This window comes from Clavibacter sp. VKM Ac-2872, from assembly GCF_015351105.1.
GTDB lineage: Bacteria > Actinomycetota > Actinomycetes > Actinomycetales > Microbacteriaceae > Clavibacter.
This window is the reverse complement of sequence record NZ_JADKRR010000004.1, coordinates 1-53,830: the sequence shown is the minus strand read 5'-3', so window position 1 is coordinate 53,830 and position 53,830 is coordinate 1. Positions and strand designations below refer to the sequence as shown.

At 73.1% G+C, this 53,830-nt stretch carries 56 protein-coding genes and 1 riboswitch (1 of these 57 cut by a window edge); of the genes, 17 read left to right on the top strand and 39 right to left on the bottom strand.

Annotation, left to right across the window (positions count from 1 at the left end):
* The 21 genes from ITJ40_RS14890 to ITJ40_RS14790 all read right to left on the bottom strand — a co-directional run.
* Nucleotides 1-349, bottom strand: the 5' portion of a protein-coding gene (locus tag ITJ40_RS14890; protein ID WP_194667821.1) for a hypothetical protein. 20 nt of this gene lie to the left of the window's left edge; 349 of the gene's 369 nt are visible here — the first part of the coding sequence; it begins with the start codon at nt 347-349; its stop codon lies off the left edge, out of view.
* Entirely contained in the window at nt 346-1,161 is an 816-nt protein-coding gene (locus tag ITJ40_RS14885) for a hypothetical protein (protein WP_194667820.1), read from the bottom strand. Before ITJ40_RS14885 ends, ITJ40_RS14890 begins: the two co-directional genes overlap by 4 nt.
* Nucleotides 1,158-1,625 (bottom strand): hypothetical protein, encoded by a 468-nt coding sequence (locus tag ITJ40_RS14880; protein WP_194667819.1) that lies wholly within the window; start codon nt 1,623-1,625, stop codon nt 1,158-1,160. Before ITJ40_RS14880 ends, ITJ40_RS14885 begins: the two co-directional genes overlap by 4 nt.
* Nucleotides 1,622-1,762 (bottom strand): hypothetical protein, encoded by a 141-nt coding sequence (locus tag ITJ40_RS14875; RefSeq protein WP_194667818.1) that lies wholly within the window; start codon nt 1,760-1,762, stop codon nt 1,622-1,624. The genes ITJ40_RS14880 and ITJ40_RS14875 overlap by 4 nt, the downstream gene beginning before the upstream one ends.
* Complete coding sequence (locus ITJ40_RS14870; protein WP_194667817.1) at nt 1,759-2,043, bottom strand: hypothetical protein; 285 nt, start codon at nt 2,041-2,043, stop codon at nt 1,759-1,761. Before ITJ40_RS14870 ends, ITJ40_RS14875 begins: the two co-directional genes overlap by 4 nt.
* The gene (locus ITJ40_RS14865; protein ID WP_194667816.1) at nt 2,040-2,405 is read right to left on the bottom strand and encodes a hypothetical protein; all 366 of its coding nucleotides are present in this window, start codon (nt 2,403-2,405) and stop codon (nt 2,040-2,042) included. The genes ITJ40_RS14870 and ITJ40_RS14865 overlap by 4 nt, the downstream gene beginning before the upstream one ends.
* Nucleotides 2,405-2,875 (bottom strand): single-stranded DNA-binding protein, encoded by a 471-nt coding sequence (locus ITJ40_RS14860; protein WP_194667815.1) that lies wholly within the window; start codon nt 2,873-2,875, stop codon nt 2,405-2,407. Before ITJ40_RS14860 ends, ITJ40_RS14865 begins: the two co-directional genes overlap by 1 nt.
* 46 nt (nt 2,876-2,921) lie before the next feature.
* A complete protein-coding gene (locus tag ITJ40_RS14855; RefSeq protein ID WP_194667814.1) occupies nt 2,922-4,241 on the bottom strand; it encodes a replicative DNA helicase in 1,320 nt (439 codons plus the stop codon).
* Nucleotides 4,238-4,915: a DNA methyltransferase gene (locus ITJ40_RS14850; RefSeq protein WP_194667813.1), complete on the bottom strand. Its 678-nt coding sequence runs from the start codon at nt 4,913-4,915 to the stop codon at nt 4,238-4,240. Before ITJ40_RS14850 ends, ITJ40_RS14855 begins: the two co-directional genes overlap by 4 nt.
* Nucleotides 4,912-5,727, bottom strand: coding sequence for a hypothetical protein (locus ITJ40_RS14845; protein ID WP_194667812.1), 816 nt, complete (start codon nt 5,725-5,727; stop codon nt 4,912-4,914). Before ITJ40_RS14845 ends, ITJ40_RS14850 begins: the two co-directional genes overlap by 4 nt.
* Nucleotides 5,724-6,122 (bottom strand): hypothetical protein, encoded by a 399-nt coding sequence (locus ITJ40_RS14840; RefSeq protein ID WP_194667811.1) that lies wholly within the window; start codon nt 6,120-6,122, stop codon nt 5,724-5,726. The genes ITJ40_RS14845 and ITJ40_RS14840 overlap by 4 nt, the downstream gene beginning before the upstream one ends.
* Nucleotides 6,119-6,595, bottom strand: coding sequence for a hypothetical protein (locus ITJ40_RS14835; protein ID WP_194667810.1), 477 nt, complete (start codon nt 6,593-6,595; stop codon nt 6,119-6,121). The genes ITJ40_RS14840 and ITJ40_RS14835 overlap by 4 nt, the downstream gene beginning before the upstream one ends.
* The gene (bet, locus tag ITJ40_RS14830) at nt 6,588-7,547 is read right to left on the bottom strand and encodes a phage recombination protein Bet (RefSeq protein WP_194667809.1); all 960 of its coding nucleotides are present in this window, start codon (nt 7,545-7,547) and stop codon (nt 6,588-6,590) included. The genes ITJ40_RS14835 and bet overlap by 8 nt, the downstream gene beginning before the upstream one ends.
* A complete protein-coding gene (locus ITJ40_RS14825; protein WP_194667808.1) occupies nt 7,544-8,653 on the bottom strand; it encodes a YqaJ viral recombinase family protein in 1,110 nt (369 codons plus the stop codon). The genes bet and ITJ40_RS14825 overlap by 4 nt, the downstream gene beginning before the upstream one ends.
* Nucleotides 8,650-8,964: a hypothetical protein gene (locus ITJ40_RS14820; protein ID WP_194667807.1), complete on the bottom strand. Its 315-nt coding sequence runs from the start codon at nt 8,962-8,964 to the stop codon at nt 8,650-8,652. The genes ITJ40_RS14825 and ITJ40_RS14820 overlap by 4 nt, the downstream gene beginning before the upstream one ends.
* On the bottom strand, nt 8,961-9,389 hold the full coding sequence (locus tag ITJ40_RS14815; RefSeq protein ID WP_194667806.1) for a hypothetical protein: 429 nt from the start codon (nt 9,387-9,389) through the stop codon (nt 8,961-8,963). The genes ITJ40_RS14820 and ITJ40_RS14815 overlap by 4 nt, the downstream gene beginning before the upstream one ends.
* 97 nt (nt 9,390-9,486) lie before the next feature.
* On the bottom strand, nt 9,487-9,711 hold the full coding sequence (locus tag ITJ40_RS14810; RefSeq protein ID WP_194667805.1) for a hypothetical protein: 225 nt from the start codon (nt 9,709-9,711) through the stop codon (nt 9,487-9,489).
* Nucleotides 9,708-10,037 (bottom strand): hypothetical protein, encoded by a 330-nt coding sequence (locus tag ITJ40_RS14805; protein ID WP_194667804.1) that lies wholly within the window; start codon nt 10,035-10,037, stop codon nt 9,708-9,710. The genes ITJ40_RS14810 and ITJ40_RS14805 overlap by 4 nt, the downstream gene beginning before the upstream one ends.
* Nucleotides 10,034-10,864, bottom strand: a complete 831-nt coding sequence (locus ITJ40_RS14800; protein ID WP_194667803.1) for a hypothetical protein — start codon at nt 10,862-10,864, stop codon at nt 10,034-10,036. Before ITJ40_RS14800 ends, ITJ40_RS14805 begins: the two co-directional genes overlap by 4 nt.
* 80 nt (nt 10,865-10,944) lie before the next feature.
* Nucleotides 10,945-11,160 carry a DNA-binding protein gene (locus ITJ40_RS14795; RefSeq protein WP_194667802.1) on the bottom strand — a complete coding sequence of 72 codons (216 nt, stop codon included), beginning with the start codon at nt 11,158-11,160 and terminating at the stop codon, nt 10,945-10,947.
* Complete coding sequence (locus ITJ40_RS14790; protein ID WP_194667801.1) at nt 11,157-11,426, bottom strand: hypothetical protein; 270 nt, start codon at nt 11,424-11,426, stop codon at nt 11,157-11,159. Before ITJ40_RS14790 ends, ITJ40_RS14795 begins: the two co-directional genes overlap by 4 nt.
* Before the next feature lie 166 nt (nt 11,427-11,592).
* Here ITJ40_RS14790 and ITJ40_RS14785 point away from each other — a divergent pair, with 166 nt between their 5' ends.
* The 3 genes from ITJ40_RS14785 to ITJ40_RS14775 are packed head-to-tail and all read left to right on the top strand — an operon-like array spanning nt 11,593 to nt 13,562.
* Nucleotides 11,593-12,063, top strand: a complete 471-nt coding sequence (locus ITJ40_RS14785; protein ID WP_194667800.1) for a hypothetical protein — start codon at nt 11,593-11,595, stop codon at nt 12,061-12,063.
* On the top strand, nt 12,060-12,434 hold the full coding sequence (locus ITJ40_RS14780) for an ImmA/IrrE family metallo-endopeptidase (RefSeq protein WP_194667799.1): 375 nt from the start codon (nt 12,060-12,062) through the stop codon (nt 12,432-12,434). Before ITJ40_RS14785 ends, ITJ40_RS14780 begins: the two co-directional genes overlap by 4 nt.
* Before the next feature lie 9 nt (nt 12,435-12,443).
* Nucleotides 12,444-13,562 (top strand): site-specific integrase, encoded by a 1,119-nt coding sequence (locus ITJ40_RS14775; protein WP_194667798.1) that lies wholly within the window; start codon nt 12,444-12,446, stop codon nt 13,560-13,562.
* A 167-nt stretch (nt 13,563-13,729) separates the two neighbouring features.
* On the opposite strand, the gene ITJ40_RS14770 is transcribed toward ITJ40_RS14775, so the two are convergent.
* Entirely contained in the window at nt 13,730-14,749 is a 1,020-nt protein-coding gene (locus ITJ40_RS14770; RefSeq protein ID WP_194667797.1) for an acyltransferase, read from the bottom strand.
* Nucleotides 14,750-14,935: 186 nt separating this feature from the next.
* Here ITJ40_RS14770 and ITJ40_RS14765 point away from each other — a divergent pair, with 186 nt between their 5' ends.
* Complete coding sequence (locus ITJ40_RS14765; protein ID WP_194667796.1) at nt 14,936-15,715, top strand: SGNH/GDSL hydrolase family protein; 780 nt, start codon at nt 14,936-14,938, stop codon at nt 15,713-15,715.
* 40 nt (nt 15,716-15,755) lie between these two features.
* Here ITJ40_RS14765 and ITJ40_RS14760 read toward each other — a convergent pair whose 3' ends face one another.
* A complete protein-coding gene (locus ITJ40_RS14760) occupies nt 15,756-17,111 on the bottom strand; it encodes a hypothetical protein (protein WP_194667795.1) in 1,356 nt (451 codons plus the stop codon).
* A gap of 243 nt (nt 17,112-17,354) precedes the next feature.
* On the opposite strand from ITJ40_RS14760, the gene ITJ40_RS14755 reads away from it, so the two are divergent.
* A complete protein-coding gene (locus ITJ40_RS14755; RefSeq protein ID WP_228512601.1) occupies nt 17,355-17,600 on the top strand; it encodes a hypothetical protein in 246 nt (81 codons plus the stop codon).
* Here the strand turns inward: ITJ40_RS14755 and ITJ40_RS14750 are convergent.
* The 3 genes from ITJ40_RS14750 to ITJ40_RS14740 form a co-directional block, all read right to left on the bottom strand.
* Nucleotides 17,597-17,791: a hypothetical protein gene (locus ITJ40_RS14750; protein ID WP_194667793.1), complete on the bottom strand. Its 195-nt coding sequence runs from the start codon at nt 17,789-17,791 to the stop codon at nt 17,597-17,599. The genes ITJ40_RS14755 and ITJ40_RS14750 overlap by 4 nt on opposite strands.
* Before the next feature lie 90 nt (nt 17,792-17,881).
* Nucleotides 17,882-18,802 (bottom strand): aldose 1-epimerase family protein, encoded by a 921-nt coding sequence (locus ITJ40_RS14745; RefSeq protein WP_194667792.1) that lies wholly within the window; start codon nt 18,800-18,802, stop codon nt 17,882-17,884.
* A 10-nt stretch (nt 18,803-18,812) separates the two neighbouring features.
* A complete protein-coding gene (locus ITJ40_RS14740; protein WP_194667791.1) occupies nt 18,813-19,637 on the bottom strand; it encodes a DeoR/GlpR family DNA-binding transcription regulator in 825 nt (274 codons plus the stop codon).
* A 92-nt stretch (nt 19,638-19,729) separates the two neighbouring features.
* On the opposite strand from ITJ40_RS14740, the gene galT reads away from it, so the two are divergent.
* From galT to ITJ40_RS14720, 4 genes are read left to right on the top strand one after another with little or no spacing between them, the layout of a single operon-like run.
* Entirely contained in the window at nt 19,730-20,872 is a 1,143-nt protein-coding gene (gene galT, locus ITJ40_RS14735) for a galactose-1-phosphate uridylyltransferase (RefSeq protein ID WP_194667790.1), read from the top strand.
* Nucleotides 20,869-22,029 carry a galactokinase gene (gene galK / locus ITJ40_RS14730; protein WP_194667789.1) on the top strand — a complete coding sequence of 387 codons (1,161 nt, stop codon included), beginning with the start codon at nt 20,869-20,871 and terminating at the stop codon, nt 22,027-22,029. Before galT ends, galK begins: the two co-directional genes overlap by 4 nt.
* Nucleotides 22,030-22,058: 29 nt before the next feature.
* A complete protein-coding gene (locus ITJ40_RS14725) occupies nt 22,059-22,973 on the top strand; it encodes a GNAT family N-acetyltransferase (RefSeq protein WP_194667788.1) in 915 nt (304 codons plus the stop codon).
* 22 nt (nt 22,974-22,995) lie between these two features.
* Nucleotides 22,996-23,589, top strand: a complete 594-nt coding sequence (locus ITJ40_RS14720; RefSeq protein WP_194667787.1) for a gamma carbonic anhydrase family protein — start codon at nt 22,996-22,998, stop codon at nt 23,587-23,589.
* 49 nt (nt 23,590-23,638) lie between these two features.
* Here ITJ40_RS14720 and ITJ40_RS14715 read toward each other — a convergent pair whose 3' ends face one another.
* Both ITJ40_RS14715 and glyA read right to left on the bottom strand, forming a co-directional pair.
* The gene (locus ITJ40_RS14715; protein ID WP_194667786.1) at nt 23,639-24,541 is read right to left on the bottom strand and encodes a bifunctional methylenetetrahydrofolate dehydrogenase/methenyltetrahydrofolate cyclohydrolase; all 903 of its coding nucleotides are present in this window, start codon (nt 24,539-24,541) and stop codon (nt 23,639-23,641) included.
* Entirely contained in the window at nt 24,538-25,815 is a 1,278-nt protein-coding gene (glyA, locus tag ITJ40_RS14710; RefSeq protein WP_194667785.1) for a serine hydroxymethyltransferase, read from the bottom strand. The genes ITJ40_RS14715 and glyA overlap by 4 nt, the downstream gene beginning before the upstream one ends.
* A gap of 32 nt (nt 25,816-25,847) precedes the next feature.
* A riboswitch (ZMP/ZTP riboswitch) is annotated at nt 25,848-25,931 on the bottom strand.
* 201 nt (nt 25,932-26,132) lie between these two features.
* Here glyA and ITJ40_RS14705 point away from each other — a divergent pair.
* A complete protein-coding gene (locus ITJ40_RS14705; RefSeq protein WP_194667784.1) occupies nt 26,133-27,770 on the top strand; it encodes a DUF3459 domain-containing protein in 1,638 nt (545 codons plus the stop codon).
* A 40-nt stretch (nt 27,771-27,810) separates the two neighbouring features.
* Nucleotides 27,811-28,335 carry a hypothetical protein gene (locus ITJ40_RS14700; RefSeq protein ID WP_194667783.1) on the top strand — a complete coding sequence of 175 codons (525 nt, stop codon included), beginning with the start codon at nt 27,811-27,813 and terminating at the stop codon, nt 28,333-28,335.
* 9 nt (nt 28,336-28,344) lie between these two features.
* Here the strand turns inward: ITJ40_RS14700 and ITJ40_RS14695 are convergent, their stop codons facing one another.
* Nucleotides 28,345-29,202, bottom strand: coding sequence for a LysR substrate-binding domain-containing protein (locus ITJ40_RS14695; RefSeq protein WP_043586167.1), 858 nt, complete (start codon nt 29,200-29,202; stop codon nt 28,345-28,347).
* A 155-nt stretch (nt 29,203-29,357) separates the two neighbouring features.
* On the opposite strand from ITJ40_RS14695, the gene ITJ40_RS14690 reads away from it, so the two are divergent.
* Nucleotides 29,358-30,824: an MFS transporter gene (locus tag ITJ40_RS14690; RefSeq protein ID WP_194667782.1), complete on the top strand. Its 1,467-nt coding sequence runs from the start codon at nt 29,358-29,360 to the stop codon at nt 30,822-30,824.
* Here the strand turns inward: ITJ40_RS14690 and ITJ40_RS14685 are convergent.
* Complete coding sequence (locus ITJ40_RS14685) at nt 30,733-31,764, bottom strand: aldo/keto reductase (protein ID WP_194667781.1); 1,032 nt, start codon at nt 31,762-31,764, stop codon at nt 30,733-30,735. The genes ITJ40_RS14690 and ITJ40_RS14685 overlap by 92 nt on opposite strands.
* A 108-nt stretch (nt 31,765-31,872) precedes the next feature.
* Between ITJ40_RS14685 and ITJ40_RS14680 the strand changes: the two genes are divergently transcribed.
* Nucleotides 31,873-32,547, top strand: coding sequence for a metal-dependent transcriptional regulator (locus ITJ40_RS14680; protein WP_194667780.1), 675 nt, complete (start codon nt 31,873-31,875; stop codon nt 32,545-32,547).
* A 21-nt stretch (nt 32,548-32,568) separates the two neighbouring features.
* Here the strand turns inward: ITJ40_RS14680 and ITJ40_RS14675 are convergent, their stop codons facing one another.
* The 3 genes from ITJ40_RS14675 to ITJ40_RS14665 form a co-directional block, all read right to left on the bottom strand.
* Entirely contained in the window at nt 32,569-33,813 is a 1,245-nt protein-coding gene (locus ITJ40_RS14675; protein ID WP_194667779.1) for an Nramp family divalent metal transporter, read from the bottom strand.
* 133 nt (nt 33,814-33,946) lie between these two features.
* A complete protein-coding gene (locus tag ITJ40_RS14670) occupies nt 33,947-34,876 on the bottom strand; it encodes a hypothetical protein (RefSeq protein ID WP_194667778.1) in 930 nt (309 codons plus the stop codon).
* A gap of 49 nt (nt 34,877-34,925) precedes the next feature.
* Nucleotides 34,926-36,230 carry an MFS transporter gene (locus ITJ40_RS14665; RefSeq protein ID WP_194667777.1) on the bottom strand — a complete coding sequence of 435 codons (1,305 nt, stop codon included), beginning with the start codon at nt 36,228-36,230 and terminating at the stop codon, nt 34,926-34,928.
* A 77-nt stretch (nt 36,231-36,307) separates the two neighbouring features.
* Here ITJ40_RS14665 and purU point away from each other — a divergent pair, with 77 nt between their 5' ends.
* A complete protein-coding gene (gene purU, locus ITJ40_RS14660) occupies nt 36,308-37,180 on the top strand; it encodes a formyltetrahydrofolate deformylase (protein ID WP_194667776.1) in 873 nt (290 codons plus the stop codon).
* Between the two features lie 91 nt (nt 37,181-37,271).
* Here the strand turns inward: purU and ITJ40_RS14655 are convergent, their stop codons facing one another.
* From ITJ40_RS14655 to ITJ40_RS14645, 3 genes are all read right to left on the bottom strand, one after another.
* The gene (locus ITJ40_RS14655; protein ID WP_194667775.1) at nt 37,272-40,886 is read right to left on the bottom strand and encodes a S8 family serine peptidase; all 3,615 of its coding nucleotides are present in this window, start codon (nt 40,884-40,886) and stop codon (nt 37,272-37,274) included.
* Nucleotides 40,887-41,202: 316 nt separating this feature from the next.
* A complete protein-coding gene (locus tag ITJ40_RS14650) occupies nt 41,203-44,796 on the bottom strand; it encodes a S8 family serine peptidase (protein WP_194667774.1) in 3,594 nt (1,197 codons plus the stop codon).
* 247 nt (nt 44,797-45,043) lie between these two features.
* Nucleotides 45,044-46,258 (bottom strand): NADP-dependent isocitrate dehydrogenase, encoded by a 1,215-nt coding sequence (locus tag ITJ40_RS14645; RefSeq protein ID WP_104237250.1) that lies wholly within the window; start codon nt 46,256-46,258, stop codon nt 45,044-45,046.
* 236 nt (nt 46,259-46,494) lie between these two features.
* Between ITJ40_RS14645 and ITJ40_RS14640 the strand changes: the two genes are divergently transcribed.
* From ITJ40_RS14640 to ITJ40_RS14630, 3 genes are all read left to right on the top strand, one after another.
* Nucleotides 46,495-46,947 (top strand): N-acetyltransferase, encoded by a 453-nt coding sequence (locus ITJ40_RS14640; protein ID WP_194667773.1) that lies wholly within the window; start codon nt 46,495-46,497, stop codon nt 46,945-46,947.
* 3 nt (nt 46,948-46,950) lie between these two features.
* Entirely contained in the window at nt 46,951-47,271 is a 321-nt protein-coding gene (locus ITJ40_RS14635) for an MGMT family protein (protein WP_012039228.1), read from the top strand.
* Nucleotides 47,272-47,391: 120 nt separating this feature from the next.
* A complete protein-coding gene (locus ITJ40_RS14630; protein WP_228512599.1) occupies nt 47,392-47,829 on the top strand; it encodes a hypothetical protein in 438 nt (145 codons plus the stop codon).
* 76 nt (nt 47,830-47,905) lie between these two features.
* Here ITJ40_RS14630 and ITJ40_RS14625 read toward each other — a convergent pair whose 3' ends face one another.
* The 3 genes from ITJ40_RS14625 to ddaH form a co-directional block, all read right to left on the bottom strand.
* The gene (locus ITJ40_RS14625; RefSeq protein WP_194667771.1) at nt 47,906-49,714 is read right to left on the bottom strand and encodes an ABC transporter ATP-binding protein; all 1,809 of its coding nucleotides are present in this window, start codon (nt 49,712-49,714) and stop codon (nt 47,906-47,908) included.
* On the bottom strand, nt 49,711-51,477 hold the full coding sequence (locus ITJ40_RS14620) for an ABC transporter ATP-binding protein (RefSeq protein ID WP_228512636.1): 1,767 nt from the start codon (nt 51,475-51,477) through the stop codon (nt 49,711-49,713). Before ITJ40_RS14620 ends, ITJ40_RS14625 begins: the two co-directional genes overlap by 4 nt.
* A gap of 657 nt (nt 51,478-52,134) precedes the next feature.
* Nucleotides 52,135-53,481 carry a dimethylargininase gene (gene ddaH / locus ITJ40_RS14615; protein WP_370532066.1) on the bottom strand — a complete coding sequence of 449 codons (1,347 nt, stop codon included), beginning with the start codon at nt 53,479-53,481 and terminating at the stop codon, nt 52,135-52,137.
* Nucleotides 53,482-53,830: the final 349 nt, after the last annotated feature.

Sequence of the window (53,830 nt, the reverse complement as noted above, 5' to 3'; positions counted from 1 at the left end):
TGAGCTCGTGGGGGCGGCACCGGATGCTGTTCTCGTAGCCCTCCCAGAGGACATGCACCCCGGCATGAGGGCCGTCGAGCTCGCGGTCGGTATGGACAACCCGACCCCGGGACCCGGAGGCCAACCCGACGACATCGCCGAGGTACCAGTCCGCCTCCCGCAGGGTCACGGTGGAGCCGACGGGCGGCAGCTCACTACCCTGCTTCAGCGATACCTCGGGCGGTTTCGCTGGGCGTCGCCGAGACCGCGCTCGGAGAAGCGCGACCACGTCATAGGCCATGCGGGCAAGGAAGCAGAGGCCGCCGGTCAGGCCCAGCGCGACCAGCCAGGGTGCGACATCCCCGGTCACAGCGCCACCTCGCAGCGGTGCTCGCGCGCCTTCGCCTCGGCGACCGGCCGGTTCCCCGCGCCGTGGTCGCCGCAGGTCTGGCAGGACCAGGTCCACAGGTCGGTCGTGGCCTGCTCGACGAGGACCTTCGGGGCGAGCCAGCCGAGCGTCCGCATCGCATCAGTGGGCGAGACCTCCTGCCCGCACACGCTGCATTCCACGACCACGTCGAGGAGGTCGGCGGAGCGCCAGGCCGCGCCGACCGCGTGCTCCCCGCACGTGGAGCACGGCCGCGGGATGACGGCGCGCTGCGGGCGCGGCGCCTGCGGGTACTTCGCCGACGCCCGGTGCACGATGCCCGCGATGTCGTCGAAGTAGGTCCTGGCGGTCGGGTGCCGGAGGACCCTCTGCGTGAGGACGAGCAGGTCGTTCCCCACGCGGCGGGTCAGGTCAGCGGCGGTCGCGGGATCCATGCGGCCGCGGAAGCCCTGCACGACCCCGTCCTCGGAGACGCGGACGGCGCCGGTCACCTGGGGCGGGCGGACGCCGTACGTGTCGCACCAGGACACGAGCCAGTCGATCAGCTGCGCGTAGACCGCGTCGGCGTCGTCGATCGGGTCGAGGCGCGCCGGGGCGGGCGGCTCCTTGGACGCGGCTCGGGGCATGCCGTCGCCGGGACGGACGAGCGACGGGGTCACCTGCTCGCGGATGTGCCGGATGACCGCGGGCGCCGCGCGGAGGGCGTTGTCGGCGCGGGCGGCCGCGAGGTGGAGGAGCGCCTGGTCGTCGACGACCTCGGACCAGTCGACGGTCTCCTCGATGCGGTCGCTCACGAAGCCACCGCGAGCGCGTCGATGAGGATCCGGCGCGCGTCGGAGCGGTAGAGGTCCGCGCGGCTCCTGTCGTCGGCGGCCATGCTCGACCACGAGAGCTGGTTGGGGTCCGCGGGGTCGTCTTCGTCGGGCTGGCCGTCATTGAACAGCGACCGCGCCGCGGCCTCGATCATGGCTTCGGTGATGACGTGCCGCTCGGGCGCAGCAGCGAGCGAGCGTCGGATCAGGGCGATGTTCCCCATGGGCGAGCCGGTGATGGCCCCCTCGCTGGTCAGCACCTCCTCGATCTCGTCGAGCGCCGTGAGCGCGTCGGCGGTGGCCGGGGGAGTGGCGGTCTCGACGGCGGCGCGAGCGCGCTCCGCCTCGAGCGCAACGCGTACGGCGGTCCCGAGCACGGCGCGCGGGTCGTCGCCGCGCGCGATGCAGTTGGCCATGAAGTCGAGGTCTTCGTAGGGGCTGTTCATGTCTGGTCCTTCTGGTCGATGTCGAAGTCGCCGCGCTCGATGCGGGCGGCGAGGCCGGTGAACACCGCGTAGAGCACGGCGTCCGGGTGGTCCGCGCGGGCGCGGAGGTGGGCGAGGAGGCGGTCGGTGTCGATCACAGGGGCCCCCACGGGAGCGGCACCGGGAAGGGGGTCCGGCAGCGGGTGCACACCTGCCGGATGCCGTGCTCGGCTCGGCGGTCGGCCCACTCGCGATGCGCGTCACATGCCTGGCCGTAGGACCCGCAGCTCGGGCACTCCATGCACCAGACCGCGGGCTTCGGGCAAGGCAGGCCGTCGATGGTGCCGACGCACTGCCGCTCCCCCTCAGGACCGTCGACGAGGAGCCGCAGGGCCTCGGCCTCCTCGTCGACGCGCACCGGGGGCGGCGCCGGGATCACCATCGGATCGTCGGGTGGTGGGCGTCGGCGTGGCCGCGAGGGCGGCTGCACATGCCTCCGCAGACCTCGGGCTGTTGCGCTTCTGCGACGATCTGCGGCGTTTTCGCAACATCCTGGACACGACGATGCCCCGAGGCGGTGATCGCGTCTCCACGGGGCGCAGGCGGCTCGCCTGGCCTCTGCTCGACCGCGTCCGCCGCCAGGATGATGGCCGCCGCGAACGCGCGCGCCTCGTCCGGGGTGAGCGCGCGCTGCACCTCGAGATGCGTGCCCTCCTCGAGGACGTGCACGGTGACGCCGCCCTCGTCGTTCCCCCACGCGTCCGCGATGACCTGCTCGATCGTGCGCTGCACGGCGGCCATCAGAACGGCGTCTCGTCGTTGTAGTACCCGGCCTCGGGCTGCGCGGGCGGCTGGTGCCAGCCCGTCGACGCGGGCGCGCCCCACGGCTCCTGAGCCTGGTTGCCGCCGGCGCCGCCGCCCGCCTGGTAGCCCTTCGGGGCCTTCTGGATGATCGCGATCGTCGGGAAGCGGAGGACGATGTTCGCCTGGTGCGAGCCGTCCTGCTTCTGGAAGACGTTCACCTCGGGCGCCGCCGTGATCGTGACGAGCGTGCCCTTCGTGAGGATCGTCGCGAGGTACTCGGCGTCCTCGTTGAAGACGGTCGCCTGGAACCAGGTCGTGTCGCCCGCGTCGACCCACTGGCCGTTCTCCTGCTTGCGGGGGGTGTGCGGGACGCTGATCGAGAGGAACGGCTTGCCGCTGCTCTTCGCGTACTTCAGCTCGGGGTCGCGGGAGATGAATCCCTCGATCGTGATGGTGGCCTTGCTCATGGTCAGTCCTTCTCTCGGTGCGCGCGGGCCGGGTGGTCCGCGGTGGTCAGATGTCGAGGGTCGTCGAGCCCCACGGGTCGTACGACTTGTCCTGCAGGCGCGCGTACTGCCCCTGCCAGATGAGCGAGATGGTCCCCATCTCGCCGTGCCGGTTCTTCGCGACGGTCACGCCGAGCTCGCCCGCCTTCTTCTCGCGGTCGTAGTTCAGGAGCATCACGACGTCGGCGTCCTGCTCGATCGCGCCGGACTCGCGGAGGTCCGTGAGGACCGGCTGCTTCCCCTCGCGCTGCTGCGGCGGCCGCGACAGCTGCGAGAGCGCGATGACGGGGACCTTCAGCTGCCGGGCGAGCTGCTTCAGCGCCCGCGAGAACTCGGCTACCTCCGCCTGCCGGTTCTCCCGCCCGGATCCGGACATGATCTGCAGGTAGTCGATGACGACGCCGGAGAGCTTCCCTCGGCGGGCGACCGCGCGGATGAACGCACGGATGTCGGCGAGGGTCGAGCCCTGGTCGTAGATGTAGATCGGCGCCTTGTCGTACCGGTCGCGCGCGATCTTCACCCGCTTCCACTGCTCCTCGTTCAGGTTCCGGTTCCGGAGCGACTTCATGTGGACCTCGCCGTACTGCGCGATGAGGCGCAACTGCAGCTCGGACTCCCCCATCTCGAGGCTGATGAACGCGACGAGGCCCTCGTGCGCGAGCCGGGTCGCGCACTGCAGGCCGACGATGGTCTTCCCCTCGCCGGGGCGGGCGCCGACGATGTAGAGGCTGCCGGGGTTGAAGCCCCCGATGAGCCGGTCGAGTGACGCCCACGGCGACGGGTAGTAGTCCGGCGGGGTGCCGAGGCTGTCGATGACCGCGTCGACGGTCGCCCCGACGGCGTGGACGTCGGCGCGCTCCTGCGTGGTGGCGCGCTCGAGCGCCGCGCGGGCGCCGTCGATCGCGTCCGCGGTGGATCCGTCGACGGCCTGGCCGAGCTGCGTGATCTTCAGCCCGGCCTCGGTCAGCCGCCGGCGGGCGCCGCGGTCGCGGACCATCGCCGCGTAGTATCCGGCGTTCGCCGCGGTGACGACGTCGCCGGTCAGCTGGTGCAGGTAGCCGGCGCCGCCGACCTTCGCCAGGTCGCCGAGGCGCGCGAGCTCGTCGGCGACCGTGATCGGGTCGACGGGCTCGGTGCGGTTCACGAGCGACAGGACCGCGGAGAAGACGAGCGCGTGCGCGGGGCGGAGGAAGTCGTCGGGGGTGACCTTCTCGTCGAGCACGTCGTAGAGCGCGGACGACGCGAGCAGCATCGCGCCGAGGGTCGCGCGCTCGGCGTGGTCGGTGCCGTCCTGCTCGGCGCGGCCCGCGCGGTCCTCGCCGGTCACGCCGCACCGTCCCAGTCGCCGAAGAGCGCCTGCGAGCGGTCGGTCGCGCACCGCTTCGCGATCGTCTCGCAGTGGCCCTCATCCAGCTCGACGCCGATCGACCGCTGCCCGAGGCGCGACGCCGCGAGCAGCGTGCTCCCGACGCCGGCGGTCGGATCCGCCACCACCCCGAGGGGCAGCTTCCGGATGAGCTCCTCCATGAGCGCGAGGGGCTTCTGGTGAGGGTGCAGCCGCCCGTTCCGCGACGTCGACTGGACCGGGGCGACCCGCAGCACGTCATTCGTGCGCTGCCCGCGCCATGCCCCGCCGCCGAGCACGTAGATCTCCTCGTGCCCGGGCTTCCACGGGATCGACAGATCGCCCATGCCGAGCGCGCCCTTCTTGTCCCAGACGAGCAGCATCTTCACGCCGGCAGGGCGGACGATCCGCCAGGTGCCGAACACGAGCGCCGCACGGTCGGGTCCCCACGCCTCGAGGATCGCGTCGCGGACCGACGTGTCCTTGTCGCCGGCGATGGAGCGCGCGATCGTCTCGCTCTTCTGGCCCGACTGGTAGTCGATGCCGTAGGGCGGGTCGACGCACAGGACGTCGGCCGCCGTCCACTCGGCGACGTGGTCCTCGGCGAGGCCGTGGTAGAGCGTCACCAGCTCGTCGGAGTAGTAGGGCGCGGTCATGCTGCGCGCCCCTCGATGCGGGCGCGCCACGCGGGGTCGTGCTTGTTCGCCTCGAGCTCCTCGAGCGTGACGCCGTGCTCGGCGAGCCACGCGTCACGCTGCTCGCGCAGCACCTCCGCGGTCACGTCCGGGACCGGCGCCGGCTGCTGGCGGGTGCGCCCGTCGCGGACCGCGAAGTCCTGCTGCTTGCGCATGCCGTTCCGCCACGTCGCGACCCAGTCCTTCATCGGAGTCCCGCGGCCTCGCCAGTAGTCCATCCACTCGCCGAGCTTCGCGTCGACGTCGACCAGCGGCGTCGCTTCCGCCGCCCACGCGCGCATCTCGTCCGTGATGACGAAGACCTTCGGGAGCCGAGCGGCGCGCTTCGGCGCGCTCTCTTCTTCCAGAGTCTTAAGAGAAGGAACATTGGGCGGCACCGCCCCGCTCATTGGGCGATCTGGCAGGGTGCCTTCGGCAGATCCGCCCGCTGGCTCCGTGCCCTCGATGACGGTGCGGTACGACTTCGTCTGGTCGTAGTTGCCGTTCCGGTGGTGCTTCGCCGTTTCGAGGAACCCGCCCTCGACGAGGCGCTCGAGGCAACGCCGGACCTGCTCCTGTCGCAGGCCGGTCTCCACCGCCAGGGTCTCCCTCGACGCGGGCCACCATGCGATGCCGTCTTCGTCCACGATGACGTGGGCGCCGTGCATCTCGCAGCGCCAGTGGATGCGGGTCCACACGAGCGCGTCGTTGGCGTTGTCGAGGGTGCGGACGAGTCCGCCGCGGACGATCATGAAGTCGTTGCCGATGACGAGCTCGGCGGGTACTCCGGTCATGGTCGTTCTCCTCTCTGGTAGTCGGGGCCGTAGATGGCCCGCATGGTGTAGTCGGCGAGGGCCGCGTCGATCGGCTGCCTCGTGCCGTTGCCGAGCAGCACGTGCCAGGTGCGCTCGAGCGTGTAGAAGACGGGCACGGCTTCCGGGATCCGCACCCACCGGCGGACCTTCCACCCAGACGCGAGCGCCCTCCGCTGCAGGCCGCCCTCGGCCGCCGTGTTGCAGGTCGAGCACAGGGTGAGGAGCTCCGTGATGGAGGGCCGGAGGATCCGACCCCCCATCCCGGTCGCCTGCCGGTGCTGCGCCTCGAGGTGCATGCGCCCCCCGCACGCCGCGCACCGATCCAGGTCGCGGGCAAGCATGAGCCCGCGCACCTTGGCGGTCGGCGCGCTCACGTCGCCTGCTCCGGGATCTGGCCGCGACCGATGAACGTCGCCCGCTCGTCCGCGCGGTCCGTCGCGTGGTTCCGCGACGCCGCGTCCATCGCCTGCAGCCACTGCCGCATCGCGGACTCCTCGGCCTTCCACGCGTCCGCGTCGCCCTCGAGCTCGAGGGCCTCGTCGGTCTCCTCGGCCTCCTGCTTCGCGGCCGTGCGGGACAGCTTCGGATCCGCCTCCCGCAGCCTCTTCACGAGCGCCGCGACGTACCGCTTGTGCGCGATGCGCTTCCGGACGTGCATGGCGCCGGCCTCCTGGAAGCGGGACACGAACTCGAACCGCATCGCGAGGAGCTGCGCTCCGACCGACTGCGCGACGACGCCGGACAGCGCGGCCACGAGGCGGACGTGCATCGGGTCCGTCGGGTCTGGCTCGCGGATCCCGATCGAGGCGAGCCGCGCGCTGATGGCCGGGTGGAGAGGATCAGGCACGGTCCCCGCCCCCGTACGGCTCCGGGTCCGGCTCGTCCTCGACGAGCGGCACCTGCGCGGTCGGCCAGCCACCGGCCGGCGGCTGCTCCTCGTCGACGACGGTGGCCTCGACGACCTCCTCCTGCGGGGTCTCCTTCGCCCACGGCTTCTCGGGCTCCGGCGTCGGCCGAGACGTCATCGACGACGCGAACTCCTTCATCCGGATCTGCAGCTGCTGCGTCCGCGCGCGGGGATCCTCACGGCCGACGCGCTGCCAGATCGCGTTCAGCTCGTCGCGGCTCGTCGCCTTGGACGCGAGCGCCTCCCAGTCGACGGCCGCCGCGGGCTGCTCCTGCACCTGGACGAGCTCGGGCGTCGGCTGCTCGACGACGGCCGCCGACTTCGGGCCTCCGGCCTGGTCCATCTCCTCGGTCGAGTAGAGGCCGGAGAGGTCCTGCGGGAACGCCTTCCGCAGCGCGAGCATCTCGGCGCACTTGCCGAGCATGAGCGCGCCCATCTTCTTCCACATGGCCCCGTTCTTGTCGGCGTACTGGTCCCACGTGGCGACCGCGACGAGCGGCTGCGAGAACCCCTCGCGGAGCACCCCGACGCGCGCGGCCGCCGGCGGATCCTTCGGCAGCCACACGTCCACCCAGGTCACGCCGTCCGCGGTCCACTGCGTGGGTGTCTGCCCGCGGTACTCCTTCGTGCGCTCGGCCACAAGCCGGGCGCCGTCGATCGACACCTGCGTGCCCCACTTTCCGCCGCGCTCGATGCAGTAGATCTGCCTCGCGATCGGGTCGAGGCCCGTGCGGCGGCAGTGGAGCAGGAACGCCTCCACGACCGGACGCGGCGCGAGGACCATGTTCTGCCCCTGCTTCTTCACGAGGCCGGACGCCTCGACGAGCGCGCGCTCGGTGTCGTTCCACGTGCTGCTGTCTCCCGTGGCCGGGAGGGCGACGGCTGCGCTCACTTCCCCATCTCCTTCTGCTTGACCGCGGTGATGCGGAGGTTCTCCCTACTGGTCGCCGTGACGGTCTCGGTGACCGTCTCGGTCGTGGTGTGCTCGTCGAGCACCGCGCGCCACGCCTCGTCGGCGCCCGCGAACAGCTCGGCGTACTTGTCGCGGAGCTTCGTGATCCGCTGCAGGTACCGCCACTCCTCGGGGTGCGCCTTCTTCGCGGCCTTCTCGTCGACGACCTCGCGATCGACGCGCTGCTCCGCCGTCGTCTCCTCGCCGCCCCGCTTCCACGAGATCCGCGCGAGCGGCGACGCCTGCGAGAACGTGGCCTCGTCCGCGAGGGCCTTCTTCACCGCGAGGAACGACTCCTCCTTCAGGGCCTTGCCCTGCTTCTCGGCGTCGAGGCCGCGGAGGTAGTTCACGGCGTGCGTGTCGAGCGCCTCGTCGACGTCGGGCGCGCCGCCGGCGGCCGCCCTGTCGAGCGCGGCCAGGAACTCGTCCGCGAGCTTCACGAGCTCGGCGACCAGCTCCTCGTCGTACCGCTCGACGTAGGTGTCCGCGAACAGCTCGCGCGGCTGCGGCTCCTCGTACTCGCCGCCGACGTTCTGCCAGTCCGAGTCGTGCTGCTCGGACGCGTAGATCGAGACGCGGGCGCCGGTGACGCGCATGCACCACTGCTGCTGCAGGTGGTAGCCCTTGCCGTAGTAGTCCGCGAAGCCGCCGCGGATGTCGTCCTTCCCCGTCTTGATCTCGCCGACCGCGAGCTGTCCCTCGAACTCGCCGAGCAGGTCGGGCGACGCGAGGTAGCGGCTGTTGTCGGCGGCGTGGAACACGCGGGTCTCCGGTCTGAGGCCCGGGAACGAGGAGCACACATCGGCCGCGATGATCGGCTCCCGCTTCGTGCCCCATGCCGTGTACCGGTTGCCGGTGAAGGTGTCCTTCGTCCGGCCGAGCTTCTCGTCGACGAGCTTGGCGATCGTCGTCTTCCGCAGGTAGAGGTCGCGGATGTTCGTGGCCGTGATGCCCTGCTGGCGCTCGAGCAGCCACGCGGTACGGTTCGTGTCCGACGCGCCGGCGCGGGACTCGACGTCGGCGAGGTCGATCAGCTGCGCGCTCACGCCTCCACCGCCTCGTCCTCGTCGCCGACCTGCGGGAGGTCGAGCTGCGTCTCCCCCGTGCGCACCTGGTGCGCCGAGTCCTGCAGCTCGCTGACCGTCACGAGCGCGTCCGGCGCGGTGATCGGCTCGATGTGGATCGCCTCGAGGATCGGGTGCCGCTCGTGCTTCACGCGGTTGCCGACGTCGCCGACGACCTCGTAGGTGACGATCGCCGTGAAGCGGGCGCCGGGCGGCGACTGCAGCAGCTCGTGGTCCATCTCGGCGAAGCCGTTGCGCGGATCCTTGGGGGTGGTGCTCTTGTACTTCGTCACGGGGTGACTCCTTCTGGGATGGGGATGGTCCAGCGCAGGGCGCGCATGACCTGGGTCTGCTGGGGGGACGGCGGTCCGTCGATCGGGACGCCGGAGTACCGGGCGCCCATCGCCGCGAGGGCGAGAGCGTCGGCCGTGTTGTCGTCGGGGATCACGAGCCCCGGGTACTTCGCTCGCATGGCCTGCTTGACCGCGGCCTTGTCGGCGTTCCCGTCGTCCGCGGCGTACTTCGCCCGCGCCTTCGGGGAAGCGCGCACGACGGTGCACCGCTCGGCGAGCTGGCCGGCGATGAGCCACCGCTGCGCGTGCCGCTCGTCGGGCTGCCCGAACTTGGACGCGTACGACGACCACTCGATGACGACCAGGGAGCCGGCCGGGACGAGGCGGATGACGCGCGCTGCGGTGGAGCGGATCCGGCCCCACACCTCGGGGATCGTCGCGTCGACTGCGGCCGATCGAACCCGGTGGAGAGTGGGGGCGCCGTCCGTGATGACGGCGACTCCGGAGCAGGTCAGGGAGAGGTCAAGCCCGACGATCGCCGGGAACATGGCGGTCGGGGGTGCCGAGCCGATCGAGGCGATCGAGCCGGGACTCGTCCCCGGCGCGGACCTTCGCGTCCCGCATCGCGACCGCGTAGGCCGCGAAGACCATCACGAGCAGGCACGCGAGGTGGAAGCCGTTGAACACGGCCATGGGCACGGACGAGAGGACGCCGAGGATCGCGAGGACCAGGACCAGGCGGATCATCGGGACACCGCCCGCACGTACCCGTCCGCGTCCACCGTGTCGAGGACGTCCTGTGCCCGCTTCACGATCGATCGCAGCTCCTCGAACCCGGCCCACTCGAACGACATCTCGAACGCCGCCGCGAAGCCCGGGTGCCGGACCGCCATCAGCGTCCGTGCCGGCTTGGAGAGGCACGCGTAGGCGGCCCACATCTCCCGACCCCGGTCGTCCGGCTCGACGCCGAGCGGGTCGCCGTGCTGCCAGAGCGCGTGCTGCGCCTGCTTCACCGACGGGACGGTGGGGACGATGGTCGGCGCCGCGGGCTTGCGGCGGAGCAGAGCCTTCACGACCGCGCCCCCTCGGCCTGCCGGGCGCCGAACGCCTCGATGGCGGCGACCGCCTTCTGCACGGCCTCCGTCACCGCCGGCGCCTTGCGCTCGTCGATGGCGTCGATGGCGGCGCGGATGCTCTCGGTCATGTGCTCGCGCCGAGTCGGGTCCAGCCGATTCATTGAGGCCAGACCGGCGGGCCCGGCGTAGCCCTCGAAGGGAGACGGGCAGGAGCAGCCGGAGTCGGTCGCCATGTAGACGGCGCCGGAGGCCGGCGAGCCCCAGATGACCACCATGTCGAACGAGTAGCACGCGTCCTGGTCGTCGTCCTGGAACAGGATCTCGAGGCCGGCGGCGGCGGGGTCGTAGTAGGGGTTGGCGTTCGGGTCGTAGGGCTGGGGGACGGGCACCTCCGTGGCGACCGGGACCAGCGCCTGACCGACGGCGGCAACCTCGCCGACCGCCTCGCCGCCGTGCAGCTCGATCAGCGCACGGACCGCGGCCACCGGCACGAAGTCGTAGACGGTCTCCGTCGGGCTGGCCGGGTCCTCGCACCATGCGTCCCACTCCGCCCACGGCTCGGGGCGCTCGGTCGGGAAGCCGACCTCGACCCGGGCGTACGGGCCCGGGTAGTCCCTCGGGGCGCCGCTCCCCGGCCAGTCGGGGCGCGGCTCGCAGTACGCGCCGTAGCCGGCGACGACCGACAGGCCGAAGCCGTCCTGGCAGGTGATCTGGTTGTCGTTCGTGCGCTTGAAGTCGCTGTCGCGGGTGCCGGCTGCCTCGATGCGGTCGAGCTTCGGGGTGGCGACCTTCGTCGCTGCCTGGTGGGATGCGGTGTCGTTCATGGCTGGGGAGCCCTCTCGTTCAGGACCCGGCCGGTCGGCTTTGGGCGAAGACCGGACGGGGTGGTGCAGGTGGGTGGGGGTCACGCGCTCCGGCGAATCGGAGTCACGTTGGTCGCGACGTGCGGGCACGGGAGGCCGTCGATCCAGGCGTCGGCGCACGACTCCCGGACGGTCCACTTCCCGCGGGGCACGCGCTGGGTGCCGTGCAGCTCGCCGTCAGCGAGGGCCAGGCGCACCGTGTCGGGGTGCTTCCGCGCCTTCGTCGCGACCTCGGTCACGGTGAGCACGGGGTTCATGCGGCCACCGCCTCTCGGGCGGGTGCCGGCTGTCGGTGGTTGAGCGGATCATTCGTGACGACCTCGAACGCCTCGCCAAGCCCGAGATCGAACGCGGTGCACAGGGAGGCCATGAAGGCTGCGGACGGTGCCGCTCCCTGGTCAACGCGACGAAGAGTGGTCCGGTCGACTCCGATGAGTCGGGCCTGGTGCTCTTCGCTGGGGAGATCACGAACTTCGCGGAGGCGCTTGAGGAGGCCGGGCTTGATGCGGAGCTTGCTCGACATCGGTCCTCCTTCTGCATCTTCGGGTTGAAGTGGTGCAAGAGTGCAACACATTGATGCATGAACGCAACACCGGTTGTCCCCCATGTGGCGGACTTGCACCACGGATCCCCATGATTCCGGGCCTTACGACTTGACGAGTGATGCAAAGATGCATCATGCTCGACCTGTGACTGACACATTCGAGACCTTCCTGCGCTCATACACGTACGGCGACAGCGACCGCGTGATGGCCCGGAAGGTCGGGATGACGAACACCACGCTCGGTCGGCAGCTGCAGAGCTCCGTGCCGGTCACGACCGTCGTGCGCCTCTGCCGCGTCTACGGGATCCCGATGCTCGATGCCTTCGTGGCCGCCGGCTACATCACCGAGATGGAGGCGGACGTGATCGGTCGACAGCGCGGCATCCGCCAGGCGAGCGACCGCGAGCTTGCCGAAGAGATGCTGCGTCGCGTCGGAAGCGGCGAGGCCAGCGTCGCGCTCACCGAGCCCGTCGAGCAGGAGCTCGTCGACGAGGTCGCCGCGCGCCGCGCGCGCCAGGATGTCGGCCGTCTCGATGAAGCTGACCTGCACGCGGACGAGGCGAAGGCCGCGAACCACGACGACAGCGCAGAAGGGCTGGACCCCGAGAACACATGACGACACCGGCGAGCTACGACCCGCACGCCCACGCGGAGCGCCTCGGCATCGACGTCGTCTACGGCGCGCTCCGGACCGCGAACGGGCTATGGCTCCCCGACCGGAGGACGATCATCCTCCGGCCCCGCATGCGGCGGCTGCTCGAGCGGTCCGTCCTCGCGCACGAGCTCGGGCACGTGTGCCTCGGGCACCGCGAGTCCACCCCGCGCGCCGAGCGTCAGGCCGACCGCTTCGCCGCCCGGCACCTCATCCACCCCGACGCGCTCGTGCGCGCCGCCCAGCAGTCCCCCGATCCGGGTGCCTGGTGCGTCGAGCTCGACGTCACCCCGCACATCCTCGAGACGTACATGCGAGACCACCACATCGCCTAGGAGGCGCTCATGGCCTGGACTGAGAAGGTCCCATCCGGCCGCCACCGCGGCGTCTACCGACTCCCCGACGGGCGGAAGCGCGTGGCCGGGACCTTCGACCTGAAGCGCCAGGCGATGAACGCCGCGGCGGCCGCCGAGGCCGACGCCGCATCGCTCGGGTGGCGCGACCCGAAGGCGGCCGAGCGCACGTGGGCGGACTGGTGCGACACGTGGTGGCCGACCCGCACGGTCGAGCCGTCCACGCTGCGGCAGGACGCATCACGGCGCCGCGCGCGCCTCGCGCCGAAGTGGGACCAGGTGCCCCTCGTCGACATCACCCGGCAGGACGTGCGCGCGTGGGCGGCCGAGCTCGCCGCCGACGGTCTCTCGCCCGCGTCGGTGCAGCGGTGCGTCCACCTGCTGTCCGCGTCGCTCAGCGCGGCCGTCGACGCGCAGATCATCCCCGCGAACCCGGCGCTGCGCCTCCGTCTCCCGGGCGGGCAGCAGTCGCACGAGCGGTTCCTCACCGGGCCCGAGCAGGCCGCCCTCCTCGAGCGGTTCGAGGGCGTCGACCGCGCGCTCGTGTCCCTGCTGCTCGGCACCGGCATGCGGTGGGGCGAGGCGGTCGGCCTGCAGGTGAAGCGCGTCGACGTCGACCGCGGCGTCATCCGCGTTGCCGAGGTCTGGGACGACGCGCACTCCACGCTGAAGCTCTACCCGAAGGGCCGGAAGATCCGCGACGTGCCGCTGCCCGCGTGGACCGCGGCCGCGCTCGCGCCCCATCTCGACGGCCGCAAGAGCGGCCACGTCCTCCTGCGCGCCGGCGCCCCGATCGACTACCACAACTGGCGCACCCGCCTCTGGATCCCCGCCCTCCGCGACGCCGAGCTCGGGGCGCTCCGGATCCACGACCTCCGGCACACCTACGCGTCCGCGCTCGTCCAGGCCGGCGTCCCGCTCGAGGAGATCGGCCGCCTCCTCGGCCACGTGTCGCCGCTCACCACGCGCCGCTACGCGCACCTCGCCGAAACCCCGCAGCGCGCGGTCCTCGCCGCCCTGCCGGAGCCGTCGCGAGGGGCAGACGAGGGGCAGAGCGACCTCGGAGGATCCGGGACGGTCCTGGCCTTCCGGCGGCGACCGAGCGCGTAGAGGCCCAGGTCGGCGGCTGGTTCGTCGGGTGATCTCGGAAGAATCGGCTAGCGATCGTCGGATCCCGCCGAGGGGCGGAGGGCTCTTTTAATCCCTGGGTCGTCGGTTCGAGCCCGACGGGGCCCACCTCCGTGCGTCGACCGGCAGGCCGAGGCCGGCGCCCGGGATCACCCCCGAGCGCCCCGGTCCAGCACGAGGAACGGCGGCGTGCGGTACAGGAACCGCAGCGGCGTGCGCATCGCCACCGCGTGGATGGCCAGCGACGTCCCGATCGCGACCACCCCCACCACGAGCGGCAGCAGGTAGGGGACGGGGCCGGATGCCTCGAACTCGACGGCGTCGAGCACGGCGCAGGCCGCGGCGATGACGAGCACGTGCGCCACGTAGATCGGCAGAGTGTTCCGCCCGAGGAAGCGCAGGGGGCGCACGAGCCGCGTGCGCGCGAACAGGGCCGCCCACAGGACGCCGACCGCCATGGCGAGGCACGAGACGACCAGCAGCACGCCGGGGATGCCGCTGATGCCGGTCAGCTCCACGGCGACCCCCGCCGCGCCGAACGCGACCAGGGCTGCCGCCGCCGCGACGCGGAACACGAGGTCCTTGGCGTGCAGCCCGATGAGGAAGAAGACGAGGTACTTCGCCATGCCGTCCCAGCTCAGGCTGCCGATGCGCAGCACGCTGAGGAAGAGGGCGGAGACGACGGCCGCGACCGTCAGCTGGATCCACGGCGGCACGCGCCCCTGCGCGAGCTTCGCCAGCACGAGGAACACGGCGAGCGCGTGCAGGAACCACAGCCCCGTCGCCGGGAACACGAGCGCGAGCAGGAGCGCGCGCGGGTCGCCCTCGTGCGGGCGGGAGTCGAGCGGGACGACCGAGAAGTAGAGGAAGCGCAGCACCGACCAGATCGTGAGCGCCCACACGAGGATCGCGATGCGCGAGCTCCAGAGCTCCGGCCAGGAGCGGCGCACGGCGGATCCCGCGAGGAGCCCCGACGCGAGGAAGAAGATCGGCATGCGGAAGGTGACGAACGCGCTGTTGATGGTCGCCCACACGGGTGACGCGAGGTCCTCCTGCATCAGCAGGAGGCCCGCATGGAACAGCGCCACCAGCAGGATGGCCATCGCCCTGGCCGCATCCACCCAGTCCGCGCGCGCAGCGGTGACCGTCGTTCCGTCTCCCCCAGACATGATCGGCACCGTATCGGCTCGATGTGTCGGGCTCGTGTCGGAGGGCGGCGGCGCGAGGCGGATCCAGTGGTGATCCCAGTGGCGGAGGGAGCGGGGCTCGGTCGCGGATCGCTCGAGGCCCGGGACCCCCCGAACGGGGTGGGACGCGGACGCCACCGCCGACCGGGATCGCCGTACGGTTCACAAGTGGGGAAATACGGGTATCGGGCGGGCGCACGGGCGCGGGCAGCATGGCGGATCGCCGGCTGGACGGCCGCGGCCGCCGTCGCGGCGTGCTCGGTCGGCCTGGTCGTCGCGGCGATCGGGAGCGGCGGGGCACCCGTCGAGAACGCGGGCGCCGTCGCGGAATCGGGCTTCGTCCCCGGTCCCGGCGCGACCATCGCGCCGGTCGCGCCGTTGGATCTCCCCGAGGATCCGGCCGTCCTCATGTTCGGCGACTCGTTCATCCTCGGACACGGCATCGAGACGTCGGGACGGCCCGCCTACCCCGCGCTGCTCGCGGACCGCGAGGGCTGGAGCGACGTGCGCCTCAACGCGGCGGCCGGCACCGGCTTCGCGGCCACGTCCGATCAGCCGGCGTACCCGGACCGCCTGGCCGCGATGGGCGACGACTTCACGCCCGACCTCGTGATCCTGCAGGGCAGCGTCAACGACATCAAGCCCGGCGAGGTCGCGGTGCGCAGGGGCGTGACGACGACCCTCGCGGACATCGCCGAGCGCTGGCCCGACGCCCAGACCGTGATCATCACGCCGATGACGGGCGTGCAGAGCTACGAGAAGCTCGCGTCCGGGTACAGCGGTCCCGCGCTCGGCAAGGCCCACGTCATCGACGCGACGGGGCCGGAGAGCTGGCTGCCCGTGGATCGCCCCGACCTCCGGACGGAGGACGAGTGGCACCCCAGCGCGAGCGGGCACGAGGCCATCGCCGCCGGGATCCAGGTGGCGCTCACGTCCCTCGCGGGCTGAGCCGGGCGACGGACCGGTCAGGCCTACGGGCCGGTCAGGCCTACGGGCCGGTGAGCGCGCGGCCGAAGCCGTCGACGCTGCGGACGCCGCGATCCGTGACGACCGACGCGAAGGGCGTGTCGGGGTTGTTGGGCAGGGACGGGCGCTCGACGCGGGTGTCGCGCGCGAAGGCCCCCACCACGACGACCCGCTGGGACGGGTACTTGCTCGGGGTCATGAACATGGTGCCGCGGCCGACCGACGTGTCCTGGGCGAGCCGCCCGCCCTGGTCGACGAGGCCCACGCCGATGCCGTGGGCGCCGCCGTCCCCGCCGGTCACGATGTTGTAGCCGACGACGGTGGCGCCGACGCCCGCCCCGATCTCCATCTGGTAACCGCCCGGTCCCGAGTTGCCCTCGAGGCGCATGCCGTTGATCCCGAGCTCGGAGACCATGGACGACGCGTTGCTCGTGGGGATGGCGAGGAAGCCGCGCGCCGCCTTGTTGCCGGCCCCGCAGCCGATGACGCGCGTGTTCTCGAAGCGCGCGTTCGTGGGGGCGATGCGGATCCCGCCCGCCGTGCAGTTCACGATCTCGGTGTCGCGCATCACGATGTCGATGGCGTTGACGCCGTCGCAGTCGACGCCCCAGGTGCCCGCCGTGATGACGCGCAGGCCCTCGATGACGTTCGCGTAGGAGTACTCGTCGCTGGCCGCGGTGAACGCCGCGCGCGCGAAGAAGACGCCGGCGGCGCCGGTGGCGTTCAGCTCGATGTCGGTGATTCGGCAGTGCAGCAGCGAGCGCAGGTACAGCCCGTGCCGGCCCGTGCGCGTGCCGGTGATGCTGAATCCGGTGAGCGAGACCGTCGCCTTGTTGTTCGCGGCGGGCCCGGCATCGGCGCCGATCTTGCCCTGCACCGTGAAGACGTCGCCGGTGGATCCCGCGATCTGCCGGATGGTCGTGACGCGCCGCCCGTAGCCCTCGATCGAGATGGCCGGGTACCCGTAGGGCGCTCCCGAGGCTGGCTGCTTCGGCCACGCGGCACCCGAGTAGTCGATGCCGGTGGACGTGACGCGGATCTCGCACGGCGGCAGGATCCCCCGCCCGCCGGTCTTCTGCAGCGCCGCGAAGAACGCGGCCATGGCCTTGGTGTGATCGGCCGCCGACGGCACGAAGCCGAACTGCTCCGGGTAGTAGACGCGCGACTGGTCGCCCACGACGGCGGCCGCCGACGCGGACGGCGCCGCGGCGGGCGCGGCGACGGCGGCCACGCCCGCGGTGGCGCCGACCGCAGCCAGGAAGACGGCGCGGCGGCCGAGGAGCGGTGGCCGCTCGGCGGGGGCCGGGGCGCCCGTGGCGATGGCCTCGACGGGCAGGTCGGAGGTGGACGCAGACGCGTCCGCGCGTGAGTGGAGCAAGGGGGAGCCTTCCGGATGGGCCGTGCTGACGGGCGCAGTCGGGCGGCGTCGATCCGCTCCCCCGAGCACCGGACGCCCCACGCTGGGTAGCGCAAGGGTGCGTCCTGCTGCCGCCCGGAGCGTACCCCCAGTTCGGGGAGGCGCGGCACGGGGTGTGCACGGCGCCGGATCCGCATGGCCAGGGGGATCCCGCCGCGTGCCGGAGGGGGCGGCCACCGACGAGGCGATGCGATGCTGGATCGCATGAGCATGCAGGCCGACGAACTCGTGATCGCGATGCTGACCGCCGAGGAGACGAGCGAGCGCTACGACCTGCTGAAGACCGCGCTCGAGGAGCACGACGACCGCGGCGTGCAGTACCTGTCGGGCGTCGTCGGACGGCTCCTCGCCTACATCGACGGGCTGCGCGAGCCCGAGGAGAACCGGATCGCGCTCGAGCGGTACACGCAGCGGGTCGCGCTGCAGTGGGCGCAGGAGGACGCGGGCTAGCCTGCGCGCCGGTGGCTCCGGACGGCGACGACCAGCGCCACGACGACCAGGAGCAGCCCCGCCGACCAGCAGACCGCGGCGAGGTCGGGAACCAGATGCGCAGCCAGGGGCATCGCCGCCGCCAGCACGATCATCGCGACGACCGACCGTCGCGGGGGCGCGCTCGGCGTCGCGGGCGGGCGTCTCGGCATGCTCGGCCTCCTGGCGGTGGGGATGCGACCATCAGGCCACACGTCACGGCGTCTCGCGGGCCGCGTGCACAGGCGCGGTCCGGATCCCGGTCAGAACCCCGTCGCCCGGATCCCCCAGCTGAGGGTCCACTCCTCGCCGGGCGCGAGGCGGCGCACGCCGACGCCGGAGTTGAAGGCGTCCGCGGGCGCGGTCATCGGCTCGATCGCGACCGCCTGGCGCCCGTGGGTCGGGAACTCGCGCGGCGTGTAGACCTGCAGGAACCCGAACGACGCGTCGGCCCAGAGCTCGACGCCGCGGCCGTCGGGCGCGGTGAGGCCATGGCGGCTCGTGCCGCCCTCCACGTGCACGTCGCCGTAGCCCGTGTTGAGGTCGAGCCCGCCGACGACGCGTCCGGCGCGGAGGTCCTCGGCGGCGCCGTCGACCGGGTGGTCGGCGACGGGGATCAGCGCGTCGTCGACCTCGGACCACGTGTCGGCGCGGACCGTGAGCGTGAGCTCGGCGGAGGGCACGCCGCCGATCGCGAGGTAGGGGTGCGCGCCGACCGCGACGGGCGCCGCGGCCCCGGAGTCGTTGTGGATCCGGTGCGTGACAACGAGGCCGTCGTCGGTGAGCCGGTAGGTGACGGAGGTGTCGAGGAGGAACGGGTAGCCGTGCTGCGGGAAGACGGTGGCGGAGAGGGTCACGCGGTCGTCGGCGCGGTCGGACGCCGTGTAGCCCGTGTTGCGGAGGAGGCCGTGCGAGGCGTTGCCGAGCGACGGCTCGGAGACGTCGAGCGCCTGGGCCTTCCCGTCGAGCTCGTAGCGGGCGCCGCGGATCCGGTTCGGCCACGGCACGAGGACCATGCCGGCGCCCATCGGGGCCACGACGTCGTCGCCGTAGGGCTCGACGAGGTCGACGCCGTCGAGGGTGAGGCCGCGGATCGCGGCGGCGAGCTGGACGACGGTGGCGCGGAGCTCGCCCGTCGGGCCGGCGTGGACGAGGTGGTGCTGCTCTCCGGTGACGGGTCTCATGGGATCCACGTTAGGGCCGCGCGGCCCCGGGCGACCCGCCCGCCTCGACGACGCGCAGGCCCGCGTCGCGCAGCCGGCGGACCTCGTGCGGGTCGGCGCCCGCGTCCGTGAGCAGCGTGTCGACGAGGTCGAGCGGCGCGACGGATCCGAGGTGGGTGCGGCCGAGCTTCGAGCCGTCGGCGACGACCACCGTGCGGGCGCTCGCGGCGACCATCCGGCGCTTCACCTCGGCCTCCGGCAGGTTCACGTTGGTGACGCCGCGGTCGACGTCGACCCCGTTGCCGCCGATGAACGCGATGTCCGGGTTGAGGCGGTCGAGCACCTCGGTGGCGAGCGGATCCACGAGGCTGTGCTGCAGCGCCCGGAGCGTGCCGCCCGTCACGACCACGGTGAACCGCGGCATGGCGCGCTCGAGCTCCAGGGCGAGGGTGAGCCCGTTCGTGATCACCGTGACGTCGACCAGGTCCTCGCGCGCGACCAGCGCGCGTGCCACCTGGAGGGTCGTGCTGCCGACGTCGAGCAGCACGCTCTGCCCGCTCTCCACGAGGTCGGCGGCGGCGCGGCCGATGGCGCGCTTGGCGTCGGCGGCCGACTCGAGCGTCACCTCGAGGCTCTGCTCGCGCGCGCCGAGGCCGGAGCGGAGGACCGCGCCGCCGTGCACGCGCTGGACGGCGGCGGAGTCGGCGAGCGCGTCGAGGTCGGCGCGGATGGTCACGGCGGAGACGCCGGCGTCGGCCGCGAGCTCGGCGACGGTCGCGAAGCCGCGGTCGCCGAGCCGCTCGAGGATGCGCGACCGGCGGGTCGCCGCGGGGACGGATGCGGTGTCGTCGGCCATCCCGCGAGCCTCGCCCACCGCTTGCAAGAACGCAAGCGGGCCCTTTCGCCGACGCAGATCCGAGCCCTGAGAGCCCGTAGGATCGGGGCATCATGCATGCCGACCAGACCGTCACGACGTCGCCGTCCGGGATCACGCAGCGCCGCACGCTGCTGTCCGACGGCCGCGAGCTCGTCTACTTCGACGACGCCGACACGACCCTCTCGCCCGAGCGCGCCGCCGACGCCCGACCCGCCGCGCCCCGACCGCCCACCGCGACGATGCGGCAGGACGTCCTCACGGGCGAGTGGGTCTCCATCGCGGCCGCGCGCCAGAACCGCGCGCACCTGCCGCCGGCGGAGCTCGATCCCCTCGCCCCCGCGACCCCGTCCAACCCGTCCGAGATCCCGAGCATGTACGACGTCGCGGTCTTCGAGAACAAGTCGCCGTCCTTCGGGCCCGCCCTCGCCGAGGCGGAGGGCGTGGACGCGCCCGTCGACGACGACGACCTCACCGCCATCGGCCTGGAGCGCACCCGCACCTCGGTGGGCCGCTGCGAGGTCGTCTGCTTCAGCCCCGCGCACACCGGCTCGTTCAGCGGCCTCACGCCGTCGCGCGCCCGCACCGTGGTGGAGGCGTGGGCCGAGCGCACGCGCGCCCTCTCGGCGATGCCCGGGATCCGCCAGGTGTTCCCGTTCGAGAACCGGGGCGAGGCCATCGGCGTGACGCTGCACCACCCGCACGGGCAGATCTACTCGTACCCCTACGTCACGCCGCGCACGCGCCGTCTCGTCGAGTCGATCGAGCGGTTCGGGCCGGGCCTGTTCCAGCGGATCCTCGAGACCGAGCAGGCGTCCGAGCGCGTCGTGCTCCGCGGCGAGCACTTCACGGCGTTCGTGCCGTTCGCGGCGCGCTGGCCCGTGGAGATCCACCTGCTGCCCCACCGGCACGTGCCCGACCTCGCCGAGACGACCGAGGCCGAGCGCGACGAGCTGGCGACGATGTACCTCAGGCTGCTGCAGGGGATGGACCGGATGTACGACACCCCGACGCCGTACATCGCCGCCTGGCACCAGGCGCCCGTGGACGCGCACCGCGACGAGATCCGGCTGATGCTGCAGATCACGTCGCCGCGCCGCGCCGCCGACAAGCTCAAGTTCCTGGCCGGATCCGAGGCGGCCATGGGCGCCTGGATCGGCGACGTGCCGCCGGAGAAGGCGGCCGAGATGATCCGGAAGGCAGTGGAGGACGCATGACCGACATCCGAGACGACGTGCGCGAGGGATTCCGCGCCCGCTTCGAGCGCGAGCCGCACGGCGTGTGGTCATCGCCCGGGCGCGTGAACCTCATCGGCGAGCACACCGACTACAACGCCGGGTTCGTGTTCCCGTTCGCGATCGACCGTCGCACGGTGATCGCGCTCGCGCCGCGGGACGACGACCGGATCCGCCTCGCGAGCTCCTTCTCCGATGAGGTCGTGGAGGCGCGCCTCGCCGACCTCACCGGCGAGCGCATCGAGGGCTGGCAGGCGTACCCGCTGGGCGTCGCGTGGGCGCTCGGGCAGCGCGGGGCCGACCTCGGCGCCGTGCCCGGCTTCGACGTGTTCATCGACAGCGACGTGCCCGTGGGCGCGGGGCTGTCCTCGTCGGCGGCGCTCGAGGGATCCATCGCCCTCGCGCTCGACGACATCTGGCGGCTCGGCCTCGACCGGCCGACGCTCGCCGCGGTGGGGCAGCTCGCCGAGAACGAGATCGTGGGCGCGCCGACCGGGATCATGGACCAGTCCGCGAGCCTCCTGGGCCAGCAGGACGCGGGCGTGTTCCTCGACTGCCGCTCGCTCGACGCCGAGGTCATCCCGCTCGGGCTCGAGGCGGCGGGCCTGACCATCGCCGTGATCGACACCCACGTCGCCCACGCGCACGCCGACGGCGGCTACCGCGCGCGCCGCGAGTCGTGTGAGAAGGGCGCGCGCCTGATGGGCGTCGCGTCGCTGCGCGAGCTCTCGGTCGACGACCTGGTCCGCGCCCGCGAGGTGCTCGACGACGAGACGTTCCGCCGCGTGCGCCACATCGTCACCGAGAACCAGCGCGTGCTCGACACCGTGCGCGCGCTCCGCGAGGAGGGCCCGCGCGCCATCGGCGAGCTGCTCGACGCGAGCCACCGCTCGATGCGCGACGACTTCGAGATCAGCGTCCCGGAGCTCGACCTCGCGGTCGAGGTCGCGCAGAACGAGGGCGCGATCGGCGCGCGCATGACGGGCGGCGGCTTCGGCGGATCGGCCATCGCGCTCATCGACGTCGACGCGCTCTCGCGCCTGCAGGTCGCCATCGACGGCGCGTTCGCGGAGCACGGTTACACGGGGCCGACCGTGTTCACGGTCACGCCGTCGGACGGGGCGAAGGCGGAGCAGTAGCGGCGGGCCTCCCCCCTAGGCTCGGCGGCATGCGACCACCCGAGGGCCTGACCGAGATCGTCGACGACCGGGACGGGGCCGTCCGTGAGATCGCGACCGCGCTGTCCACGTGGTTCCCCGCGTCCACGCATCCCGGCGGATTCGCGTGGGAGGCGTCCACCTGCCAGCTCCCCGAGCGCATGGCCGTCGTGCGCGACGGGGCCGGCGCGCTCATCGGCTGGGCCGGCTTCTCCGCCGACGACGCGCGCGTCGAATGCGCGCCCGGCGACGACGCCACGACCGACCTGCTGACCGGGTGGATCCTCGACGCGGCCGGCGACGGGCGCGTGAGCGTCGCCGTCCACCGCGGGCAGGACCGGCTGCGCGGGATCCTCGCCGGCCGCGGCTTCGTCGACGAGGCCGTCCCGCTCGCCGGGCTCCGCCACGCGGCCCGCGACTCGGGCGCGCGGCCGCCCGCCGGGTACCTGATCCGCCCGGTCGCGGAGGGCGAGGAGCAGGCCAAGGTCGAGACCCACCGCCGGGCGTGGAAGCCGGTCGAGCTGCCCTTCACCGACGGATCCGGCGACGGCATCGACCCCGACGCCGAGAGCCGCTTCGACGCGGACGGCTACGCGGCCATGCAGACCGCGGCCGTCTACCGGCGCGAGCTCGACCTCGTGATCGAGGCGCCCGACGGATCCCTGGCGGGCACCTGCACGGCCTGGCTCGACCCGGCGAGCGGCTGGGCGGAGCTCGAGCCGCTCGGCATCGTGCCCGCGCACCGCCGCCGCGGCCTCGCGCAGACGCTCGCGCTCGACGTCTGCCGCCGGGTCGGCGAGCTGGGCGGGCACGACGTGTTCATCAACGCCTCCCCGCTCCCCTACTACCGCGCGCCGTGGGACGCGTACGTCGCCGCGGGCTTCACGCCGATGGAGCGCGGCACGCGGATGCGCCCGGGCGCGTGACCCGGCGGCCTACCCTGGCCGCATGACCGTCGATCCCCAGGCCACCGTCCGCGCGCTCCCCGGATCCCCCGCGCCCGACATCGCGCCCGACGCCCTGGTGGCGGCGGGCGCGCGCGTCGTCGGGCGGGTGACGCTCGGCGCGGGATCCAGCGTGTGGTTCAACGCCGTGCTGCGCGCCGAGGCCGCGGACATCGCGATCGGCGCGGACTCGAACCTGCAGGACAACGTGAGCTGCCACGTCGACGCGGGCTTCCCGCTCACGGTCGGCCGGGGCGTGAGCGTCGGCCACAACGCGGTGCTGCACGGCTGCACGATCGAGGACGACTGCATCGTCGGCATGTCCGCGACCGTGATGAACGGCGCGGTCGTCGGCCGGGAGTCGCTGCTCGCGGGCGGCACGGTCGTGCTCGAGGGGCAGGTGATCCCGCCGCGCTCGCTCGTCGCGGGCGTGCCCGGCAAGGTGCGGCGCGCGCTCACGGACGACGAGGTCGCCGGGCTGCGCGCGAACGCCGCGCACTACGTGGAGAACGCGCGGCTGCATGCGGGCACGATCCCGACGCCGGCCGTCCTCCTGGGCGCGTCCACGGACACCGGACGCGAGGAGGGGACGGCCTGACCGGCCGTCCCCTCCTCCATCGTCGCCGCGCGATCCGCGGCGAGCGCCGTCAGCCGCGGAGCTCGGCGGCCAGGCGCGCGTCGCGCTCGGCGGCCAGCACCACGTTGACGAGCAGCATCGCGCGCGTCATCGGCCCGACGCCGCGCGGGTTCGGCGACAGGTGGCCGGCGACCTCGGCGACGGCCGGATCCACGTCGCCCGTGAGGCGTGCCTTCCCGGTCTCGGGGTCCACGACGCGCGTGATCCCCACGTCGAGCACCGCGGCGCCCGGCTTGACCCACTCCGGCCGGATGAGGTGCGCGACGCCGACGGCCGCGACCACGATGTCCGCCCGGCGGACCTCCTGCTCGAGGTCGCGCGTCCGCGAGTGCGTGAGCGTGACGGTGGCGTCGAGGCCCTTGCGCGTGAGCAGCAGGCCGAGCGGACGCCCGACCGTGAGGCCGCGGCCGACGACGACCACGTGCTGGCCGGCGATCGGCACCTCGTAGCGCTCGAGCATCTCGACGATGCCCGCCGGGGTGCACGGCAGCGGCGAGGTCAGCTCGCCCTGCACGCCGAGCACGAGGCGCCCGAGGTTGGTCGGGTGCAGGCCGTCGGCGTCCTTGGACGGGTCGATGAGCTCGAGCATCGCGTTCTCGTCGATGCCCGCCGGGAGCGGCAGCTGCACGATGTAGCCCGTGACGGCCGGGTCCGAGTTGAGGCGCTCGATCGCGGTGCGCACGTCGGCCTCGGTGGCGTCGGCCGGGAGGTCCATGCGGATGGACTCGATGCCCACCTCGGCGCAGTCGCGGTGCTTCCCGGCGACGTACGAACGGGATCCCGGGTCGTCGCCCACGAGGAGCGTGCCCAGGCCGGGCACGAGGCCCTGCTCGCGGAGGGCGCGGATCCGCACGGCGAGCTCCGACTTGACGGCCGACGCCGTGGCGACGCCGTCGAGCACGACCGCGGTCACTGGGTGAGGCCCTCGTAGAGCGGGAAGCCGTCGGTGAGCGTGAGCACGCGCGCGCGCAGGGCGGCGAGGTCGCTGCCGGGCTTGAGGGTCTCGGCGATGATGTCGGCCACCTCGGTGAACTCGGTCTCGCCGAAGCCGCGGGTCGCGAGCGCCGACGTGCCGATGCGGACACCGGACGTGACCATCGGCGGGCGCGGGTCGAACGGCACCGAGTTGCGGTTGACCGTGATGCCGACCTCGTGCAGCGCGTCCTCGGCCTGCTTGCCGTCGATGGGCGAGTCCCGCAGATCCGCGAGCACGAGGTGCACGTCGGTGCCGCCCGTGAGCACGGAGACGCCCGCCTCGGTGGAGTCGGCCGCGACGAGGCGCTCGGCGAGGATCTGCGCGCCCTGGATGGTGCGGCGCTGCCGGTCGGCGAACTCCTCGGTGGCCGCGATCTTGAACGCCGTGGCCTTGGCCGCGATGACGTGCATGAGCGGCCCGCCCTGCTGGCCCGGGAACACGGCCGAGTTGAGCTTCTTGGCGAGCGCGGTGTCGCGGCTGAGGATCACGCCGGACCGGGGACCCGCGAGGGTCTTGTGCACGGTGGAGGAGACGACGTCGGCGTACGGGACGGGCGAGGGGTGGACGCCCGCGGCCACGAGGCCCGCGAAGTGCGCCATGTCGACCCAGAGCGTGGCGCCGACCTCGTCGGCGATGGAGCGGAACGCGGCGAAGTCGAGGTGGCGGGGGTACGCCGACCAGCCGGCGATGATGACCTGCGGGCGGTGCGCGAGCGCCTTCTCCCGCACGACGTCCATGTCGATGAGGAAGGTGTCGGGGTCCACGCCGTACGCGGCCGCGTCGTAGAGCTTGCCGGAGAAGTTGAGCTTCATGCCGTGCGTGAGGTGGCCGCCGTGCGCGAGCTCGAGGCCGAGGATCGTGTCGCCGGGCTGCGCGATGGCGGCGAGGACGGCCGCGTTCGCGGTGGCGCCCGAGTGCGGCTGGACGTTCGCGAACTCGGCGCCGAAGAGGCTCTTCGCGCGGTCGATGGCGAGCTGCTCGGCGACGTCGACGAACTCGCATCCGCCGTAGTAGCGGCGGCCCGGGTAGCCCTCCGCGTACTTGTTGGTGAGCACGGATCCCTGCGACTGCAGCACCGCGCGCGGCACGAAGTTCTCGCTGGCGATCATCTCGAGGGTGCCGCGCTGGCGGCCGAGCTCCTGCTCGAGGACCGCCGCGATCTCCGGGTCGACCTCGGAGAGGGGGGCGTTGAAGGACTGGTCGACGGGCATGGGACTCCTTGAGCACGGTGGACGAATGGATGCGTCGTGGCCCAGGCGTACGGCCACCAACCGTGTGAGTCGCTCCCCGATGGTGACCCATCCGAACGCCAGTCGCGACGGCTCCGATCCTACCCGGGCGGGCGCGCGCCCGCGAGGCGCGCATCCGCCCAGGTGGCCGGCGGGCCGACCGCCCGACCGACCGGGGGCTGGCCGCCGGGCGACGGGATGCGATGGGCACGAACGATCCCGGGGTCACGCGACCCGCCCGCCCGTAGGATCGATGGGTCGGGCGATGGTGCCCGCCGGATGCGGAGGAAGGACCGAGCATGGGGAGCACATCGCTCACGACCGATCCCGCGGCAGGCGGACACGACCGCGACGACGCGCGCGCCCACGACGCCGCCGCCTCCCCGACCGGCGCCCCCGTCGAGCCGGCCGCCGCGCCCCCGTTCGACCGCGACGCCCTCGTCGCCGACCTCCGCCCGCTCGTGGGCGACGACGCCGACGCCCTCGCCGACGCGCTGGCCGCCGACCTCCGCGACGTGCGCGCCCGCCGGGCCGCGGCCGCCGACGACCTCGACCTCGACCTCCGCACGGGCGGCGTCTGCTACGTCGACCGGTACGCCGACGACCTCCGGGGCCTCGCCGCGCGGATCCCCGCGCTCGGCGACCTCGGCCTCACCCACCTGCAGATCACGCCGGTCGCCGCGCCCGCGGGCGACGCCGACGTGGACGACGCCGCGCTCCTCGCGCCGGGCGTGCGCGTGCGGGCCGGCCTCGGATCCGCGGCCGACCTCGGCGACCTCGTCGACGCGCTGCATGACGCCGGGCTGACGCTCGCGGTCGACCTCTCCGACGCGGATGCCGACGCGCCCCTGACCGACCGGATCCGCGGCGCCGTCCGCGAGGCCGTCGCCCTCGCCGCCGTCGGGGTCGACGTGATCCGCGTGGATCCCGCCGCCGTCCTCGGCGCGCACGACGCCGACCGGCCCGCCCTCCTCCGCGTCGTCGCCGCCCTCGGCCGCCGCGTCTCCCCCGCCTTCGCCCTGGCCCTCGCCGCCGACGCCGATCCGCGCGGTTCCGCCGAGCTCCTCGACGGCGACGCCGTGCGCCTCGCCGACGACCCCGCGCTGACCGCGCTCATCTGGGAGGCCCTCGCCACCCGGTCGGCCGCGCTCCTGTCCCGCGCCCTCGGGCGCCGCGGAGACGCGCCGGCCGGATCCGCCGGCACCGCGCGCGTCCGCAGCCACGACGCCCTCCGCTTCGCCTTCGACGACGACGACGCGCGCGCCCTCGGCATCGACCCCGACGAGCACCGCCGCTTCCTCGCCGACTTCCACCTGGGCCGGTTCGCCGGCAGCCACGCCCGCGGCGTCGAGCACGCCGACGGCGCGGTGGCCGGCACCACCGCGTCCCTCGCGGGCCTCGAGCAGGACGACCCGGGCGCGGTCGAGCGGATCCTGCTGGCCCACTCCATCGCGCTGAGCACCGGCGGCCTGCCGCTGATCGTGCTCGGCGACGAGGTCGGCCAGCTCAACGACTACGGATACGACGACGTCCCGGCGCACGCCGACGACAGCAGGTGGGTGAACCGGCCGCTCTACCCGTTCGACCGCTACGACCAGCGCGACGACCGCACCACGAGCACGGGCGTCATCCACGCCGGGATCCGCCGGCTCATCGCGGTCCGCCGGGCCACGCCCGCGCTCGGCGGCACGCGCGTCGTCGGCTTCGACGCGAACGACCCGCACGTGCTCGGCTACCAGCGTCCGCATGCGGACGGCACCGTGCTCGTGCTCGCGAACCTCGGCGACGAGCCCGCGACGGTCTCCGCCGAGACGCTCGGCGGATTCGCGGAGCACGCCGTCGACCTCGTGCGCGACGAGCGGCTCCGCCTCACGAAGGGCATCGTCCTCAGCCCGCGCACGTTCGTCTGGCTCCAGGCGGCTCACGACCTCGCGTGACACACTCGCAGGCACGGACGGGTCGGCACGGAGGAACGGCATGAGCGACGAGGGACGCGAGACGGACGAGCCCCGGGAGCAGGCGCGGCCCGCATCGGGGTTCGCCTGGCCCATGTGGGTCAACATCGGCTGGATCGCGCTCGGCGCCTGGCACGTGCTCGCGCCGGTCAACGACGCGTCCGGGTGGCTCGGCCTGTTCCAGATCGCGGTGGGCGCGTTCGGCATCCTCGCCTCGCGCCGCCGCGCGCGCCGGCTCGCCGAGGCGGAGGCCGACGCGCTGCCGCTCGAGGAGGTCATGCGGATCCCCGCCGACGTCGACGAGGAGCGCGCCCGGATCGCCGAGGCCGCCGCCGCGCACGCGGAGATGGACGCCCGGCTCCGCGCGCTCGCCATGCAGCTCGAGCAGCCCGGCACGCCCGGCGCGGATCCCGACAAGCCCGAGCCCCCTCGCCCGCCCGCGGGCCGGGGACGCGGCTGGGGTCGCGGCCGGAAGGACCGCGCCCGCGAGGACCGCGCCCGCCAGGTCTGGCCCGACGACGACATGCCGCCCGTCGCCCGCTGGTAGGCCCGCGGGTCAGCTGGCGCGCGTCACCCCGCGCGACATGATCGCCGAGGTCAGCGCCTCGATGGAGGCGCGCGGCCCGGCCGGGTTGTCCATCAGCACGTAGTCCACCTCGTCGAGCTCCGGCAGTCCGAGGCGCGAGGTCACCTTCACGAGGTCCGTGGGGATCAGCGCCTGCGGCAGCACCGCGACGCCCATGCCCGCGCGCACCGCCGCGAGCACGCCGTTCACGTCGCGCGTGCTGCACGTGATCCGCCAGGTGCGGCCCTCCCGCTCGAGCGCGTCCATCGCCATCTGCCTGCTGATGCTCGGCGCGCGGTACGCGATGAGCGGCACCGTCGCGCCCGGCTCCACCAGCGTGCGCTCGAGGCCGACCCACACCATGCGGTCGCGCCCGACGAGCCGCGCGCCCGGCTGCTCGTCGACCGTGGTCTTGGTGAGGATCAGGTCGAGCTGCCCGGCCAGCAGGCGCCGGTGCAGCGGCCCGCTCTGCGTCACCGTCAGCTCCAGCTCGATCTGCGGGTGCAGCTGCCGGAAGTGGCGGAGGATCCGCGGGAGCTGCGTGATGGCGAGGTCGTCCGCGGTGCCGAAGCGCAGGCGGCCGCTCACCTCGGATCCGCCGAAGTAGCTCTCGGCCGCGCGGTGCGCCGCGAGGATCGTGCGCGCGAAGCCGGCCATCGCGTCGCCCGCGTCGGTGAGGCGCATGGCCCGGGTGTCGCGCGCGATGAGGGTGCGGTCGACGGCCCGCTCCAGCCGCCGCACCTGCTGGCTCACGGTCGGCTGACTGATCCCGAGCCGCGCGGCCGCCTGCGTGAAGCTGCGGGTGTCGGCGACGGCGAGGAAGGTCGCGAGCAGGGTCGGGTCGAGCACGGCGCCTCCCGGCCATTCGAGGATGTGATGCCACTCATCATGTCGAGACGGGATCCGAATGGGAAGCCCGCCGGTAGCGTCGATCGCGGCTCGACGCCGAGCCCATCCATGCAGAACCGACGCCACCCATACGCAACCGCCACCGCAGGAACACCGTGACCCCGCCGAACGCCTTCCCCCCGACCGCCCCGCTCCCGACCCAGACGCAGCGCCCGCCGTGGCGCCACACGCTCATCGCGCTGAGCGTGCCGAACTTCCGCCGGTTCACGGCCTCCAACGTCATCGCCATGACCTCGGGCTGGATGCAGCGCATCGCCCAGGACTGGCTGGTGCTCGAGCTCACCGGCAGCGTCACCGCGGTCGGCATCACGGTCGCGATGCAGTTCGCGCCCATGCTGTTCTTCGGCCTGCTCGGCGGCGTCATCGTCGACCGGTGCTCGAAGCGGATGCTGATGATGATCACGCAGGGCACGTACGCGCTCCTCAGCGCGCTCCTCGCCGTGCTCACGCTCTCGGGCGCCGTCGAGGCGTGGCACATCTTCGCCATCGCGTTCGCGACCGGGCTCGTGACGGTGATCGACAACCCGGCGCGCCAGGTGTTCGTCACCGAGATCGTGGGGCAGCAGCACCTCCGGAACGCGATCAGCGTGAACTCGTCGGTGTTCCAGCTCGGCGGCATGGTGGGGCCCGCGCTCAGCGGGATCCTGCTGCTCGCCGTCGGCGCCGGCTGGTCGTTCGCGATCAACGCGCTCGCGTGCGTCGTGGTGGTGCTCACGCTGTGGAGCCTGAGGACCCGCGACCTGATCCGCATCCCGCCCGCCCCGCGCCGCCGCGGCCAGCTCGCGGAGGGCCTCCGGTACGCGCGCTCCAAGCCGACCATCCTGTGGCCCGTCGTGCTCGTGGCGGTGTTCAGCGTCTTCGGCCTGACGATGCCCGTGCTGCTCGCGGCGTTCGCGAGCCAGGTCTACGACGTGGGCGCCGGCGGCTACGGGTTCTTCAACTCGATGGTCGCGATCGGCGCGCTCACGGGCGCGCTGCTCTCGACCCGCCGCGCGACCGTGCGGCTGCGGACCATCGTCGTGGGCGTCGGGATCACCGGCCTGCTGCAGGCGGCCGCAGGGCTGATGCCCGGGATCGCGCCGTTCGCGGTGCTGCTCGTGACGGTCGGCATGGCGTCGCTGCTGTTCCAGACCGCCGCGAACTCGCTCGTGCAGCTCTCCAGCAACGTGGCCATCCGCGGCCGGGTGATGAGCGTCTACGTGCTCGTGCTGCTCGGCGGCCAGGCGATCGGCGGTCCGCTCATGGGCGGGATCGTCGAGGCGTGGGGCGTGCACGCCGGCATGGTCGTGTCCGGCGGGATGCCGGCGCTGGCCGCCGCGGTGGTCGCCGTGATCCTCGCGCGCCGCGGCCAGCTGACCCTCGAGGTCGTGGTGCGCCGGCACGTGCCGCGCGTGCGGATCACGCCCCGGGCTCCGGGTGCCGGCCGTCCCCGCGTCGCCGGGGCGGACGAGGGGACGGCCGGCGGCGGGCTCAGGCGCGCACGTCGATCGCGCGGTGGCGCTGCTGCACGCCGGCCGGGCCGTACGGGTACTCGGACACCACGGGCGCGCTCACCGCGCTGAGCGAGGCGATCTCGTCGGCCGTGAGCGCGAGGTCGGCCGAGGCCATGTTGTCCTCGAGCTGCTCCACGGTGCGGGCGCCGAGGATCACGCTGGTCACCGCCGGCTGCGCCTCGAGCCACGCGAGCGAGACCCGGGCCGAGCTGGATCCGTGCGCGTCCGCGATCCGGCGCACCTCGTCGAGGATCGCCCACGTGCGCTCCTGGCCGTTCCGCGGCGTGAACGCCTCCATGCCGCGCTCCGGGTCCTCGCCGAGGCGGGTCGCGCCGGTCGGCGTCTCGTCGCGGCGGTACTTGCCGGTGAGCCAGCCGCCCGCGAGCGGCGACCACGGCAGCAGGCCGATGCCGGCGTCGAGCGACGCGGGCACGATCTCCGACTCGATCTCGCGCACGAGCAGCGAGTACTGCGGCTGCAGGGTCACGGGCGGCGTGTAGCCCAGCGCCTTCGCGACCCCCACGGCCTTCGTCAGCTGCCAGCCCAGGTAGTTCGAGAAGCCGTAGTACGCGATCTTGCCGGCGCGGACGGCGTCGTCGAGGAAGCGCAGGGTCTCCTCGAGCGGGGTCACGGCGTCCCACGCGTGCATCTGGTAGAGGTCGATCGTGTCGACGCCGAGGCGGCGCAGCGAGTCGTCGAGCGCGCGGGTGAGGTGGCGGCGCGAGGTGCCGACGTCGTTGTTGCCCTCCCCCATCGGGAAGCGGCCCTTCGTGGCGACGACGAGCTGGTCGGCCTCGGTCGGGTGGGCCGCGAGCCAGCGGCCGACGATCTCCTCCGAGACGCCCGACGTGTAGACGTCCGCGGTGTCGATGAACGTGCCGCCGCCGTCGACGTACGCCGCGAGGATGCGTCCCGAGGTCTCCTCGTCCGCCTCCGCGCCGAAGGTCATGGTGCCGAGCGCGTAGGTCGAGACGATCGCGCCGCTGTTCCCGAGATTCCGGTACTGCATGTGGTTCCTCCATCGGATCCGCCGCGGGCGTCCCTGCCCGCGGTCTGCTCCAGCATGCACCGCCCGGGCGGCCGGGAACCGGGCGGAGCCGCTCGGTACCATGGCGGCATGTCCGTCGACGAGCTCTCCAGCGCCGCGCAGGACTACCTCAAGCTCATCTGGACCGCCACCGAGTGGACCGACCAGCCGATGACCGTGAGCCGCCTCGCCGAGCGGCTCGGGATCCGGCCCGCGACCGCCTCCGACGGGATCCGCCGCCTCACCGCGCAGGGCCTCGTGGAGCACCGGCCGTACGGCAGCATCGAGCTCACCGACGACGGCCGGCGCCACGCGATCCAGATGGTGCGCCGCCACCGCCTGCTCGAGACGTTCCTCGTGGAGGTGCTCGGCTACGGGTGGGACGAGGTGCACGACGAGGCCGAGGTGCTCGAGCACGCGGTCTCCGACGACTTCGTGGCGCGCATCGACGCGCACCTCGGGCACCCGTCGCGGGATCCGCACGGTGACCCCATCCCCTCGGCCGACGGCGAGCCGCACCTGCCGGACGCGACCCGGCTCGCGGAGGCCGCCGCCGACCGGCCCATGCGCGTGCGGCGCATCTCCGACGAGGATCCGCGGCTGCTGCGCGAGCTCGCCGACCACGGCATCGGGCTGGACGCGACGCTCGTGCGCGAGGCCGCGTCCGGCTCTCCCGGCGCCGTGCGCGTGACGGTCGACGGGTCCGCGGCGAGGCCGCTCACGCCCGCCGCCGCCTCCGCGGTCTGGGTGTCCGACGCCGACTGACGCCCGGCCGACCCGCGTGCGTCAGCCCGTGACGGTGAGCACGACGAGCGCGACGTTCAGCACCACCACGAGCGACACCGCCACCCACGCCGCGACGCGCGTGAGCGGCCGGTCGACGTGCGCGCCCATCACGCGGCGGTCGCCCGTGAGGCGGATGAGCGGGACGAGCGCGAACGGGATCCCGAGGCTCAGCACCACCTGGCTGATCACGAGCGCGGTCGTCGGGTCCACGCCGACGGCGAGGATCGCGAGCGCCGGGATCAGCGTCACCACGCGCCGCGCCAGCAGCGGCACCTTCACGTGCAGCAGGCCGCCCATGATCGCCGCGCCCGCGTAGGCACCCACCGACGTCGACGCGAGGCCTGATGCGAGCAGCCCGACCGCGAAGACGACGCCGACGACCGGCCCGAGCGACGCCGTGATGGCGGCGTGCGCGCCCTCGATCGAGTCGGTGCCGGCCACGCCGCCGAGGCTCGCGGCCGCGATGAGGAGCATGGAGATGTTGACGGCGCCGGCCACGACGAGCGCCGTGACCACGTCCCAGCGCGTCGCCCGGATGAGGCGCCGGAGCACGCCGTCGTCGGTCTGCACGCCGTGCCGGTCGCGGCTGAGGGAGGAGTGCAGGTAGACGGCGTGCGGCATCACGGTCGCGCCGAGCATGCTCGCGGCGAGGAGGACGCTGTCCGGCCCGTCGAAGCGCGGGACGAGGCCGCCCGCGATGCCGGACGCCGACAGCGGGCTCACGACGAGGCCCGTGAGGAAGCCGACGGTGATCACGACCAGGAGCGCGCCGATCACGAGCTCGAACGGCCGCTGCCCGTGCCGCGACTGCACGGCGAGGAGGCCGATGGAGACGAGGCCGACGATCACACCGCCCGCGACGAGCGGGATCCCGAACAGCAGGTGCAGCGCGATCGCCCCGCCGATGACCTCCGCGAGGTCGGTGGCCGCGGCGATCAGCTCGGCCTGCACCCAGAACGCGCGGCGCCGCCCGGTCGGCAGCCGCTGCCCGAGCAGCTCCGGGAGGCTGCGGCCCGTGACGAGCCCGAGCTTCGCCGACTGGTACTGCACGAGCACGGCGATGGCGTTCGCGGCGACCAGCACCCACACGAGCAGGTAGCCGTAGCGCGCGCCCGTGGTGAGGTTGGCGGCGACGTTGCCGGGATCCACGTAGGCGATGGCCGCGACGAACGCCGGCCCGAGCAGGAGCACGAGCCGCGGGCCGGTGACGGGCCGGCGCGCGCGCTCGGGGGCGGTACGGGTCATGGCGGCCTCTCCGTGGAAGTGTTAGCCGAGGCTAACATCCGTTCGCGCACACGCGGAAGGGCCCGTCCGGATGCGGACGGGCCCTTCGGTCAGCGGCGCGCGCGGCGGCCGGCCGGCCGCGGATCGGCGCGGATCAGCTCGCGCAGCGCCCCGGCGCGAGGAACGCGGAGTCGTCCTCCGCCTCGCCGCGCACGATGCGCACCCACTGCGTGAGGAGGGCGGCGCCGGCCTCGTCGTGGATCAGGTCGCCGGCCGTGAGCACGGGGTACGGCGTCGCGGGGATCCCGTCGGCCGGCCGCACGTCGACGTGCGCGACCTCGTGGCCGTTCTCGTGCAGCCAGCGGGCCATGGCGTAGTCGGTGCGCGAGTCGCCGACCGTGCGCCAGCGCTGCGGCAGCGGGCCGCTGTCGGCCAGCAGCTCGAGGGCGCGGGCGGCGCCGAGGTCCTTGCCGAGGCGGATCGACTCGACGTCGGTGGAGATGATCGTGGGATCCACGCGCACCTGCACGTTCCCCTGCGCGTCCGGCACCTCGACGCCCTCGAGCACCGAGCCGAGGCCGTGCGCCGTGAGCATCTCGACCGCGCACGCGTCGAGGTCGGGCTGCACGCGGAGGTAGTCCGCGGAGGAGACGCTCGTGAGCTGCTCGACCGAGACCATCGCGTGCTTGGTGGTGTCGAAGAACATCCAGTCGGCGAAGCGCTCGGCGACGAGCCGCTCCATGTCGCGCATGAACGCCTCCGGCAGCGCGAGCGACCGGTCGACGTGCACCTCCCCCGCGCCGTCCGGCGTGATGGAGAACCAGGACGCGCCCTTCTCGCACACGGCGTGCACGCGCGCGCCAGCAGGGAGCCCCGCGTCGAGCAGCGGGTCGACGACCTGGTCGCGGATGAAGGCGTCCGAGCGGCCGGTGTTGAAGACGACGGGCACGCCGGCGGCCGCGAGCTCCACGAGGTCGGCCGCGATGCTCGGGATGGCGAGGGTGCGGGTGAGCGGGCTGGCGATGGGGCCGTCGACGTCGAGGAGGAGGCCGAGGGGCGCGGGGGTCGTGGTCACGATTCCCATCCTCCCGCAGGCGTGAGGCGCCCCCGTGCGACTGGGGAGGGCGGTCGGATCAGACGGCGATGCGCGCGGCGGCCGCGCGACCCCGGGCGGCCCGGCCGGCGGATCCCACGACGAGCACGACCGACACCGCCATCACCGCGAGGAACGCCCCCGGCAGCGCGGCGATGCCGAGTCCGTCGAGCAGCGCGCCGCCCACGAGCGCGCCGCCGCCGATGCCGACGTTGAACGCGGTCGTGTAGAAGGAGCTGGCCGTGTCCCGGAACGACGGGTGCGCGGCGTGCAGCATGCGCGTCTGGAGCAGGGTCGGGATGGCGCCGAACGCGAGGCCCCACAGGAGGAAGCCGGGGATCGCCACGGCCCATAGCCCGGGCACGAACGCGAGCGCGCTGACCCCCGCGGCCGCCGCCGCGAGCCCCGCGAGCACGCCCAGCTGCGGTCGGCTGGCGAACACGGTGCCCGCGATGACGAGCCCGACCGCGCCGGCGATGCCGTAGCCGAAGAGCATGGCGCTGAGCTGCTGCTCGGGGATGCCCATGACGCGCGTGACGAACGGGTCGACGTACGTGTAGAGGCCGTAGTGGCCGATCATGATGACCATCGCCGTGAGGCACACGAGGAGCACGCCGCCGAGGCCCTGCCCGGCCATGCGCTGCCGCATCCCGACGCGTCCGCCGGCGGGCGCGTCGGCGGGCACCTCGCGTGCGGGCCGCCCGACCGCCGGCAGGAACCGCCACACGAGCAGGATCCCCAGGAGCGTGAGCACGCCGATCCCCGCGAACGCCGCCCGCCAGCCGAACGCCTGCCCGGCCGCGGTGCCGAGCGGCACGCCGAGCACGAACGCGAGGCTGCCGCCGCCGACCGTGAGCGCGACCGCCCGGCCGATGAGCGCGGGCGGCACGAGGTGCGCCGAGTACGCGCCGACGACCGCCCAGAACAGGCCGTGCGCGAGCCCGCCGAGCACGCGCGTCGCCGTGACGAGCTCGAAGGTCGGCGCCAGCGCCGTGAGGAGGTTGCTCGTCGCGAAGACCGCGAGCACCGCGAGCAGCAGCGCGTGCCGCGGGACCCGTCGGGTGAGGGCCGCGAGCGGCGCGCTGGAGACGACCACCGCGACCGCGAACACCGAGACGAGCAGGCCCACGCGCGACTCGTCGACGCCGAGGTCGCCGCTCATCTCGCTGAGGAGGCCCGTGGGCAGCATCTCGCTCGTGACGCTGAGGAACACGCACGCGGCGAGCGTGAGGATCCCGACCCAGGGGAACCGGAACGACGGGTCGATCCCGGGCCGCGTACGGCGGCGGCCGGCGCGCTCGGCGCGCTCGAGGTCGGGCAGGAATATGGGGGAGGTGTTCGTCATGGGACCTGAGGGGACGTGACGGCGGGAGTGCTCCCGGGGCCGGCGGGATCCGCGCAGCCAGGCAATAGCCTAGACGGATGACCGACCAGGCCACCCGCGCGCGCCCGCCGCACCGCGTCCTCAGCTTCTCCTGCGACGACCGCCCGGGCATCGTGCACGCCATCGCGGGCGCCATCGTCGAGGCCGGCGGCGACATCACCGAGTCGCAGCAGTTCTCGAGCGCCGACACGGGCCGGTTCTTCATGCGCCTGCAGATCCAGAGCGCCGCCGACGACGACCGGCTGGCCGACGCCCTCTCCGCCGTGGTCGAGCGCTACGACGCCACCTGGCACCTCGACGAGGTGGGCCGGCCGCTGCGGACGCTCGTGCTGGGATCCACCGCCGAGCACTGCGTGAACGACCTCCTGTTCCGGCAGCGCGCGGGGCAGCTGCCCGTCGAGATCCCGCTCGTGCTCAGCAACCACGACCGGCTCGCCGACCTCGCGGGCTTCTACGGCGTGCCGTTCGAGCACGTGCCCGTCACGGACGACGCGTCGAAGCGGGCCTTCGAGGAGCGCGTGATCCGCGCGGTCGAGGAGCACGACATCGAGCTGGTGGTGCTCGCGCGCTACATGCAGATCCTCTCCCCCGAGCTCTGCGCGCGGCTCAGCGGGCGGATCATCAACATCCACCACTCCTTCCTGCCCGGCTTCAAGGGCGCGAACCCCTACAAGCAGGCGCACGCGCGCGGCGTGAAGCTCATCGGCGCGACCGCCCACTTCGTCACGAGCGACCTCGACGAGGGCCCGATCGTGGAGCAGAACGTCGTGCGGGTCGACCACTCGCGCAGCGCCCGCGAGCTCATGGCGATCGGCCAGGACGAGGAGTCGCGCACCCTCACGCAGGCCGTGCGCTGGTTCGCGGAGCACCGCGTGCTGCTCGACGGCGCGCGCACGATCATCTTCCGCTGACGCGCGCCGGCCCGCACCGGGCCCGGACGCCGGGAGGGGCGGGTGCCGGCAGGCACCCGCCCCTCCGCGGTCTCTCGCTACATCAGCCGGATCAGCGGCTCACGTAGAGGTACTTCGGCGCGCTGGTCTTCGCCGCGTTCGCCGTGTCGCCCGCGTACGTCGCGGTGACCGCGTACCGGCCCTTCGCGTACGCCGGCAGCTCGACGCGGCCGGCGCCCGCCGCGTCGAGGGTGACCTCGAACGCGTCCGCGCCGACCTGGACGGTGACGGTGCCCGTGGGCGCCGCCTTCGCCGTGCTGTCGACCTTGACCGTGACGACGGCCTTCTGCGCGCTCGTCAGCACGGGCGGCTTGACGCTCACCGTCACGGTGCTCGCCAGCTTGACCACGACGGGCTCGCTCGTCGCGGTGCCCGTGGGGCCCTCGGCCGGCTTCGCCGTCACGACGACGGTGATCGACTTGCCCGAGACCGACGGCGACACCTTGTAGGTCGCGCGCGTCTGGCCGGCGAGCGCCTTGCCGTCCGCGTACCACTGGTACGAGTACTTCAGGCCCTCCTGGTCCCAGGTGCCGGGCGACGCGGTGAGCGTCTGGCCGGCGACGGGGGTCCCGGTGATCACGGGCGGCGCGGTCGCGACCGGGGCCGGGATCGGGCCGGACTCGACGCGCACGTAGGTCGTGAAGCCGGAGCCCGAGTACGCCACGCGGCCGAGGTACGCGGTCTCGGGGGCGAGGTCGCGCCACGAGGCCGTGTAGGTGGCCGGTCGGCTCTGCACCGCGTCGATCGGGCTCGGGGACACCGTGAAGGCGCCATCGTCCGTCGTCGTGGACAGGTCGAACTGCGTGACCGTGTACGACGCCGCCGTCGCGCCCGCGGGGATCGAGAACACGTCCACCTTGACCACGTAGTCGCCGGGGGCCGGCGTCTCGATGGTCACGGACTCGTCGGCCGACGCGGTGGCCGACGTGTACGTCGACGTCGTCCCGTCGGCGACGTGCGTCACCGTGAGGTCGAGGTCGGCGGCGTCGTCCGCGGAGTCGAGGTCGATCCGCGTGGCCAGCTGCCCCTCCGGCACGGTGACCGTGTAGGTCGCCGAGGTCTTCGCGGGTCCGGAGCCGGTGTACGGCGACGAGGCGTCCTTCGGATCGGGGATCACGACGCCGCGGGCGAGGCCCTCGGCGGTCAGCGCGACGGGCCCGGTGGCCCCGGGCGTGACCGTGACGTCCACGGATCCGTCGATCCCGGTGCCGTCCACCTCGGCCGGGGCCGCGATGGAGACGGGGTTGACGGCGACGGGGCTGCGCACGACGTGGTCGGCGCTCGTCCAGGTGAGAGACCCGGTGGCGTACTCGTCGACCGTCGCCGTGGTGCGCGTGAACGCCACCTCGAACGACTTCGTCTGGCCCGCCTCGGTGAACTCGAGCGTGGACGGCGTGACGTCAGCCTGGACGCCCGCGAGGCCCTGCACGCTGGCGGTGTAGGTGCCGGGGCCCGTCGAGGTGACCTCGCGCGTCACGGTCTCGGAGCCCGTGAGGGTGCCGATCGCGATGCTCGCCAGGTTGAGCTCCGACGGGTCGACGGGGTCGACGCCCGTGCCGTACCCGAGGGCCACGAGGTACGCGACCCAGTCGCTGCGGTCGTTGAGGTACAGCAGGCCCGCGTCGAGGTAGCGGGTCGGGTCGACGTGGCCGGCGCCCTGGGTGAAGGGATCCGTCACCGTGCCGCCGTCCGCGTCCTTCGTGTCGTACGCGGTCGTCATGAGCGCGGACTTGATCTCGGACACCGACGCGTTCGGACGCTCGCCCAGGTACAGCAGCGCGAGGCCAGCCACGTGCGGGGCCGCCATCGAGGTGCCGGAGAGGAGCGCGAAGGTCGGCTCCTCGCCCTCGGCGTTGTTCGTCGCCGCGATGATCGAGACGCCGGGCGCCGTCACGTCGGGCTTGAGGATGTCGCTGCCGTCCGCGAGGACCGGGCCGCGCGAGCTGAAGCCCGCGACCTGCGGGGTCGGGGCGGAGACGCCCGTCGTGTTGCCCGGCACGAGGGTGACGGTCGCGCCGGGCGTGGCCGCGTACGCGGAGACCGCGGCGTAGACGTCGGCGTCGAGGTGGACGGTCGGCACGGAGTGCGTGTCGGCGTCGATCGAGTTGGGCGTCGGGTTCACGAGCACCATGCCGATGCCGCCCGCGCGCTCGACCTCGGCCGACTTCGCGACCCGGTCGAACGTGCCGCGCTCGCACAGCACGATCTTCCCCGCGGCCTTCGCCGGATCCAGCACGCCGGGGCCGCAGAGGGCCGGCGTGACCGCGCCGGCCACCGCGACGGAGGCCGCCGTGACGAACGCGCCCGTCACCGGCTCGGTCACCGTGATGGACGAGCCCGCGAACTGCTGCCCGTCGCCGAGCTTCGCGGTGGCCTCGAAGTTGCCCGCGACCGTGCTCGCGGCGACCGTGGTGATCCACGGCGACGCGTTGTCGAGGGTGGAGGCGTCGGGGCCGGAGTTGCCCGCGGAGGCGGAGACGAAGATGCCCGCGCTGGCAGCGCCCAGGAACGCCGCGTCGGTCGCGGAGAACGTGGTCTCCGCGGATCCGCCGCCGATGGAGTAGTTGATGACGTCGACGCCGTCCTCCGTGGCCTGCTCGATGGCGGCGACCAGGTCGGCGCCTGCGCAGCCGTCGTCGGTCTGCACGGAGTTGTCGGGGCCCGACCAGCAGACCTTGTACGCGGCGATCTTCGACGCGGGCGCGACGCCCGAGATCTCGCCGAGCGGGTTGCCGTCGATGGTCGCCTCCACGCCGGCATCGCCCGCCGCGGTGGACGCGGTGTGCGAACCGTGGCCGTCGCCGTCGCGCGGGGAGACGTACTCGCCCGTCGACGCGTTGCCGATGTTCGCCTTGCCGAAGCCGTCCACGAAGTAGCGGGCGCCGACGATCTTCGTGCTGCAGTCGTCCGCGGCGAACTGCTCGCCGGTCTGGCAGACGCCGGTGAACGGGGTGCCGTCGCCCTTGTCGAAGCGGATCGTGGATCCGTCGCGGTAGGGCGCGTCGCCCGCCGCGGTGCCGAGCGGCTCGCCCGCGAACGCGGGGTTCTCGGGAGCGATGCCGGTGTCGATGACGCCGATGACGGCGCCCTCGCCCGCGTCCTCCTGGCCGCCCGTCTTCGCCCACACACCCTCGGGGCCCGTGAGGCCCAGGAAGTCGGCGGCCGGGGTGGAGGTGGGGTGGTAGATCCGGTCGGGCTCGACGCTCAGGACCTTCCGGTCGCTCGAGAGCGCCGCGGCCTGCTCGGCGGTGAGGTCGGCCGAGAAGCCGTTGACCGTCAGGGAGTACGAGTAGTCGATGTCGGCGCCGACGCTGGCGGCCACATCCTGCTGCTGTCCCTCGAGGTAGTCGGTATAGCGCTCGACGGGGGCGGATCCCGCGTCGAGCTGCGTTCCCGAGCGGGCCTCGGTGGCGGCCAGTCCGGAGACGCCGCCCTGGTAGGTCGCGGCGGCGTCGTCCGCGAGGGTCACGATGTAGCGGCCGTCCTCGAGGTCGGCCGCCTGCTTGGCGACGGTCGGCGCCGGGGCCGCCATGGCCCCTGCTGCTCCGAACGTGACGAGGCCGGCGGCGACGAGGGCGGTGGCGGCGACGGAGGCCGTCGCCCTGCGCAGGGATGATGCGCGGTCGGACTCCGAGCGGAGCCGGGGGGAGCGTGGGATCACGAACACGTCCTTCGAGAGGGGATGAGTGGCCCGCGCGTACCCCTTGCGACACGCGCGAATCCTCAACATACCCCGGGCATTCGCCCTGAGAACGGATCGGTGTTACCGCCGTGTAACAGTTGCGGCCGGCGGCGGATCCCCACCATGGCAGCCACCCCGAGCCGGTCGCGGGTCGTCCACCGCATCGCCCACCGCCTGACGCACGGATGGCTTTCAGGTACGGGCCTCCTCTCCCGTGTAGGGGCCGGGCGCCGCGCGCACGACGGAGGGCGGGTGCCGTCCGGCACCCGCCCTCCTGTGGTCGCTCGCGCGCTCCGCGCGATCAGCTCACGACGATCCTCTGCGCGCGGCTCGTGCCCCCGCCGACGAGGTTGTCGCCCGCGTAGGTCGCCTGCACCGTGTGGGTCCCCGGTGCGATGCCCGTGAGGTCAGCGCACCCGTTGCCGGAGCCGTCGAGCGGCACGTCGTGCTCCGCGCCGTCCACGGTCACCCGGACCACCCCGGTGGCGGCCTGCTTCGCGGCCGACGTCACCGACACCTGCACGTGCACGCTCCCGCTCGCCGCGCCCCGCGGGTGCGTCGCCTGCAGGTGCACCGTGGCGACGTCCCGCGCGGTGACGGTCGGGCTCGTGGCGACGCCCGTCTGCCCGTCGGACGCGGTGGCCGTCACCTGGACGGCCAGCGCCGTGCCCGCGACCGCGGGGGTCACGCGGAACGTGGATCCCGTCGCCCCGGCGATCGGCGTGCCGTTCGACAGCCACTGCGTCGCCAGCGTGACGCCCTGCGGCGTCCACGCCCCCGTCGACGCCGTGAGCGTCTGCCCGACGTCCGGCGTGCCCGTGATGGCGGGAGCCGCGGTCGCGACGGGAGCCGCGGAGGCCGCGGGCGTCGTGACGTCCACGAGCGTGGTGGCGGTGGTCCCGCCGTAGCTCACGAGCCCGACGTACGACTTGCCGGCGGCGAGGCCCGACCACGAGGCCGTGTAGGTCGCCTTCTTCCCCGCGGTGACGGGGAGCTGGGCCGGCGAGACCGCGAAGGATCCGTCCCCGCCCGCGCCCTGCACGTCGTACCGCGTGAGGTCGTAGTCGACGCTCGTCGCCGAACCCGCGAGCTTCGATGCCTCCACGCCGACGATGTAGTCGCCCGCCTCCGGCGCCGGCACGACGATGCGCTCCGACAGCGAGGACGTCTGCTGCAGGCTGATGAGCTTCAGGTCGTCCTCGCTCTTGCCCACCTTCTGGAGGTACAGGGTGAGGTCGGACGCGCCGTCGACCGGCGCCGCCTCGAGGACCAGTGCCTTCTCGCCCGCCTTCACCGTGATCTCGGCCCCGTCGGCCTCGGTGGCGGTGACCTTGCCGGAGTGGGGGCCGGTGCCGCCGTCGCTCAGCAGCTCGCCGGGCGCGAGCCCGGCGGCCGTGAGCGGGATCCGCCCCGTGATGCCCGCGTCGACCGACACGTCGACCTTGCCGCTCGTGCCGGTGCCGTCGACCGACGCCGGGGCGACGATCGCGGTGGGCCGCACCGCGATGGGGCTGCGGACGGTGCCGGCGGAGCCGCTCCAGGTGAGCGAACCGGTCGACCACGCGTCGGACGGCGCACCGCGCTTCGCGGTGATGCGCACCTGGAAGGACTTCGTCTGTCCCGGGGCCGTGAACGTCAGCCGCGCCGGCGTCACCTTCACGTCGGCCTGCGACACGCCCTGCACGGAGGCCGTCCACGTGCCCGCGGTCAGCGAGGTCACGGTGCGCGTCACGGTCGTGGACCCCATGAGCTTCCCGACGCCGATGCTCGGCAGGTTCAGCTGGGACGGCGCCACCGGCGCCACCGGGTGCGGCAGCGCGAGGCCCGTGGCCGCGGCGTAGCCGGCCCAGTCCTTCGCGCCGCTCGGGTAGTAGAGGCCGGGGGTCAGGAACCGGTCCGGCGCGATCTGCCCCGCTCCCTGGGCGAACGGATCCGTGGCGGCCTTGCCGTTCGCGTCGAGCGTGTCGGTCGCGGTCGTCATGAGCGCCGACTTGACCTCGGCCGGCGACGCCTTCGGGTGGACGCCGAGGTAGACGAGCGCGAACCCGGCGATGTGCGGTGAGGCCATGGACGTGCCCGACTCCGGGGCGAAGGCGGGCTTGCCGCCCTTGTCGCTGACCGCGGCGAGGATCCCCACGCCCGGCGCGGTGATGTCGGGCTTGATGGTGTCGCCGCCGTCGACCGCCTCGGCGGCGCCACGGGAGCTGAATCCCGCGACCTGCGGCGCGGGGCGCTCGACGCCCGTCGTGTTCCCGTCCGTCAGGGTCACCGTGGCCCCGGCCTTCGCCGCGTAGTCGACGATGGCCTGCCGAGCGTCGACGTCGACGTGCACCGTGGGGACGGTGTGGAGGTCGAGGTCCTGGGAGTCGGGCTTGACGTTGGTGAGCACCATGCCGATGCCGCCCGCGCGCTTGACCTCGGCGCTCTTGTCGATGCGGTTCACCACGCCCCGGTCGCACTGCACGATGCGGCCGCGCACCTTGTCGGGATCCAGCGTCCCGGCACCGCACAGCTCGGGGGACGTGGCGCCCGTCACCCCGGAGTCCACCGCGCGCACGAGGGGCCCGGACACGGGCGATCCCACGGTCACGGAGGCGCCGGCGAAGGCCGCTCCGCTGCCGAGGGTGACCGTCCCGGAGTAGTTGCGCGGCACGCTGCTGGCCGCGACGGTGGTGACCCACGGCTCGATGTTCGTGACCGAGCCGGCGTCGGGGCCGCTGTTGCCGCCCGCCGCCGCGACGAAGATCCCGGCGTCCGCCGCACCGAGCAGGGCGCGCTGGAACGTGTCCTCCGCCTTCGGCGGGCCGCCCAGCGACATGTTGATCACGTCGACGCCGTCCGCCGTGGCCTGCTCGATCCCGGCGACGATGTCCGACGTCTCGCAGCCGTCGTCCGTCTCCTTCGACGGGTCCGGCCCGTCCCAGCACACCTTGTAGGCCGCGATCTTCGCGGCGGGGGCTATCCCGGCGATGGTCTCCTGGACGGTGCCCGCGGTCGCCGCCACGCCCGCGTCGCCCGCGGCCGTGCTCCCGGTGTGGCTGCCGTGGCCGTCCGTGTCGAGAGGGGACACCTTCTCCTGCGGCCCGATCGGACGGTCCGTCGCCGCCCGGCCCGACTCGAACGCGCGCGCGCCCACGATCTTGGTCGAGCAGTCGTCGGCCGCGAAGCCGTCGCCCGCCTGGCACGTCCCGTGGAAGACGGTGCCGTCGCCCTTGCGGAAGTCGATGCGGGAGCCGTCGCGGTACGGATCCGCCCCGGGCGTGGACCCGAGGGGCTTCCCGGCGAACGAGGGGCTGTCCGGGGCGATGCCGGTGTCGATGACGCCGATCACCGTACCCTTGCCTGCCTCGTCGGCACCGCCCACCTTCGACCACAGGCCGCCGTCGCCCTCGAGGCCGATGAAGCGGGAGTCGGGAGTGGACATGGGGTGCAGGGTCTCGTCGGGCTCGACGCTGAGGACGTCGCGATCGTGGCCGAGCGCCTGGACCTGCTCCGCCGTCAGCTTGGCCGAGAAGCCGTTGACGGTGAGGGAGTACCGGTTGGTCGGGGTGACCCCCGCCGCGCTCGCGGCCGAGTCCTGGAGCCGGGTGAGGTGGTCGGAGTAGCGCTGCACGGCGTCCGACTGCGCGTCGAGGCGGGCGCCGGAGTCGACCCGCGTAGGCGCGAGCCCGTCGAGGGTGCCGTCGTAGGACGCGGCGGGCTGGTCCCGCAGGGTCACGAGGTAGCTGCCGTCCGTGGCGGCGACGGGGATGGTCGCGATCGGCGCGTCCTCCGCGGTGGCGGTGGTCGTGCCGGCGGCGACGAGCGCGAACGCGAGGGCGCAGGCCGCGAGCGGACGGCCGGCACGCAGGCGGCGCCTCCGGTCCGGACGGAGCGGGTCTCGATGGATGGGCATGGCTGTTCCCCCCTGTCGCCGGCATCGACCGGCTCGTGGATCCGCGGGGCCCGAGACGCGCAGCACGCGCGAGCCCCCGTCGCGGAGTCGCGTCGTCGACGCGATGGGCAGAACCGTAGGGAGGAAGCGACAGCCTGCGTCGGCCCTCTGCACACGCGATGCGCATCCGGGCATGCGAGAGGCCCCGCCCCCGGTTCGGGGGCGGGGCCTCTCGGCGTGCGGCGGCGTCGCGATGACGCCCGCGGGATCAGGCCAGGCGCGTCTGCAGGTTGTCCGCCAGCGACGCGAGGAACTCCTCGGTCGTCTGGTACGGCTGGTCGGGACCGACGAGGAGCGCGAGGTCCTTCGTCATCTTGCCGCTCTCGACCGTCGTGATGACGACGTCCTCGAGGGTGTCCGCGAACGTCTTCAGCGCGTCGTTGCCGTCGAGCTTGGCGCGGTGCGCGAGGCCCCGGGTCCAGGCGTAGATCGACGCGATGGGGTTCGTCGACGTGGGCTTGCCCTGCTGGTGCTGGCGGTAGTGGCGCGTGACGGTGCCGTGCGCGGCCTCCGCCTCGACGACCTTGCCGTCGGGCGTGGTGAGCACGCTCGTCATGAGGCCCAGCGAGCCGAAGCCCTGCGCGACGGTGTCGGACTGCACGTCGCCGTCGTAGTTCTTGCAGGCCCAGACGTAGCCGCCCTCCCACTTGAGCGAGGCGGCGACCATGTCGTCGATGAGGCGGTGCTCGTAGGTGAGGCCCGCGGCGGCGAACTGGTCGGCGTACTCGGCCTCGAAGACCTCCTGGAACAGGTCCTTGAAGCGGCCGTCGTAAGCCTTGAGGATCGTGTTCTTCGTGGAGAGGTAGACGGGGTAGTTGCGGGCCAAGCCGTAGGAGAGGGACGCGCGCGCGAAGTCGCGGATCGAGTCGTCGAGGTTGTACATGCCCATCGCGACACCGGATCCGGGGCTCTGGAAGACCTCGAACTGCTGGGGCTCCGAGCCGTCCTTCGGCGTGAAGGTCATCGTGAGCGTGCCCTCGCCCTCGAAGCGGAAGTCGGTGGCGCGGTACTGGTCGCCGAACGCGTGGCGGCCGACGATGATCGGCTTGTTCCAGCCGGGCACGAGGCGCGGGATGTTGCTGATGATGATGGGCTCGCGGAAGATCGTGCCGCCGAGGATGTTGCGGATGGTGCCGTTCGGCGAGCGCCACATCTTCTTCAGGCCGAACTCCTCGACGCGCGCCTCGTCGGGCGTGATCGTCGCGCACTTGACGCCGACGCCGTGCTTCTTGATGGCGTTGGCCGCGTCGATCGTGATCTGGTCGTCGGTCTCGTCGCGCTTCTCGATGCCCAGGTCGTAGTACTCGAGGTCGATGTCGAGGTACGGGTGGATGAGCGTGTCCTTGATGGACTGCCAGATGATGCGCGTCATCTCGTCGCCGTCGAGCTCGACGACGGTCCCCTCTACCTTGATCTTCTCCACGAAGTCCTCCTCATGCTCGTCGGTCGCCTCCGGTGCGCGTCTCCGTCGGCGCGCGCCGGGTCCGGCTCGTCGCCGGTGGATCCGTGGGCCAGCCTACCCGGCGGGCCCGGTCTCTCGACATCGAGACATCGGCGGGTCCGGGCCGGATCCCCGCTCCCGGAGCGGCTGCCGGCGCCACCTCGCGGCCCGGCCCGGGACACCTGGCTCGACGGAGGCCCGCCCGATACCCTGAGCCCATGAGCGACATGACACTGGAAGAGCTGAGCGCCCGCACGATCGTGGCGGCCAACACGCTGACGCTCAAGCCGGGGCAGGAGAACTACGTCGCCCCCGTGTCGCACTCCATCGCCGAGGCCTACGTCAACCCCACCACCGCCTGGCCGCGCGTGGTCGTGGAGGACGACGAGGTCGTCGGCTTCATCATGGGCAACTTCGACCCCGAGGCCAGCGAGGAGATCTTCCGCAGCTGCATCTGGCGCATCAACGTCGACGCCGACGCGCAGGGCCACGGCGTGGGCCGGTTCGCGGTGCTCGCGCTCGCGGACGAGGCGCGCTCGCGCGGCTTCGACCGGCTCACGGTCGTGTGGGAGCCCGGCGAGGACGGCCCCGAGGAGTTCTTCACCCACGTCGGCTTCGAGGTCATCGGCGAGACCCAGTACGGCGAGGCCATCGGCGCGCTGGCGCTCTAGCGCGTGGCCGTCTTCGCCACCCCGGGCGAGTTCACCGACCGCGTGCTCGAGGTCGTGGCCGAGATCCCCTCGGGCCGCGTCATGACCTACGGCGACGTCGCCGCCGTCTTCGGGCGCCGCGGCGCCCGTGCCGTGGGCATGGTGCTGCGCTACCACGGCGCCGGGCTCCCCTGGTGGCGGGTGCTCCGGGCGGGCGGGCACCCGCCGACCGGGCTCGCCGATGAGGCGCGGCCCCGCTACGAGGCCGAGGGCACCCCGCTCGTCGACGCCCCCACCGACGCCGGGTACCGCGTCGACCTCGAGGCAGCCCGCTGGTTCCCGTGACCCGCTGACGGCCCGTCCGCCGTCCGTCCCCCTCGCGGCCGAGCGCGGATCATGCTGCCGGACCACGGCAGGGGCCTCGCGGCCGATGCGCGGCGCCGCCCGCTCGGCTGGACTGGGATCATGCCCCGTCGCCCGTCCGCCCGCCCCCTCGTCGCCGCCCCCCTCGCGATCGCCCTCGCGCTGCCCCTCAGCGGCTGCGGTGCCGCGAGCGCCGTCGGCGGCATGACCACCCCGGCGGACGCGCGCGTCTACGCCACGGCCGCGGATGCCGACGGCCGGATCCCGGCCTGGATCCCCGCGGACGCGACGGACGTCCGCATCAAGGCCTCGCTCCGCGGCGACGGTGCGATCCTCGAGTTCCGATCGGCGACGCCCGCCGACCGGCTGGGCTGCTCCGCCGCGCCTGCCGACGCCCCCGCGCCGTCCGTGCAGGACACCTGGTGGCCGGATCCCTCCCCCGCCGCGACCATGACGTGCGGCGACGGCTGGCTGGCCGCCGCGGACGGCGACGCGGTGCACGCGTGGCTGCCGAAGGGCTCCCCCGCGGTCGACCTCTGAGCGGGGTGCCCCGGACGCGACGCGGCCCGGGTGCGTCCCTGCGGAGGAGCACCCGGGCCGCGGTCGTGCGACGGCGCTAGACCAGCGATTCCCGCCACGCGGCGTGCAGCTGCGAGAACCGGCCGGTGCCCTGGATGAGCGACTCCGGCGTCCCGTCCTCCACGATCCGCCCCTGCTCCATCACGAGCACGCGGTCCGCGATCGCGACGGTCGAGAGCCGGTGCGCGATGATGATCGCCGTCCGGTCCGCGAGCAGCGTCGTGAGGCCCTGCTGCACGAGCCGCTCGCTCGGGATGTCGAGCGAGCTCGTCGCCTCGTCGAGGATGAGCACCGCTGGGTCCGCGAGGAACGCCCGCGCGAACGAGATCAGCTGGCGCTGCCCCGCCGACACCCGACCGCCGCGCTTGTTCACGTCGGTGTCGTAGCCGTCGGGCAGCGACTCGATGAAGGTGTGCGCCCCCACGGCCTCCGCCGCCTCCCGGACCTCGCGCCGGGTCGCGTCGGGCTTGCCGATCGCGATGTTGTCGGCGACGGATCCGGAGAACAGGTACGCCTCCTGCGTCACCATGACGATGGCGCGGCGCAGGTCCTTCGGGTGCAGGTCGCGGAGGTCGATCCCGTCGAGCGCCACTCGCCCGTCCGACGGGTCGTAGAACCGGGAGATGAGCTTCGCGAGCGTCGTCTTGCCGGCGCCCGTGGATCCGACGAGCGCGATGGTCTGCCCCGCCGGCATGTCGAGGTCGAAGCGCGGCAGGATCGTCTTCCCCGCGCCGTAGCCGAACTCCACGCCCTCGAAGGAGACGTGGCCCGTGGACTCCCACAGGTCGACCGGCTGCACGGGATCCGGCACGCTCGGCTCCTCCTCGAGCACGCCCGAGATCTTCTCGAGCGCGGCCGACGCCGACTGGTAGCTGTTGTAGAACATCGCCATGTCCTGTGCCGGCCCGAAGAACTGGCGCGTGTAGAGCACGACCGCGAGCAGCGCGCCGATCCCGAGCTGCCCGTCCGCGACCCGGAGCCCGCCCACCAGGAGCACGACGGCGACCGTGATGTTGCCGATGAGGATGAGGCCCGGGTCGAATATGCCGAACACCTGGATCACGCGCATGTTGGTGTCGCGGTAGCCCTCCACGTGCTCGGAGAACTCCTCCGCGTTGCGCTTCTCCTTGCGGAAGGCCTTCACGGCGCGGATGCCCGTCATGGTCTCCACGAAGTGCACGATCAGCCGCGCGGACTTCACGCGCGTCTGCCGGAACAGCGCCTGCGACTTCACCGCGAACCAGAGGCTCAGGAAGAACAGCGGCACGAGCGCCGCGAGCAGCACGAGGCCGGAGACCCAGTCGAACGAGAACAGCGCGATCGCGGTGAACGCCATGTAGAGGGCGCCCTGCACGAGCTGGTTGATGCCGCCGTTCAGCAGCTCCCGGATCGAGTCGAGGTCGCTCGTCTGGCGGGAGATGATCCGACCGGACGTGTAGGTCTCATGGAACTCCAGGCTCAGCTTCTGCGTGTGCAGGAACATGCGCTTGCGGAGGTCGAGGAGGATCTCCTGCGCGATGCGCGCCGACATGACCTGGTACTTCGCCACCAGCACGGCGCCCGTGATCGCGACCAGGACGTAGGCCCCGATGACGAGCGCGAGCAGCGTGGCGTCGCCCGTGCCCAGCAGCGACGGCAGCGCGCGGTCGAGGCCGACGCCGATGAGGGCGGGGCCGGCGACGTTCGCGGCGGTGGCCACGAGGATCGTCGCCGCCGTGAGGATCAGCGTCCGCTTGACCGGCTGGATGGTGCTGACGAGCAGCCGCGTCGAGCGCTGGCGGATCTGCTTGCTCTCGGCGCGGGAGAAGTCGTCCCTCTCCTCGCCGGTGACTCCGGTGACGCTCATGCTGAGGCCTCCTCGCGCACGGTGTTCCCTTCCACGTCCAGGCTCGAGATGACGAACCGGTAGTGCTCGCTCGTGGCGAGCAGGTCGGAGTGCCGGCCGACCGCGGTGATGCGGCCGTCCTGCATGAGCGCCACCCGGTCCGCGAGCATCACGGTCGAGGGGCGGTGCGCCACGATCAGCGCGGTGGTGGATGCGAGCACGCGGCGCAATGCCGCCTCGACGAGCGCCTCCGTGTCGACGTCGAGCGCCGAGAGCGGGTCGTCGAGGACCAGCACGTCCGGCGCCGCCGCGACCGCCCGCGCGAGCGCGAGCCGCTGCCGCTGTCCGCCGGAGAGGCTGAGCCCCTCCTCGCCGACGGTCGTCTCCACGCCGTCGGGCAGGTCCCGCACGAAGCCGGCCTGCGCGATGTCGAGCGCCTCCTGCAGCACGCGCTCCGCCTCGGGCCCGCCGTCGGCGAGGTCGGCACGACCGAGCAGCACATTGTCGCGGACGCTCGAGGAGAACAGCGTCGCGTCCTCGAACGCCATGGCGATGCGGCTGCGCAGCTCCTCGAGCCCCAGGTCGCGGACGTCCACGCCGTCCAGCTCGACGCTGCCGCCGGTCACGTCGTAGAGGCGGGTCGTGAGGGCCGTCAGCGTGGACTTGCCGCAGCCGGTGATCCCCACGAGCGCCATCGTCTCGCCGGGCTGGATGTCGAGGTCCACCCCGTCGATGAGGTCGGGCTGACCCGCGACGGCGTCCTGGTACCGGAAGCGCGCGCCGCGGAAGACGAGGTGCCCGCGCGGCTCCTGGATGCGGACGGGCGTCGCGGGATCCGTGATCACGTCCTCCTCGTCCATCACCTCGAAGTACCGGTCGACGGCCGTCCGCGCGTCGAAGGTCATGGAGAGCAGGAAGCCCACCGACTCGATGGGCCACCGCAGCACCGCGGCGGTCGCGAAGAACGCCACGAGGTCGCCCACCGAGATCTGCCCTCCTGCCGCGAGCAGCACGCCGCCGAGCAGCGCGAGCGCGAAGGTCAGGTCGGGCACGAGCAGCAGCCACAGCCAGATGCCGGCGATGGCCTTCGCCTTCTTGATCTCCGTGCCGCGGAGCTCCTCCGCCTGCTCGGCGAACGCGTCGTGCATGTGCTTGCCGCGTCCGAACGCCTTGAGCACGCGGATCCCGTGCACCGACTGCTCGACGCTCGTGGCGAGGTCGCCGGACTGGTCCTGGCTCAGTCGCGCCACCGAGGAGTACTTCTGCTCGAAGAGGTAGCCGTAGACCCACAGCGGGATGGAGCAGACGAGGAAGCCGAGGCCGAGGCGCCAGTCGATGGACACCAGGAAGCCGATGCCCACGAGGATCGTGAGGATGTTGACGATGAACAGCACGAGGCCGAACGCCATCCACCGGCGGATGAGGTTCAGGTCGCTGACCATGCGCGACAGCAGCTGGCCGCTCTGCCACCGGTCGTGGAACTCCACCGGCAGCCGCTGCAGCTTCCGGTAGAACGCGTTCCGCATGTCCGCCTCCATCAGCGTTCCCGGCTTCAGGACGAACCACCGGCGGAGGGCGATCATGGCGGCCTCGAGTATCCCGAGCCCGAGGATGAGGAGGACGGCGGGCACCACGGCAGCGGCGTCGCCGTCGCCGAGCGGTCCGTCGACGAGCCCGCGGAGGATCTGCGGGATCACGAGCGACAGCAGCGAGCCGACGAGCGCGACCACCATGCCCGCGATGATGCTGGGCATGGCGGGCCGCGCGAACGGCAGCAGCCGCATGAGCACGGCGATGGTGCCGGGCCGGGGGCCGTGCCGCTCGGACGGCGCCTGGTCGGGCGATGCGGGCGGGGAGGTGGACACGTGTCATTCCTTCTGTAGTCGGCCGACGCGCGGCCGGACATGCTCTGCGGGTGCGCGCGCGTGGACATGCGCGACGGAGGATCAGGGTGGTGGTGCGGGTGATGCGGGCAGGGCTGGCGCCCGGCGGGACGGAGGAGCGGAGAGGGCGGATCCGGGCGACCCGGCCCGGATGCGCACGGCCGCGAGGCGGGTCGCACGCGTCAGACGTGTTCGAGGTCGACCCTGTCGGGTGGTGGAGCGGACGAGGTGGATGCGCCGGCGCTGGGCCCGGGCGTCGCGTCGGGCGGGTTCGGGCGCTAGCGGAGGAGGCCGCGGAACGCCGGGATGGCACGAGCGGTCGCCGCGCCGATCCGGCTCGAGGTCGTGCGTGCGTGCGTCGTCGATGTCGTGGTCATGACACCCTCCCTGGCTGCGTATGCGATTCACGTGTGGGCCGCACGGATGGACCACGTGAATGGTCGCCCCAGGCAGCCCTCCAGACTATGGACGGCAGGCCTCATGCACAAGAGCCCGGCCCGCATCCGAGGATGCGGGCCGGGCTCTCGATGTCGCGCGCGGCCGCGCGCGGTGGCGGCGTCAGCCGATGCGGACGGAGAGGCAGGTGACGCAGCCCTCGAGCTTCTCGAACTCGCTGATGTCCACGGCGACGATCTCGTACCCCAGCCCGCGCAGCAGCTCCGCCGTGCGAGGAGCGGCGGCCGAGAGGAGCAGGGTGTCACCGCCGAGCGCGACGACGGCCGTGCCCTCCGCCTCGGGCACCGGGAGGAACGACGGGAACAGGCGCGGCTGGTCCACGAGCGGCTCGTAGCCGATGACGGTGCCGTCCGGCAGCGCCGTGACCTGCGACTTGAGGTGCAGCGTGCTGCTGACCGGCACACCCACCACGGAGTATCCGAGGGGGACGGCGATCTCCCGCAGGCGCTGGATCCCCGCGCCGTTCGTCCGCGTGCTGGCCCCGACGTAGAGCGTGCGCCCGACCTCGAGCACGTCTCCCCCGTCGATGGTCGCGGGCAGGTCGATCGACGTGACCTCGAGGTCCATGTCCTCGAGCGCGCGCTCCACTCCGGTGCGCTCGCCGCGGCGGGAGTCCGCCCCGGAGGTCAGCAGGACCGCGGTGGTGCCGAGGACCAGGACCGCATCCTCCACGAACACGGAGTCGGGGTGGTCGTCGGCCGGCGGCACCTCACGGGTGGACCACCCGCTCTCCTCGAGCGCGAGGACGTAGCGCTCCCACTGCTGGTCGGCGAGCTCGGCATCGACGGGACGGCGATCCAGGTGCGTGAGCTCGCCCTCGGCGAGCCGCGACGAGGGGATCCGCACGAGCGCGATGCGCTCGCGAGCGACCTCGTCGCCACCCGATCCTCCGAGCCGGATCCAGAGACGCCGACCGAGGAGGATCGACACCAGCGACACCCCGAGCACGAACATGAGGTTCAGGCCGAGGAGCGTCTCCAGCAGCGGGCCCACGATGTCGCCGGAGATCGTCGCCCCCTGCCCCATGGCCCCGACGAGGCTCCCCGTGAGCGCGCCGACGACAGCCGCGGCCACCGATCCGACGATGGACGTCCAGAGCCGCCGATGGATCCCGACCCCCGCCAGCGCCGCGAGGAGCACGAAGGCCACCAGGGTGTGGACGGTCCAGTAGTCGAGGAGGGTCACCAGGACCGCGGCTCCCGGCTGGTTGGCGCTGAAGAGCGTCAGGACGCTGAAGAGGAGACCGAGGATCGCGGAGACGCCGGCGGACACGAGCGCTGCGGACAACGCCCTGCCGAGCGGGACCCCGGACCCGGCACGCGGACGCTGCGGGCCGGGCTTGCCGGGCCTGCCGGGTGTGCCGGGGATCGGGGACGTCGACGGCGCAGTCCCCTTCTCGTCGTCTCGGGTCTGGCCGGGCGTGCGGTCGTTCTCGGGGGATTCGGTCACGGGTGACGACGATAACGCCACCTGTTATGACGGCGATGTGAAGCGGCTGACAGGGAGGGGCGCACGCGCGCAGCGCTCACACGGATCCACCGGGCTCGAGCACTACCCGTGGCTGCCGATGTCGGGACGATGCCACTCATGGAGGGGATCATGCGCGAGGACGCGGCCGAGAACCATCGCGACCGCGCGAGACGACCAGGATGACGCCCCCGTCGGGCATACCACCCGTTAACGCAGGAAGGCCCGCCGCACGATGTGCGACGGGCCTCCCCGATCATTCTCAAGTTAAGTCCGGCGGTGTCCTACTCTCCCACAGGGTCCCCCCTGCAGTACCATCGGCGCTGAGAGT

What these genes read in the sequence shown, in the direction of transcription:
- ITJ40_RS14880 (WP_194667819.1), bottom strand. Translation starts at nt 1,625, where the DNA reads ATGAACAGCCCCTACGAAGACCTCGACTTCATGGCCAACTGCATCGCG.
- ITJ40_RS14865 (WP_194667816.1), bottom strand. Translation starts at nt 2,405, where the DNA reads ATGGCCGCCGTGCAGCGCACGATCGAGCAGGTCATCGCGGACGCGTGG.
- ITJ40_RS14860 (WP_194667815.1), bottom strand. Translation starts at nt 2,875, where the DNA reads ATGAGCAAGGCCACCATCACGATCGAGGGATTCATCTCCCGCGACCCC.
- ITJ40_RS14850 (WP_194667813.1), bottom strand. Translation starts at nt 4,915, where the DNA reads ATGACCGCGCCCTACTACTCCGACGAGCTGGTGACGCTCTACCACGGC.
- ITJ40_RS14845 (WP_194667812.1), bottom strand. Translation starts at nt 5,727, where the DNA reads ATGACCGGAGTACCCGCCGAGCTCGTCATCGGCAACGACTTCATGATC.
- ITJ40_RS14810 (WP_194667805.1), bottom strand. Translation starts at nt 9,711, where the DNA reads ATGATCCGCCTGGTCCTGGTCCTCGCGATCCTCGGCGTCCTCTCGTCC.
- ITJ40_RS14800 (WP_194667803.1), bottom strand. Translation starts at nt 10,864, where the DNA reads ATGAACGACACCGCATCCCACCAGGCAGCGACGAAGGTCGCCACCCCG.
- ITJ40_RS14795 (WP_194667802.1), bottom strand. Translation starts at nt 11,160, where the DNA reads ATGAACCCCGTGCTCACCGTGACCGAGGTCGCGACGAAGGCGCGGAAG.
- ITJ40_RS14790 (WP_194667801.1), bottom strand. Translation starts at nt 11,426, where the DNA reads ATGTCGAGCAAGCTCCGCATCAAGCCCGGCCTCCTCAAGCGCCTCCGC.
- ITJ40_RS14780 (WP_194667799.1), top strand. Translation starts at nt 12,060, where the DNA reads ATGACGACACCGGCGAGCTACGACCCGCACGCCCACGCGGAGCGCCTC.
- ITJ40_RS14775 (WP_194667798.1), top strand. Translation starts at nt 12,444, where the DNA reads ATGGCCTGGACTGAGAAGGTCCCATCCGGCCGCCACCGCGGCGTCTAC.
- ITJ40_RS14770 (WP_194667797.1), bottom strand. Translation starts at nt 14,749, where the DNA reads ATGTCTGGGGGAGACGGAACGACGGTCACCGCTGCGCGCGCGGACTGG.
- ITJ40_RS14755 (WP_228512601.1), top strand. Translation starts at nt 17,355, where the DNA reads ATGAGCATGCAGGCCGACGAACTCGTGATCGCGATGCTGACCGCCGAG.
- ITJ40_RS14750 (WP_194667793.1), bottom strand. Translation starts at nt 17,791, where the DNA reads ATGCCGAGACGCCCGCCCGCGACGCCGAGCGCGCCCCCGCGACGGTCG.
- ITJ40_RS14745 (WP_194667792.1), bottom strand. Translation starts at nt 18,802, where the DNA reads ATGAGACCCGTCACCGGAGAGCAGCACCACCTCGTCCACGCCGGCCCG.
- ITJ40_RS14740 (WP_194667791.1), bottom strand. Translation starts at nt 19,637, where the DNA reads ATGGCCGACGACACCGCATCCGTCCCCGCGGCGACCCGCCGGTCGCGC.
- galT (WP_194667790.1), top strand. Translation starts at nt 19,730, where the DNA reads ATGCATGCCGACCAGACCGTCACGACGTCGCCGTCCGGGATCACGCAG.
- galK (WP_194667789.1), top strand. Translation starts at nt 20,869, where the DNA reads ATGACCGACATCCGAGACGACGTGCGCGAGGGATTCCGCGCCCGCTTC.
- ITJ40_RS14725 (WP_194667788.1), top strand. Translation starts at nt 22,059, where the DNA reads ATGCGACCACCCGAGGGCCTGACCGAGATCGTCGACGACCGGGACGGG.
- ITJ40_RS14720 (WP_194667787.1), top strand. Translation starts at nt 22,996, where the DNA reads ATGACCGTCGATCCCCAGGCCACCGTCCGCGCGCTCCCCGGATCCCCC.
- glyA (WP_194667785.1), bottom strand. Translation starts at nt 25,815, where the DNA reads ATGCCCGTCGACCAGTCCTTCAACGCCCCCCTCTCCGAGGTCGACCCG.
- ITJ40_RS14705 (WP_194667784.1), top strand. Translation starts at nt 26,133, where the DNA reads ATGGGGAGCACATCGCTCACGACCGATCCCGCGGCAGGCGGACACGAC.
- ITJ40_RS14700 (WP_194667783.1), top strand. Translation starts at nt 27,811, where the DNA reads ATGAGCGACGAGGGACGCGAGACGGACGAGCCCCGGGAGCAGGCGCGG.
- ITJ40_RS14685 (WP_194667781.1), bottom strand. Translation starts at nt 31,764, where the DNA reads ATGCAGTACCGGAATCTCGGGAACAGCGGCGCGATCGTCTCGACCTAC.
- ITJ40_RS14680 (WP_194667780.1), top strand. Translation starts at nt 31,873, where the DNA reads ATGTCCGTCGACGAGCTCTCCAGCGCCGCGCAGGACTACCTCAAGCTC.
- ITJ40_RS14675 (WP_194667779.1), bottom strand. Translation starts at nt 33,813, where the DNA reads ATGACCCGTACCGCCCCCGAGCGCGCGCGCCGGCCCGTCACCGGCCCG.
- ITJ40_RS14670 (WP_194667778.1), bottom strand. Translation starts at nt 34,876, where the DNA reads ATGGGAATCGTGACCACGACCCCCGCGCCCCTCGGCCTCCTCCTCGAC.
- ITJ40_RS14665 (WP_194667777.1), bottom strand. Translation starts at nt 36,230, where the DNA reads ATGACGAACACCTCCCCCATATTCCTGCCCGACCTCGAGCGCGCCGAG.
- purU (WP_194667776.1), top strand. Translation starts at nt 36,308, where the DNA reads ATGACCGACCAGGCCACCCGCGCGCGCCCGCCGCACCGCGTCCTCAGC.
- ITJ40_RS14650 (WP_194667774.1), bottom strand. Translation starts at nt 44,796, where the DNA reads ATGCCCATCCATCGAGACCCGCTCCGTCCGGACCGGAGGCGCCGCCTG.
- ITJ40_RS14640 (WP_194667773.1), top strand. Translation starts at nt 46,495, where the DNA reads ATGAGCGACATGACACTGGAAGAGCTGAGCGCCCGCACGATCGTGGCG.
- ITJ40_RS14630 (WP_228512599.1), top strand. Translation starts at nt 47,392, where the DNA reads ATGCCCCGTCGCCCGTCCGCCCGCCCCCTCGTCGCCGCCCCCCTCGCG.
- ITJ40_RS14625 (WP_194667771.1), bottom strand. Translation starts at nt 49,714, where the DNA reads ATGAGCGTCACCGGAGTCACCGGCGAGGAGAGGGACGACTTCTCCCGC.
- ITJ40_RS14620 (WP_228512636.1), bottom strand. Translation starts at nt 51,477, where the DNA reads ATGCGGCTGCTGCCGTTCGCGCGGCCCGCCATGCCCAGCATCATCGCG.